Raw genomic sequence first — 57,671 nt, forward strand, 5'->3', positions numbered from 1 at the left:
CAGAATTTTATTTTGAATTGTGTTAGGAATGAGGGAATAAGGAATGTTGGAACAAGTAATTTTTTATACGATTTTGGCGACGTTTTTAATGTGAGAATATTTTTTATTACCAGACATTCAAATTCAAGTGAAAAAATACCCTACTTTAACTAACAAGGCATAATTGGAAAATATGTATTTACATTACTAATATCCTGTTGGTAAAATCAGTTAATGACATTCTAGTTCAAAAGGGGTATTGCAATGAAAAAATGGATATTTTGTGTTCCTTTATTTTTAATAACTTTTATCCTTGTTTTTATTTTTGAGACAGATACTTATGCTCATCCAGGGCGAACTGATTCTAGTGGTGGGCACACATGTAGAACAAATTGTGCCAGTTGGGGTCTTGAAACAGGAGAATACCATACCCATGGCGGTGCAAGTGAATCGAGTTCTAGTAATGATAGTTCTTCCGAAAGTTCTACTAGTTCGAATTCATCAGCAAGTTCCAATGATTCTTGGGATAAGGATTGCACGGATTTCTCCAGTTATGATGAGATAGTTGACTATTGGAACAGCAAGGGATATAGCAAGACGAATGACCCAGAGAAATTGGATGGCTGGGGAAATGCAGTGGACGACGGGATTCCCTGTGAGGAACCTAGTGGATACGATACCGCCAAGATTAACGGAAGTCCTGCTCAAATCGCAGAAAAGGCAGCAGTGCAGGACAAAACAAATGGTGAAAAGGCTGGATATACAGCTGGATTGGGTGCAGGTAAAAAGGGAGTAACTAGTGATTCAACTTCAAAAGGCTCTGCTGCTTACCAGGAGGGATACACAATTGGATATGATGAAGGATATCAAAATGGAAGCGAAGTGCTGGAAAAACAAAAAATAACTGCAAATAAAGAGGGGTACGCACTGGGAAAAAAACAAGATAAGTTAGTTGTGCCTCAGCAATACGCATCTATTAACTCCTTAAAGTCTTCATTCAATGAGGGTTTCAATAAGGCAATTGAAGAAAAGGATGAAGAGAAAAAGAAAGACTATATAGCTTTAGGAGTCAAAGATGGTAAAGCAGATATTATGAACGAGCCAAAGAGTGTAAAACCTATATTTATAGATGCATATAAACAAGGATATGACCAAGGACAAAGTGAACTTAAAAAGACATACGTTAAACAAGGACATGATGCAGCATTTAAGAACGTGAAATACAAAACGCCAAAATTGAATTCTCAAAAATACATTAATTGGTACAAGGAAGGATTCAAATCTAATAACAAAGTCAAAGCCATTCAAGATGCTGCTTACAACGCTGGATTAAACGGAGATGACTATATAGTAAAAGCTAAATACAAGCACGCCGAGCCTATTTATAAATATTACTTTGAACAAGGAGATCAGGAACGAAAAGAAAAAAATGCAGCTAGTTCAGGTGTCGTTGCCGCTGGGGTACTGGGTTGGGTAGGCAGAAGATTTTATGTAGCAAAGAAAATGCTGAAGTAAGGGGAGGTAGCGATGGGGATTTATCAAAAGATCTGCTATACGGTTGAGGATATATTCGTGAAAATTCTTTCAAGAAAACAAAACTCAGTTGAAGTTAAGCAAAAAGTCGTAGCGTATCGGAGTTCTAAAGAAGAATCGAAGTTACAGAAAAAGCACGAACAACAAGAAAGGAATAAGGAAAATCAACGAATTGCAGCAGAAAAACTGGAAAAAGAAAAGCAAGAAGTGTTGGCTATTCTTTCTGATGTGGTTGATGTTGATAAACTTAATTATACGAAATACGAGTTCCAGGAAGTAAAACGAAATAAACAATATTTTAAATCACTGATTGAAACTGTTTTTGAACCTGGTGAAAAAGGGTTAACGTTTATACAATGTGAGTTCGATAAAACTAAGAAGCAAGAAATAAAGGGTTATTTGATTGCAACCTCCAAAAAAGTGCTTTTCTTGGACTTGGGATTAAGAAATCTTCAAAAATTCAGATACCAGACAATACGGGACATTAATTGGTTTAAAGATGGCACTTTTGAAAAAGGGCTGTATATTCAATACGGAGTTAAGCGTTTAGAGTTCGATGAAATTTTTGACACAGAACAAATGAAAAGAGTAGGGAATGTAATAAAGCAAATAGCATATGAAAGAAGCGCATAAAGATTTAAGTGATATCAACATAAACATGCTGATTTTTTTATTAAATTGATTTATTAAACAATTATGTTGAAATTTCTTTTACCTCAAGATGTTATTCGTGATTTAAACGTGTTAATAAAAAAACCACAGACTCCGAAGAGTTTGTGGTTTATGCTTTTTAATCAGTTGTTATCTCTTGTATTCCTTCATTGATGTAAAAGAGTTTTTCTTCTATGCCTTGAAGGAAAATTCCCTCATCTAATTTTTTAATTTCCAAAAGATTTAACAAAAGCAACAAAAGCAACAGAATACCAAAGATATACTAAAAGTATGCACCTTTTTCATAGTTGGTTTTATCTCCTTTTTGATGAGATGAGATGCATTGATTAGAAGTATTATATATTGAAATTTCTTGATTATGTTTATTTTATCCTCTTTATCTTTTCATTTTTACAAGCAATTTTACTGTACTAAAATGAATGATTTTACAAACATTAATTTATATCTTTTTCACTCCCTTAATCGTTGAAAAGGGTATTCTATGTATTCGTTCGTCCAAATCAATCACTCGTAAATGTCCGTTCATTTGATCCACATAATGCACCAATCCTTCTACGGTTCTTAGCCGATTATTTTGGTATAGCGTAAAGGAAATCGGAAAAGTAAACTCCATTGAAGTGGCAATTAAATCATTCATTTCTTCCATGTATTGTTCATCCAACACGGGTTCGGGTTCATCGTAGTATTCCTCACCAAAATAATGCCGTAGCATTTTTATATGTTCAGGCAGCATCAGACTGGTCCATTTAATATTTCCTCTGTCTCGAATGGTCATCATAAATCACTCCTTATTTAGATTATAAACGAACGTATGTTCTTTATGAATGACTTTTTATTATAGAGTTGGTGATCCAAGATGGAATGAATTATTTTGTTTGACTCGTATCTTATTCATTTCCAAAAGTTTTTTAGAGGGGGCCATTAAGATCATTTTCCCTTGAAAATAACGCTTGAAATATTATCAACAATAATTGTTCCGTCATTTTCTTCTCTCTTTCTCATATTATGTGAGAAGGGGATTAAGGGGGGAACTATGTGAAAGTAGATGAACAAGAGGCTTTGAGTAGGGCGATTGATGAAATAACAGAAATCGCCAAGGGAGTAGGGCTGGATTTTTATCCGATGAGATACGAAATTTGTCCAAGTGAAATCATTTATACGTTTGGTGCTTATGGAATGCCAACGCGTTATTCCCATTGGAGCTTTGGAAAACAATTTCATAAGATGAAGTTACAATATGATTTTGGTTTGAGTAAAATTTATGAATTAGTTATTAACTCTAATCCTTGTTACGCCTTTTTATTAGACTCTAATTCGTTAATTCAAAATAAGTTAATTGTGGCTCATGTCTTGGCACATTGTGATTTCTTCAAAAATAATATTCGTTTTCAAAATACGAATCGAGATATGGTGGAAAGTATGGCTGCGACAGCAAATCGCATTCGCCAATATGAAATCCAATATGGAAAGAAAGAGGTTGAAACGTTTTTAGATGCGGTATTAGCGATCGAGGAGCATATTGATCCTGCTCTTCTCCGTCCTGCTTCCACCATCACATTTGAGGATGAAGAGGAAGAAGTAAAACATGTAGTTACCCCTTACGATGATTTATGGGGATTAGAGAAAACAGCAGGACCAAAACAAAACTCATCAGTAAGGAAGGACGGGAAATTTCCTCCACAGCCACAAAAGGACCTATTGTTATTTATTCAGCAATACAGTCATGAACTAGAAGACTGGCAGCGTGATATCTTGACCATGATGCGTGAGGAGATGCTTTATTTCTGGCCGCAACTTGAAACGAAAATTTTAAATGAAGGCTGGGCCAGCTACTGGCACCAACGAATTCTTCGCGAAATGGACTTAACATCGGGTGAATCAATTGAGTTTGCGAAGCTAAATGCTGGAGTTGTACAACCTTCACCCACAAGTATCAATCCGTATTACTTAGGTTTGAAAATGTTTGAAGACATCGAAGAACACTATAACAATCCAACAGAAGAAATGATAAGACAAGGCGTGAAGCCAGGATCAGGTCGTCAGCAGATATTCGAAGTGAGGGAAGTGGAATCCGATATTTCCTTTCTACGAAATTACTTAACAAAAGAACTGGTCACTAGGGAAGATATGTACTTATTTCAAAAACAAGGAAAAGACTATAAAATTGTTGATAAAGATTGGACCAAAGTACGCGATCAACTCGTGAATATGCGGGTCAATGGTGGATTTCCATACCTGACAGTCCAAGATGGAGATTACATGCGAAACGGTGAGTTGTATTTGAAGCATGAATATGAAGGTATTGAGTTGGATATGAAGTATTTGGAGAAGGTCCTTCCATATATTTATCAGCTTTGGGGCAGAGGGGTGTATTTGGAGACGCGGGTTGAGGAAAAAGCCGTTCGTTTCTCGTATGACGGAACTGGGATGCACCGTAAAAATCTATAATGAAAATTTGGAAGCTACAATAAAACCTTTAAAAGAGAATAAAGAGCAATGTGATTCGAATAGAATTACATTGCTTTTTACTTTTTTATAGGACGAATTAAGAGAAAACATGTTTCGGTTTTTTTATGATTGCTTTGTTAAAGATTAATTTTGATTTTAAAAAGACCACCTAATATGTGGTCTTCTTTAGTGCTTCCTATGGAACTAAACCAGCTAATAGGATGTCACCCGTTGTTCATTAAGCCAAAAAGGCCACCAAATGGCAGCCCCTGATCTTACTAACGCACATTTAGTTAAAGAAGAAAAAGTTGCCTTTAATTGCTGCTCTAAAGTCTTATTGAGACAAATGTTTGTAATCTAATATTTCTATCTTAAAACCATGATTACATTTCAGTTGTTTAAGCTTTTCACTGTCACAGGATGGAGATATTCTTAATTTAACTTGGTCGTCTACATAATCCAATGGTTCATTACGTTCGGAAGAGACTTGAATTTGTATATCGACATTGTAAGAATGATTTTCATTGTAACTTATGTCAACAATTCTTTGCCATTGCCAACTCAAATTACGTCCATACTCTTTTTCAATTTTCTTATCTAGAGTTGGAAACACAATATCTCCAAAAATATCCTCTGTTGTTCCATACCATCCTTCCACTTTTGAAACCGATTCTGCTTTAACTGCTTGTATAGGAGTAAAGGCGAATAAAAAAAATCCTAATAAGATTAAATATCGCTTAGCCATCAAGGTTCACCTCATATTTCTGTTTACTCCTTATTCTTTAGCTAAACTCAATAGTTATGCCTTAGTAAATAACCTGCCCCGTTAGCCATCCATGAAGCGCAAAAATCAGCGCTTCACCACAGAGAATGAAAATTGGCCTCTATGTCGATAATGTTTTAATGGCTGGCGAAGAAGGTCGTTGAACTATGGTGCCTTTGAGCCCATCCGTTAGTCTGACTCTGACGACCACGGTGTACCACCGACTGTCGCGCCCTTTATGGGTAGCACACATGGGAGATTAATCTTTTTTTGGTCGTCGCGCTAGCCTCTATTTAATTTGCTATAATTGGAGGTTTTTGTTTAACAATTTACCAAACTCAATCAGATCATTCATAAAGCTCAGCCTTTTTTTAAAAGCGTTTTTACTGGGTCTATTTTTTTTCTAGGTTTTTTGCTTTTTTAATTTTCATGGGAGTTCATCAAGAAAATCAACAATATTCTTTAACAGAGCCATTTTGAAAAAAATCAGGGGTGAAAAAAACGAAGTGGGCGAAAGCCTTGACCTAGCTGAACCTTCAGCCTAAACTTGAGCTAAGAGACAGGCTTAATTCAGTCAAATTCAATTTAAGCTCAATTTAGCCTCATTCTTAGCTCAAATTAAGCTTAAAAAAAAGGGGGGGTCCATGAAATACATTCAGGACGTGGTACGGGAGCTGTGGCTCAGCACACATGTTTTACACGGGTGGGAGAAGAACGGCTAGGGAACGACCCTGTCATTAAAGATCCAAAAAAGAACCATTCACGACTATATGACCACCATCAAATGGAACGGATTCAGTTTCTGCATGCTTTTTTGGAAGAACAGAAGAAAAAAGGAATCAAACGGACCGATCGAGAAGAGGTCTAGAAGTTGTTGTTTGAAGAGTTTGGCGGGGAAGTCATCGAAATCGAGAAAAACGAGATCGAAATGACGACGGTTCTTCCTAATTCCATGGAATCACTCATGGAATTGGTTGCGAATCAAAACAAAAAGCTCGCAGCGTTGGAGGAAATCATTCGCAAGCAGGTCAGCAAGGAGCTACCTGATTACACCGAACAAATCCAGGAAGTGAAAAATGAGCTTAAATTAAGCCAGGCACGCGAAGAGAAAAAGGATCAGGTGATCCAGGATATGAATGAAAAACTCGACAGAGCCGTGAATTTCATCCTGGAGATGGAAGAATCAGAGAAAAAGAAACAAGTGGCAGCTGCTGCTGAAGACGAACCGAAAAAAAGTCTTTGGAAACGATTATTTGGCTGATAGGGGTGAGAACATGTCAGAAGAACCAACATCGAACGAACTGAAAACCCTGATGCAAACAATCTTTGATGAGATGAGCGAACAGTTTAAGGAAATGGGTAAAGAGTTCACGAAGATGCACGTCCGATTCGACCATATCGACAAGCAACTGGAACAGATACGGGAAGGGCAAAAATACTGATTCTTGCATCTCTTACGAAAAGAGATGCATTTTTTTGCTGACAAAAAAGGATTCTTCATTTATAACCGTAATAAGAAGAACAGACGCATCAAAAAAGGAGGGAAACAGGATGGAATTTGTGGATCGATTTATGATAAAAACGATCTTCCGAGAATGCGGAAGGCGATTAAGCGACAGGTGAATGGCGACAGGAACCTGCTGCTCTTTCGAGCTCGGGTTGGCGACGGCCCTACGGCCTGGTGATTTGATCGATTTGCGGGTGAAGGACGTAAAAACAGGGATCGTTCGAGGACATTCCAATAAGAAGAACAAAGCGTTCGAGATTCGATTGAATGACCGTGTGATGAACATGGTGAAGGTGTATGTGGAAACGATGGAAGACGAGGAGCTGCTGTTTCCATTGCATCGGACCACGGTGTATCGGTTTTTGAAAAAGGCGCACCAGTTAGTTCTTTAAACTATTTCATTGATCTTGCAACTTCCAACATTTTATTCCTTGATACCCGTGAACTCTCCATTTCTACATAAGTTCCTTCTTGTATCCAACGAAGTAAACCACCAGTAACAATTTCACCCTCTTTATCTAACTCACCACTATTACCCCATTCTACAAAAAAGCCCTTATGACCGTTTATATCTACCTGCTCTGCATTTATGTGCATTTCTTTTTTAGGAGAAGATCCCTTACTTTGCTCAATACCAATTAGCAAATATTTATCGTCGCTATCCATATAGTGCAATCTAAAATTAGTTATTTTGTCTTTCTCATCCCAGGGGTATGTTTTTATTTCTAACGTCCAATCATTAGGAATATTTTGAGGAACAACTACATTAAAATCAACTTTCCTCTTGATTTCAGAAAGAGTTATACTTTCGTGATTATATTTGATTTCTTTAGCTTGAACTATTAGTGGAATGTTTTGAATTAGAATAAGTACAACTAATAAACGTATAAAAAGTAATTTCAATTTACTACCTCTTCCTGTTTCGTTTTTACATAGGTAGTTTTACCAATTTGATATTTCTTATTAAACTAACCTACCCCTTTAGTTCCGTAAAAAAGAAGGTTGCCGCAGCAACCTTCCTTATTGAAATAAAGCATTGATTTTACGCCTATAATTCCCCTTAGAGCTATATCACTGAATCAAGATATTTCCTACATATTGGGCAGTGCCTCTTGAACTTGTGAATACAACTTCTAAAACATAACTCCCTTTGTTATTGGGGATTTGAAATTCCCTATTTTCATGCAATCCGAGTTCAATTCGTTGTTCATCTTTCAGTAGGGCAACTGTTATTTTTGGGTCTGTCCAAATATCTCCACCATTTCTTGCGTTCTCTTGAAAATCTAAGGAAACTTTTTCGTTAGCGGTAACCTTCATTTTTTCTTGTGATAATCCGAATTCTTGAATATCATCTATTTTTTGATTTACATCTCCACTTGATGAACTCCAACTGATATTTCCTTCTGTTAATTGCAAAGTTATAGCAAGGTCTTCTGAATATAAATGAGCAGTTGGAACACCAACATCATAATCTTCTCCTATGCATCCTGTTAATATAAATATTAAGAACATTCCTATAAATAATCTAAAAAAGCTTTTCATTTCATACCCCCCGTATTTTTTTGCTATACACATCTTAGTTAACAATCCTGAACCGTTTAGTTGTAGTAGAACTCCTCATAATTTCATATTTATTTTAACGTAAATTACCATTAAGACTTATGCATTTTTTAAACCTAAAAAAAAGCAATTGCTCCCATACATCTAAGAAGCTTGTATTCAGACAAACTTTAAAATGTGGTGAAATGAACGGAATTCAAAACAAACAACTATCCTTAGTATCGGAAGTAAGAACAGGCCTGAAGGTGAAAAGCTACGGCCGTGGTATTAGCTGCTGTTAATGTAAAGAAAAGGGGGGGAGATGTTCACTTTGATGCTTTCTTGTCATTGATTTTAAAATAAACAGTTGGTACCATTTTTGTTTCATTCAAAATAGGAAAGTCATAAAATATACTTGCAACTTGCAAATATTAGTGTTATAAATTGGATATAGAATATTTGTAATGAATAATTTGCTTTTACAAGTGAAAGGAGAAGGGGAAAGGTATGATCATTCGTGAAGCGATGGAAACGGACATAGAATCCATCAAAGAAATTTACAATCAAGGGATTGAGGATCGAATTGCCACGTTAGAAACGGAACTGAAGAATCAATACTACATGGAGGAGTGGTTCGTCAAACACATCGGACGCTTTAAGGCAATTGTCGCTGACCAAGAAGGGGAAATCGTTGGATGGGCTTCCTTGAATCCATATAACAGCCGCGATGCTTATAAAGGGGTTGCCGATTTATCCGTTTATATCTCAAGAGATCATCGAGGAAAAGGGATTGGCGGTTTATTGCTGCAATCAATAGAAAAGCTTGCAAAAGAAAATGACTTCAATAAAATTGTGTTATTTACTTTTCCCTTTAACCAGATGGGTCAAGGATTGTACAAAAAACGGGGGTATCGCGAAGTGGGAGTGTTTAAGAGCCAAGGAATTTTAGACGGGGAATTTGTCGATGTGATGGCTATGGAGAAATTACTGTAAACAATTAGGGGGTAGGGTGATTATGACAGTGAACCATTCAAGCGTATTGTCTGTCAGTTATTTTGATGCCTATTTCAAGCTGGTTTTAGCTTCTCGTGAACCTGTGATGGAAAAGGCAAAAGAATTCATTGAAACCAACTTTTTTAAAGGCGAAGCGTGTTATTATGGCGAGCAAACTCACCGAAATTTCATGGCAGCTTTTAATAAGCTAAAAGGATAAATAAAAAAATAGTTGAATCAAATAGTTGCAAAATGCAAATAATTAGCGTATAAATAAAGTGAGGTGAAAGTAATGGAAAATGAAAACCTTAGAGGTCTCTTCCAACTCTTAACTAGACGTTTTGGATTATTGAATAAAAATTGTTGCAGCGCTGATGGAATTGAGATATCCCTCGTTCAAAGCCATATCCTGTATGAAATAAATCGACAAAAAAAGGCTTCCATCCAGCAAATTGCAGAAACATTGGGAACGGATATTACGACGTTCAGTCGACAAATCCAATCCCTAATAAAATTGAATTTAGTCACAAAAACCCCTGATGCGGAAGATCGGAGAATTTCTATCCTTTCTCTGACCGATGAAGGCGTGAAAATCAATCAAACCATCGATCAACAAATGAATGATTACTTGAATGAGATCTTCAAGACGATGAATGAGTTTGAAAAGGAATCAGTCGTGCGTTCTCTGACATTGCTTAATGATCGAATGTTGAAGTCTTCCGTATGTTGTACTACTCCTTGGGGGTAGTATAATTTTTCAACAATACTTGCAAATTACAAATTTTTTTAAATGAAAATATAGGAGGGAATAAGGATGGTTAAATTTGATAAAAGTGCTTTACCCGTAGCAATTATAGGTGGGGGTCCTGTGGGGCTGGCCGCTGCCGCTCATTTACTAAAAAAAGGGGAGAAGTTTATCGTATTGGAAGCAGGCGACTCCGTTGGTTCGAGTATGTTGGAGTGGGGACACGTTAGAATGTTTTCTCCGTGGCAATATAACATCGATAAAGCAGCAAAGGAACTGCTAGAGAACGCTGGTTGGATGTCACCAAACGAAAATGCTTTGCCAACAGGTCGCGAACTGGTAGAAGAGTACCTTCTTCCGCTAAGTAACCTTCCAGAAATAAAAGAACAGATTATGTTACAGGCAAAAGTAGTCGGTGTTGCCAAAAAGGCTCACGATAAATTAAAAACAGGAAAACGAGACACGGTTCCCTTTCAACTCTATGTAGAAGTAAATGGTGACACAACAGTCATTGAAGCGAAAGCTGTCATTGATTCATCAGGTACTTGGACCAATCCAAACCCGATCCTTTCCAATGGAATTTGGACGAATGCGGAGAGACAATTACACAATCAAATCCACTATGGCATTCCTAACGTCGAACAATTAGAAAACAGATATCAAAATAAAACCACCGTGGTGATCGGAAGCGGTCATTCTGCCATAAATGCTCTATTGGATCTGGCTACCTTGCAGCAGAAATTTGCGGATACAAAGATCTACTGGGTTCTTCGTAAAAAACAGATCCATGAAGTGTACGGCGGGCAAGAAAACGATGGCTTGGCAGCTCGTGGAGAATTGGGCACTAGAATTCAGCAATTAGTGGAGTCTGGACAAATCAACATTTTTACTCCCTTTCATATTAACGGAGTGTATCCAACAAACGGTCAAATCACTGTGATGGGAGAACTAAACGGAGAAGAATTCACACTCGATGATATCGATGAAATCGTTGTGAGTACGGGTTTCAGACCCGATACGACCTTTTTAAATGAAATAAGGATAAACCTTGATTCAGCTGTGGAAAGCATAGACACGCTTGCTCCGCTAATTGATCCCAATATTCATAGTTGTGGAACCGTGCGGCCGCATGGTGAACAAGAATTACGGCACCCAGAAAAGAACTTCTACATTGTTGGCATGAAGAGTTATGGAAGAGCGCCTACATTCTTACTGGCGACAGGCTACGAACAAGTCCGTTCAGTGGTGGCTTATCTCACAGGGGATGTAGAGGGGGCAAAAGAAGTACACTTGGAACTGCCTGAAACAGGAGTTTGCAGTACGAATATTGCTTCAAGTTGCTGCGACTCTGATACTCCAGTAATTAAAACAAAGGATAGTTCTTGCTGTGGGAGTCCTGTTTTAGCGAGATTAGAGATCAAAAATAATTCTTGTTGCGAATAAACCAAAAGACCAGTCTGAAATTAGGCTGGTCTTTTTATTTATATGATACTTTTTATTTCGGAATGCAATATTAAATTATTTTTGGATAGTAGGATCACTTATTGTGTCTTCTTTGGCCCTATGGAGCTAACGCACCCGTTAGTTCTATAAGGAATAGCAGTTTAATGGTATTGAAACCAAACAAACCATCCTTTTCCCTTACTTTTAGCTAAAAATATTTGACCTTGGCCTAAGTTAGCTCCAGGTGCTTTGAGGAAATCTAAACGTACAAGCCACGATTTTTCAGCAATTTCTTTACCACAAAAGGTCTTTGCCATTCCAAAATAGTCTTCTTCATCTTTATTGCCAACTGTTTCGGGAAAAGGTTTGGCTGTTACTACATTCCACTTAGTATATATGTCAGGAAAATCATCTATTCCAGTTCCATAAGTTTTTGGTATTAAAGTATTTAACGCTTTTATTACCTTTTTTTTATCCTTAATCGATGTTTTCTCTAATTCACTTAACACAGGACATTCTTTAGGTTGTGCGTATCCTTGAATTGAACAAAAAAACAACATCGGAATGGTAATAATCAATATATATAGCCTTTTCATAAAACTCACCTCAAAATTTATCTTTCCTAATTTTAAGAAAAATAGTCCAGTTTTTGAGAGGTATAATAGCTCAATTGTTATTCAACTAATCTGCCCCTTAGTAACTAAACTGTAAACGGATTGTTACGCAAATAGCATTGTTGGAGGAGACTTCAATATATATAATTAAGACTCGTTAAGGAGTGATGAAAGATGATAAGCGTTACAGTAGATAAGTTAAAATTCAAGAAACAATTATCGGGAAATGAACAAATCACACTGAAAGATTTTCTGTATACCTGGGTAGGTAGCTCAAGCAAGGGATTTGATGATTTTTTTCACCTTGAGTACACAGTAGATGTATTTGCCAAAATGGAAAAAACGACGAATGACACCGATTTGTTGATTTCTGATGATGATTATTTCAGATACATAACATTGACGGAAGATAATCAAATTGTAATAGGTGTTTTAGATATGAATTCAGAATTAAAACATAGAATAATTTCACTAGATAAGATGAAATAATTCTGCGTTTTCTTTAACCCATACAAAAAGAGGCAGCGTGGTACACTGTCTTTTTTTATTTGTTCACAATCGTCTCCATGTCATACCAACGCCCACAGTACACACACATTTTTCTTTCATTCATCCTATTTCTCCATTCGATTTAATCCCTGCTTACACTCATTCTACTAAAAAATCAAAAAATGAGGTGGATCGAGAATAGGTTGTATAGTGTTACCCGTGTTTTTGTAAATCGGTTGTAAAGTCTTGGGCGTACTTTTGTACCCTAAAAATATACAATCCTCCGTATCATGAATTCATGATACGGAGGACATAATAAAAGAGCGACGATGGTAGCACATCTTCGCCCGCGTAACCCGTAATGAATCAGGTAACCCATCCGTAGCCGACTAACGAACAGGATGGGTTATTTTTTTGTGCTCCCTTGTTTTCCCCTAAAAATATCTATCGAGGCCAAAAATCCCCTGATACCCCTGGTTAACTTCACCCAATCAATCTATTTACTCGGATCCACAACAGCCATCCACTCATCCTCCAAAACCTAGTTATTCTGATAATACTGATGAACCTGTGGCTCCCCCCATACTGCTCCTTGCTGAACCATTAAGGATTTTATGGTACGGGTCCTTCCCAATTCATCTTTTTCAACCCATTTATAATGTTTAACTCTTCTTTCCTCTGTCAAAGAGTCATAATGGTGTTCTTTGTTTATTTCAGTGGGCTTCCCCCAAGAAGAAAATTCAATATTTTTTTCAAACATTCCTTCATAAGGAACTGTCACACTCAATTTAGCTCGTTCTTCAACTAAATTTTCAGCTTCAGCAAGCTCAGCAGCTTCATTCATTTCTTGGGCTTGTTGTTCATACTTAGGTACATCCGATAAGATGGATAGATACTTATATAAATAAGTTCCGCCGTAAAACATTTCTTTTTCAATCATTTCTGGAACAAGTTTAGATATTTCAAGATAAATCGCATCCATCTTTTTTCTAGAATCCTTATAATCAGCAACCTTTTCAAAATAACGCAAGGCTACCACATAGTCAGGTTCCTCTAGTGCCAAAAGAGCCTTGTTATATACCTTCCGTTCTTCTAATTTAGCTGTAATGATTGGATGAATAATAAGGGGAGAAACAATCAATAAACTCAATGAAACAATCATAACAATCTGTTTAAATTTCTCAGATTTAGTCCCCATATAAGCTCCTCATTTCTTAAATTCATTGTATTGAGTAAATTTTACCAGCGCCTAGAGAAAAAGTAATTAACTCTTTTAGGTAGACTAAAATCAAAAATGATTTTGTTGAATATTTAATACTTGATTAAATAAGAATATACTTATACAATGATGTTAAATAACCACATAAGCATATGATTATTTATTCGATTAGGCTAGGAGGGGTAACATGCAAACGAATGAAGCGTTGGATATAGAAGCTACGGCAAATGTTCTTAAACTTTTAGGGGATAAAACACGTTTGACGATGGTGAAAATTATGTCTGAACATGAATGTTGTGTCTGTGAATTTGTAGACCTGTTTGATATGAGCCAACCTGCTATTAGCCAACATTTACGAAAGTTGAAAGATAGCGGAATTGTGAATGAAGCGAGAAGGGGACAATGGATATTTTACTCGTTAAATCAAACATCCTCGTATTACTCATTTATTCAAACGGTCATCAAGGATTTGCCAAGTCAAAACTTTAAATTAGAAGAATTAACTGCACAAGGAAAACGAATTTGTTGTGACTAACGAGGAGGAGAACATCAGTGGGTACAGTTATATTAGCGAGTATCATCTTTTTGCTGACGTTGACATTCGTCATCTGGCAACCCAAGGGATTGTCAATCGGCTGGTCAGCATGCGGGGGTGCGGTACTTGCCTTACTCGTTGGGGTTGTTGACTTCAACGATGTAATTACCGTTACGGGTATTGTATGGAACGCGACGTTGGCGTTCATTGCTATTATCATTATTTCTTTGATTTTAGATGAAATTGGTTTCTTTGAATGGGCAGCTCTACATATGGCGAGAGCGGCCAAGGGAAATGGAGTAAGGATGTTTGTGTATGTGAGCATTCTCGGTGCTCTAGTCGCTGCGTTCTTTGCAAATGACGGAGCCGCGCTCATCTTAACTCCGATTGTATTGGCGATGGTTCGAAACTTGAAGTTGGAAGAGAAAATGATCTTCCCATTTATCATCGCGAGTGGGTTTATTGCGGACACTACATCCTTACCGCTTGTGGTAAGTAATCTGGTCAACATTGTTTCTGCGGACTTTTTTGATATCGGGTTTATTGAGTTCGCCTCTAGAATGATTGTTCCCAACCTGTTTTCATTAGCAGCTAGCATCCTGGTATTATATTTGTACTTCAGAAAGAGCATTCCGAAGAATTATGATATGGCTCAATTGAAGAAGCCAGTCGATGCCATTCGGGATGTGAAAATGTTTCGACTGTCTGGGATTGTTTTAGGCGTTCTGCTGGTTGGCTATTTTATCAGTGAATTTTTCCGCATTCCTGTATCCATCATTGCAGGTGTTATCGCCATTTTCTTCTTGTTTATGGCAAGACGGAGTCCAGCTGTTAATACCAAAACTGTTGTAAAAGGCGCACCATGGGCGATTGTGTTCTTCTCCATTGGAATGTATGTCGTGGTGTATGGATTGAGAAACGTTGGATTGACGAACATTTTAGCCGACCTTATACAAGTAACGGCTGATCAAGGATTATTCGCTGCTACTGTCGGGATGGGATTCATCGCCGCTATTCTTTCATCGCTTATGAATAACATGCCGACGGTCATGATTGACGCTCTTGCCATTTCCGACACGAATACAACAGGTGCCATAAGAGAAGCCTTGATTTATGCCAATGTCATCGGTTCGGACTTGGGACCAAAAATTACACCGATAGGTTCTTTGGCTACCTTATTGTGGCTGCATGTCCTTTCATTAAAAGGCGTGAAAATCTCATGGGGAACCTACTTTAAAACGGGTATCATCTTAACCATCCCAACATTGTTCATCACATTAGTTGGCTTGTATATATGGTTGAACATTATTCACTAAACACATCATTTACTCATAAAGGAGAGAAATAACATGTCTAAAAAAACACTTTACTTCTTATGTACAGGTAACTCGTGCAGAAGCCAAATGGCTGAAGCATGGGGTAAGAAATATCTAGGGGACGAATGGCAAGTGCTAAGTGCAGGAATTGAAGCACATGGTTTGAATCCAAATGCTGTTAAAGCGATGAACGAGGTTGGTATGGATATTACCAATCAAACTTCCGATATCATTGACCCAGACATTTTAAATAATGCCGATTTTGTGGTCACGTTATGTGGCGATGCGGCAGATAAATGTCCAATGACGCCACCGCATGTGAGACGTGAACATTGGGGCTTTGATGACCCAGCAAAAGCGGAAGGAACTGATGAAGAAAAATGGGCGACCTTCCAACGTGTTCGTGATGAAATCGGAGAAAGAATTGAACGTTTCTCTAAAACGGGCGTATAAATAAAACTGAAAAGCCGAGTAATCACTCGGCTTTCGTTTTATCCATAGCATAAGTAAATGATTATATATTAAAAGGAGATGAGCAAGTGATGAAAGTTGAAATCTTTGATCCTGCCATGTGTTGTTCAACGGGGGTATGTGGACCGAGTGTTGATCCTGAATTAACAAGGGTGGCATCTGCTGTTTATTCTTTAGAAAAGAAAGGGTTCGATATCAAACGTTATCAATTAACCAATGATCCTGCTAAGTTCGCAGACAACCCTGAGATTAATAAAGCTTTACATGAAAAAGGACCTGACGTCTTGCCAATTATTTTAGTCAATAATCAGATTGTAAAAGAGGGAAGTTATCCAACGAACGAAGAGTTTGGAGAATGGTTTGAAGTAAAACCTGAAGAGTTAAATGAAAAGCCAAAAGCTCGTCTTTCCATTGATTTAAATCAACTGAAATAAGAAAGAAAGAAAGAAAGAAGGGGAAAAAGCATGTTTCAATCTTTCAATCCGAAGAATGTCATTCAAACACCCTTTTTATTTTTAACGGGAAAAGGTGGGGTAGGAAAAACATCGACAGCCAGTGCCACCGCCGTTGCATTAGCCGATAGTGGGAAAAAGGTGTTGCTCATCAGCACAGACCCAGCTTCCAACTTACAAGATGTATTTGGAATCAGTCTAACCAATACACCCATAGCCGTACCAGGTGTTGATAATTTATTTGCCAGTAATTTAGATCCAGAAGCTTCAGCGAGAGCGTATCGTGACAAAGTGGTTGGTCCATATAAAGGAAAGCTACCTGATTCTGTCGTTGCTACCATGGAAGAACAATTATCAGGAGCATGTACGGTTGAGATTGCTGCATTTGATGAATTTTCCAATTTGCTGACTAATGTTGACATAGTCAATCAGTATGACCATATTATCTTTGACACCGCTCCAACTGGGCATACGTTAAGGCTTTTACAGCTTCCGACGGCATGGAGTGGATTCCTGGAAGAAAGCACACACGGTGCGTCATGCCTAGGTCCTTTATCAGGGTTGGCGGACAAAAAAGACCTTTATTCTAAAACTGTGGAGGTCCTTTCCAATCCAAGTAAAACCACATTAATCCTAGTAACAAGACCTGATGCTTCATCCTTATTTGAAGCAGACCGTGCATCCAATGAACTCAAAGAAATTGGCGTGAAAAACCAAATACTTATCGTGAATGGGCTTCTTCAGACACACCTTGAAGAAGATGAAGTGTCATCCGCCTTTTATCACCGACAACGAAACGCATTGCAGCACATACCAGAACATTTAAAACAGATCGCTGTTTATTCGTTACCGTTTGTTTCTTTTTCCTTAACAGGGATAGACAATTTACGATATTTATTTAAACAATATACGATCCCATCAAAGATGGTGACATATGAAGATGAAACAGCGAAGCTTCCAAGATTGAATGAAATGATCACTGATTTCTCATCAAATAATACAAAGCTTATTTTCACAATGGGCAAAGGTGGAGTGGGGAAAACAACGGTGGCTTCCGCGATTGCCGTTGGTTTAGTTGAGAAGGGGCACCGTGTGCACTTAACGACAACAGATCCCGCGGGGCACTTGAATTACCAATTCGAAAATGATCAATTCAATCAAAACTTAACGATTAGCAGCATTAATCCAAAAGAAGAAGTCGAAAAATACAAAGCAGATGTCTTAAAGAACGCAGGCCAAGATTTAGATGCAGAAGGACTCGCTTATTTAGAGGAAGATCTTAATTCACCTTGTACGGAGGAAATAGCCGTATTCCGAGCCTTTGCTGAAGTGGTCGCTAAATCAGAAGATGAAATGGTCGTTATTGACACGGCACCAACGGGTCACACGCTTTTATTATTGGATGCTGCACAGTCTTATAGTAAAGAGATTGCCAAGTCAACGGGTGAAGTCCCTGAGAGTGTAACAAAATTACTTCCTCAAATTAGGAATGCAGAAGAAACTGCCGTCGTGATCGTCACACTTGCCGAAGCCACACCCGTGTTAGAAGCATCCCGATTACAAGATGATTTAAGAAGGGCGAAAATCGATCCACAGTGGTGGGTGATTAATCAGAGTCTATATGCTACAAATACGGTTGACCCTGTATTAAGCGGGAAAGCAATGTCAGAAAAGGAATGGATTCATGAAGTTAAAGAAAAGTCATCTGAGAAATGTGTAAACATCCCTTGGATGCATGAGGAAAAGATTGGGTATGAAAAGCTGAAAGATTACATTAACTGATTGATAAGTCGTACATGACTGGAGTAAGTCACTTTAATTGGAGGATGGATATAATGACAACAAAGACTTATCATGAATTAATTAAAGATCGCATTTACATCGGTGGCGCAGATGATGTGAAAGACATGATGGAAAATGAGAAAGCCGATATTATTTTCGACTTGCGTGCAGAAGCGCCTGAAGATACGGAGTATAACCGCATGCATAGTCCCATTGTCGATGATGCTGAACACCAAGATGAATCCATTAAAAAGTCGATCGCTCATGTCGTAAAAGCATATAATGAAGGAAAGAAAGTGTATTTTCATTGTGCTGGAGGAAGCAATCGTACGGGAACTGTTGCCGTTGGAACCTTGTTGACTTTGGGTAAGGCAAAGTCCATCGAAGAAGCAGAGGAAATGGCTAAGTCCGCACGTCCTAAAATTAAGATGAAACCAGAAATGAAGGATGCATTAAAAAGAATATTTCCTAATGCATAAAAGAAAAGGGGAGGAATTAATATGAAGATAACAGATGGAGCTAAGGGATTACTAGAAAATTTTTTAAATGAAAAAGGTGCAGATGGGATTCGTCTTACTTCTGTTGCTGGTTGTTGTGGACCACAATTTACTATATCTTTAGATGACCCGCAGGAATCTGATACTATTGAAACTATTAACGGAATCAAAGTCGCTATGGATTCACAAATTACTGGAACTGATGAATTAACATTGGACAAAGAAGAAAATCAAGAAGGTGCTGGGTTAGTATTATTAGGCGGTAGTAGTTGTTGTTAGAAATTAATGTGTGACTGCTAAAAGAGGATAATTAGTCCGAAATTCGGATTATTATCCTCTTTTTGATTACTATCTACTGCACTTTAAATATTGAGTTTTCAACATTATCGTAACAGCCAAAGAAAAAAGCCCACCATCACTTGCGGGCTTTAAAGTTGCTTTCTATTTTCATAATCCTTTGTTCCAGACGGTCAATCTCTTTAGGTAAGGTCGCTAAAAGGTGATAATATAGTTCGGCATTCCAAGGGATAGCAGGATAAATGGTACTCATTGAATCAATGCCATTATCTTTAAGCATTGCATATCGCTGACGGGTCTCGATTAACGAGTTTGTTAAATTATTTAAAAGAGTTGCCATTATTATTCCCCCAATTAAATAACTGTCTAACTAACCAATTCTATACCCTCTTTCTTTATATACAAAACATTTTTAAGGTAAAAAAAATTATTCAACTAATGGGTGCGTTAGCTGAAGATCGGAACTGTCTTTAAGGCAGCTTTTTCTTATGGAACTACCATGAAAATAAGTTTCTTTAAAAAAGAAAAATGACAATACTTAAGAAGACCGTGCTCAATCGTTTTAAAAAAAGAGGAGAGCGTTAATTAATTAGTCAATGGATTAGGGTTGAATGGATTAAGGTCAGTATCAGTATTGACACTACCTAACCATTTTCATTCTTTGCGATTCATGGATGGCTAACGGTGCAGGTTAGTTTACTAAGGCATAACTATTGAGTTTAGCTAAAGAATAAGGAGTAAACAGAAATATGAGGTAAACCTTGATGGCTCATAATCCAATGGTTATTACGTTCGGAAGAGACTTGAATAAAATATTAATCTAAAAAAAGCCCGAATTTGGACTTTCTAATGTTAATACCATTCTCCTTTTGCGATTAAAAATACTTTACCCCCTACAAGGATTTGAATGGAATTTTGGGGCTTTTCAGCTTGTATATTTAAAATAGATGGTCTTCCCATTTGGAATCCTTGTTCAACTCTGTACACTATATTTTTACTTTCAAAAAAGTTATGTGCGATAAGGTATCCAGCAAGATTTCCGTTTGCACTTCCAGTCGCAGGATCTTCAGGGAATCCTGTGTCATCTAAAAATACTCTTACATTTAAATCATTTTCTTTTAGTTTGGTTTCAGGAGTAAAGACAAGAATATTTGCTTTTATAACGTTATCAATGAAATTTTGATAATTATTATGATTGATCTTGCAACGATTTACAGCATCCAATGAACAAAGAGGAACAATTACTGCTGGTAATCCAGTTGATACAATTTGAATTGGAAAACGGGAATCAATATCTTCATTTGGTATCTGTAATATTTCGGTGAAAATATCTTGATCAGGAATAATCGTTCCTAATTCGGGTGGGTTTTGCTTCATTATTAATTGTTCACCTTCAATATTTACAGGTATTTGTCCTACTTTAAGGTTTAAAGTTATTTGTTTACTTTCATTGTTTTCTAAAACTTTCTGAATGATAAATGCTGTTCCTAATGTTGGATGACCAGCAAAAGGAACCTCAACATCAGGAGTAAATATTCGAACATCGTATCCTCCGTTGTCTTGTTTGCCAGATAAAATAAATGTTGTTTCATTAAAGTTTATCTCTCTTGCAATCTTTTGCATTTCTTCAGTAGATATTGTTCTCGAGGGAATAAGTACAGCTAATTGGTTACCTTGATATTTTTCTTCTGCGAATACATCAACAATATAAAAATCCATAAATATTACAACTCCTAATTTTAAATTTTAGAATATTATATCATTTCTTATTCAACTAACGGGTGCGTTAAATCCATATGATGCACTAAAGAAGACCACTTATTAGGTGGTCTCTTTTATTTGTTCAAAAATCAACGTTAATCTTTAACAAAGCTAAACATTTTAAAAAAACTGTGTTCTACAATTACTGATAATCATGAACCGATTTCCTTTAGGAGTTAAGCAAATCTGGTCGAGAGCTAAGCGCTCCAGCAAGTTTGGAAGAAGCAAGTGAAGGAACAAGTGTTAAAATTTCTTCTATGTTCATTTTTTTATGCTTTTTCTCTTTTGGATGAACTATATATGCTGTATCTTTATACAACACGGGACCTAAGTAGAAATGGTCAGGACTTTCGCAAGTATCAATAACAGCATTAATCTTGCCAAAAATACTCAAGAAAAGTCTTAACTTACCTTTGTGTCTGTATACGGCAAATATATGTTCATTTTCAATACCTAATGTTTGGATTAGTACCTCTATCTCCATTCCTTCATTAGGGGTAGTATAAACGGTATTTCCTTGTTGAATATATGAAGGTAAAGTATCCTTCGTAACATCGAAGGGGTAAAGTTTTGATTGTAAATTAACTATTGCATCTTTACCATTTGGGTCCCATAAGTAATTTCGTAATAAATTTGCTGTTGTCGAGTTAGTAAAGTTAGGAATAAAGAAACAAGCTAATCCAAGTATTATTTTTACCTGTTCTCGTCGAATTACTGGTACATCAATTTTTTTGGATATTCCGACCTTTCCGACTTGTTCTGAGATTGGTGTCGGTAATTCATCAGGAGCGATAAAATTCATACCTTGTTTAATTGCTTTTTTTTCGACATCTTTTAAAATATTGGTCACATATCTTGGGTCTACCTTTAACGTTATTTTATCGTTTTCCCAATTAATATCTGGTTTAGCTATTGGAACTATGCCTTCCTCGCAAACAAGGAGCTGAATTTTTTCTCCGTCTTCCTTCGTTGTTTCAATTCGTTCAGTGTGTTTTCTACCTCTTTTATCTGGTAAACCAAGAAATGCTCTTTCCCAACTTACAAACCATTCATTTTTAAATTTTTCGTCTATTTCCTTGTTAGCACGGTTATTGCACGTTTTACAAACTTTCCATGTAGTTATGTTTCCTCCACATGATTCAGGAATAATATGTTCTTCACTTCTTTGGCTATCTTCAAGAGAATCCCCACAATAAAAACAGATAAACAATTAAATCGCCTCCCTCGCACAGTGTTTGACCTTTTTTGACTAATGTGATTTTAAATGATTCTGTTCCTAATTGTCAAATGATTACTTTTTATTAAAATTACTCCTGTAAAGAAAAAAAGGATTACGGTCACTCAAGCTCGGTCATTAATTATGAAAATGATTCATATCTATCTGTAACATGAATAAAAGGTGGAGAAAACGAAGATGAGAATTTACAATGTTCATCAAGCTATAAAAATTCTTCAAGAGTATTACATTACCGATTCGATTCAAATGGTTACACGTTGGATTCGTGATGGGAAAATTAGAGCGGAGCGATCTGATAACCGTAAAGAAGGGTGGAAGATTCACCATGTTGATTTATTTGATTTTATAGATGAGCAGCGGCCAGGTTTACCTGAAGTTATGGCTGTCCATGAATGGTATGTTGAAAATGCTTTTAGGCTGGATGATCAAAAATCGGAAGAGGAGGAGAAACCTGAATTTAATTTACCAGTTGACGAAATAATCCAAGCACCATCAATCGAACATGAGGGAGAAATACAGCAGTTGGAAGAAAAAATAGATGGTTTGACGAATCAATTACATCTTGCAAACCAAAAAAAATATGAGTTAACAAAAGAAATTGATAAGCTCAAAGAGGAATACAACTTTCTTGAGGAATTGTATGAACAGGTTGAAGAAACCTGTAAAGAAACGGCAATAGAATTAGTAAAGGTCAAGAGTGAGATAACACATTCAAAAAAAGAACAAGCCCCATCAACAATTGATGGAAGCTTGATCAAGACAGTTTCTTTTCAAGATTTTAAATCAATATATAATGAGATAAGTAAGGAATGTAGCAACGACGTCATCGAATTTATAAGAAAAAGTGAGGACATTCCAAAAAGTATTTACTCTGCATTTTTTAATAAAGAAGAAAAACTTGAAGAAAATATAATTGAGGGGATACAATATCGCTGTCCGTTAACAGACAAAAAATATAAAAATTTTAAACCGATGCTTAAAAATGCAATTAGAGAAAAACTTAGAATTATCCAGGTTGAAGTGAAAGTGAAAAAGGAGACTGGTGAATCAAATGTCTAGTCATTTTACTTTTGTAAATTTATAAGGGTAAAGTGATATAAATAAACTTTTAATTTAATCTCAAAATACAAGCTATATTGCTATAAACCCAAGCTGGAAACGAAAAATAATTTTGTTATTGTGCAGTGTGTAGCAAGTTCTATAAACACTAATGAATTTTTTAGCTTGCGGAATAAAGCTTGTACGACTTTTGGTAAATGCATGGGGTATAGGGATGCTTGCCAAGGAAAAATTGAAGATAAGTTAAGATATTGATTTCCTCGGCGCATTTAGAAGGCTACATTATTGAACGGAGTATCACTAAAGAACATTTAGTTCGATTTCCAGTTCTTCTTCGTTAAATAAAATGACTTTTTCTACAAGTGTGCTTATTAGTGATTTTGCTTCTGGGACAGGCAATACATCGATAGCATCAATTATGTTTTTCATTTTTTTCATAATTAACTGTTGTAGGTGATTTATGTCAATCTGTGTAGTTTGGTCCTGGTCATTTTCTTCCTCAATGAGTTGTTCCAACCGCCTTTTTTCTTCAGCTAAATCCTCTATTTCAATCAATCCTGCTGTGTATGCTTCTACTTTTCTTTTGTATCGATTTTTAGCGGACCGTATTTTTTGGTCCTTTGTGTTTGTATTTTCTGCAATGCTTTTTTGAATGAGATGAGGAATCATCGTTGTTTGGATGGTATTAGAAAGTTGAAGAAGACCTTTTTTGAACCATGTTTCTACATCTTCGGCTTTGTATTGTTTACTTGTACAAGTTCCTTTATTTTTATTCGCCGAACAGCGATAAACACGGTATCGTTTTTTTGCTGAACCAGACCAACCAATACTCATTCCTGAACCACATTTTCCGCATTTTAGTAGGCCACCAAGAAGATGGGGGCTTGTTTGAGCTCTTGGTGCCATCTGCTTTTTATTCGCTTTATTTTGAACTTTGTCCCATGCTTCTTTCTCTATGATAAATGGAAGTGCATCATCGAGAACAATCCAATCTTTTTCATCTTTTTCAGATCGTTTTTTCTTACTGGAATCTAAACGGTTCCAAACAAGAGTGCCTTTATAAACGGGGTTGGTGAGCATTAACTTTATGGAACGAATGGACCATTCCTTTTTTTGTCTAGAAGGAATGTTTTCATCGTTCAATTTTTTAGCAATTGTGTAATAGCCATTTCCTTCTTCTAGATACCAATCATATACTTGCTGAACAATTTTTGCTTCAGGTTCATAAATGACTAGTTCTTTATCTTTTAGGCGATAACCATAGGGGCTTTGTGTAAGCCATTTTCCATGACTAGCAGCGTGATACATGTTTTCAAAAACGCGTTCTCGTATCCGTTCGCGTTCAAATTCCGCAACAGCCCCTAATACTTGAAGGGTAAGACGACCCGCAGGAGTATTGGTATCGAATGCCTCACTAATAGAAATAAAAGAAACATTTACATGATGAAATGACTCAATTAGTTCCAAAAGATGAAGCAGTCTTCTGCTAAGGCGATCAAGTTTTGTTACTAAAATTTTTGAGATTTCTCCATTTTTCATGGCTTCTAATAAACGCTTAAGTTGTGGCCGATCCAAATCCTTTGCTGAATAACCATCATCTATAAAAAGAAGCGGAGCCTCGCTCCAGCCCATTGCTCGACAGTATGCGGTCAACCGTTCTTGTTGTTCATCCAGGGAAACACCTTCACGAGCTTGTTCATCAGTTGAAACGCGGCAGTACAGGGCAATAGATCTTTCTTTGAGTTCATTACTTTCGTGTTTCAAACAAATATCCCCCTACCTCTTTTTGTCTCAATATATGGTTAGATAAATTAAATAATGAGAGAAGAATTATTAATAATGAATAGGGTTGTCCTATTGATTTTCTTGCATAGATATAAAAGCAAGGGGGAGTGCAAATGGGGGAACTCCAAATTCGTTTTTCTGTTCATATCGAGTCTGAAAAAATATTGTTTAAGCATATAAACGATCTTGGCAACCATGATGTTAGACAACTAATTAGACAAAAAATAACCGATTGTGACTTGAAAATGAAAGAGGCGGCAATTCTCCATCTGTTAAATGAAAAAATAGGGATACCTCAAACCAACAATCTTCAAGTTGCATTTACTGAAACGAAAAGGGAGCCACCATTATAATGGTTAAGCTCTCCATTTTTTTAGGTTATTATTCACTAATGTAAACAACTATTCATATTAGTGAATACTATTGCCAATAAATGTTTATAATAAATCCTATTCAGACATAGGGCCTTCTATAAAAAGCTGTCCTACTTCAGGTTGTTTTGCGCAAAAACATTTCAGCTTGAAATACTTTTTAATACCATAAATAAAAATAAAAACCATAAACATATTAAGGAGCAAATAAAATGGGACGTAAAATGCCAAAGTGTAAAGTAGTATCAGTTCAATATGTAAATTCACCTGAAGCAGCAAGCAAATGGTTTGAGTTATATGCGAATCTTATTTTGAAAGAAGTGGAGAGCAAAAATAAGTGTGAAAAGGAGGTTACCGATTAGTGAATACAGTTGCTTATTATCGAAATTCCATCAGCGCAGATAAGCAAAAGTTATCCATTGATATGCAAATGCATCATGTACGGGAAGCCGCATTAAATAATCACTTATTAATAGAGAATGAATTTATCGATCGAGCAACTTCTGCAAGAAAGACACAAATTGAAGAGAGAAGCGGAATGAAACTTTTATTGGAAGCGATTAAAAAGGGGAGAGTAAAAAATTTAATTGTATATAGCCGTTGCAGGTTAGCAAGAAATGTTCAGCAGTATATGAGCTTATTTGAATTATTGAAACAGTACGATGTGAATGTGATTTTTGCTGCAAGTTTTGAAGTACCTATGACATATACGATGGAATCTGAACTAATTGAGCGAATTCTCGCTGCCATGAATCAGGAGGATGCTGATAAATTAGTTCAAAAATTACAGGATTCTAAAATAACAGTAGCTAAGGATGGCAAACATGCTGGTGGTGCTATTCCGTTTGGATTCAAGAAATCTCTGGAGGAGGTAGAAAAAGGAATAAAGAAATCGGAATGGAAAAAGGTAGACCAAGAGATCAAGGATATTGAAGAAATATATCAGTTATTCTTAGATGAGGATTTTACCTCTTTACAAATGTTTGTTGATTTAACAAATGAAAAGGGAAAACGGTTTAGAAATGATAAGGAATGGACTTATGCGGGGATGAAAAAAGTGCTTACTAATCCTATTTATAATGGACAAAGAATATATAGGACAACAGAAGGGGAAATCAAAAGAAAAGTTTCATATCTTCAAATAATAGATGATGAAATTTGGCAACAGGTTCAAATAAAAATGAATGATTTAATAACAAAAAGAGAAAGACCGAAAGATGTGTATGAAACATATCTCCTGAAAAATCTGGTTTATTGTAGTGAATGCAATCAAATGATGTCTGGAAGGTCTCATCAGTTGAAGGGTGTTTCATTTTTTGTGTACAAGTGTCAAAGGCACTCAAAAGTCCGTGCACCAAAGGAGTGGCTGGAAATGGAAGTATTAAAAAAGGCAAATGAGTTTTTTAAAAACATGCTCGAAAGTAATTTTTCTAAAATTATTGAAAAAATATACAATGGAGAAATTGCTGCATACTCAGAAGCGGTAAAAGACATTGAACAGGATCTTAAACGATTGGAAGATTTAATGGTGGAAAGGACAGAACAAGCACTTGAAAGAGGAGAGGCACTCCATCTTGATGATGCAATTAAAAATGAATTAAAACAATTCGAACAAAACCAATTTATTATTTCTGAATTAACTTCAAAAATTCTTGAAATAAAAGAAAAATTCAAAACAATAGACGACTGGAAACTGGGTTCCCTAATGAACATAATTGCAGATGATTTAAATGATGAAGAAAAGCAGGAATTACTCGAAGATATCGTTTATCAAATTGAAATAAGCCAGGAGCGGGTTCTTATAATATTTCATCATCCATTATTTACAGGTATAACAGGGAGGGAAGAATTTGGACTTATCTAAAATACTAACACCTGGACTGAAAGGAGTATTTTACGGACGGCATTCTACTCATAAGCAAGTAATGGATACACAATTACGAAGTGCATACGAACTGGTTGAAAAATATGACTGTACAATTATTGAAAAAATTTTAGATAAAGGTGTTTCATCTCGAAAAAAGAATCGAGAAGGATTTAAAAGTTTAATATCAGCAGCATATTCAAAAGAATTTGACTTTGTCATCATCTACTCTCACTCTCGTATAGCCCGTATCCCAGAAGAACATGATACGTTTCGAGCAACAATGCACATCTTAGACATTCCCATTATTGAAAGTGAAACCGAAAGTCTCTATGATTTCGGAGATACGATTTTCAGAGCCATTAAAGATGGGGTGGCGAAATATGAGTTAGATAAAATAAGAGTAAATACTAAGAATGCGATACAAACATTGGCAGAAAAAGGACGATGGACGGGAGGAAGGGCTCCGTTTGGTTATAAGTATACTCCCAAAAAAATGAGCGGAACAGAAAAGGTTGAAATCATTGACCTAGAAATTGAACTGGTAAAAAAGGTATTTGATTTATACAAAAATAATAATGGGTTTACATCCATCGCTAATCAGATGCCTCCAAATAGTCACCGTGGGAAAGCGTGGAACAAAGATCGTGTGAAAAACATCATTACAAACCCTTTTTATGCTGGGTATATTTCAATCAGAAGAAAATACGAAAATAAACATAATGCCATAAAAGATAGACGTGAATGGGTAATGGAAAAAAGTTCACTTATCCCCGCTATTTTATCGATTGAGGAATGGGAATATTGCTGGAGTATGTATATCAACAAGAAAGACCGAAAAGTCCCTCCGAAGCATTTTAAAACTGCCTTTTTATTAACCAGTTTATTAAAATGTCAAAACTGTGATAATTTATTGACGGGAAAAGATCAACGGACCACGAGTAACCAGGGGAAAATTTATGGGAAAAGGTTGTATTTATGCAAAAAGTGCAATTATAAAATTGATGCAGATGATGCCCATGATACGACCTTGAAAGTATTCAAAAGTTATCAGGGTGTCGAAACAGTAAAAGTTATAACGGCTGTTCAGGAAAATGTGGAAGGTGAAATAAATAACATTAGAGGAAATATAGAAGTTTTAGAGGCATCATGGAAAAGAGAAAAAGAAAAACTCCAATTATGTATTATTGAAATTGAAAAGTGCTTTAAGGAAAAAGACCAAAAGGAGGCACATATCAAAATTTTGGGTATCACAAAAGAACGGTTGTTAGATAAAGTTCATCAATTTGAAAGGATCATTGAAGAAAAACGAACAAGGATTAAATTTTTAGTGGAAGTTCAAAAAAATCAAAGTTTAATTGAAGAACAGCTAAGGAACTTCCAGACTGCATCATTGAGTCAGTCTCAAGAATTGCGTGCCTTGTTTTTATATGTATTTGAGGAAATTATAGTGAATGATGCTGGACATCTGCATTGTAAGTTTCGTTTTAACTTAGATGAGGCCAAGTGAAAATCTCCAGAAAAAGGAGGTTTTTATTTTGTGCATTTTCTCGGTAATTAGGTGCTTATAATATAAAAATTGATTTTTTTCTCGGTAATTAGGGGTAAACCTCGATCGGGTCTTACCCCTAATTACCGACATTGGTATGACTGAATTACATGAAAAACTAATGATTTAAAGGGAAAAGGAGAAGTTGTCCTTTTTCCTGGAATGAATACCATTATCGGAAATATTAGCTCTCGGTTTTTTGGTCAATAAAAAATTATAATCTCGGTGATTAGGAATCAATAAAGAGAAATTCATCAGGAATGGAAATATCTTCATTTTGAATATTCGAAAATCTTTCGAGGCTACGTTTAGACAATAAGTTAATTGCCTGATAAAATATTACTATATTATCCAAAAATTTGAATAAATCAAACAATCTTTTGAACTATATAGTAATTCAAAAATGGGGGCCTGAAATTGTCAAATAATAAAATTTATACAAGTAATGAAAATGTAAACGATGCCTATTGGAGAGAATTAAAAATTAGGATAGATGCATTTAATGATTATTCTGATGAGATGAAGAAACGCCTTTTTGATTTAACTATTGAAAAATGCTCCCTAGAAGAACTGAAAGAAATTTTAACATTTTTTGATAGGGGGATTGTAACGAAAGAGAAAGCAGAATTAATTAAACAAGGTAAATTGATTCCTAGAGATGAACAACTACTTTTTTTAAAGATAAAGGAGTTCCTACATCGTAAGAAGGGATCAATGAAATCTTATTATAAATCAGTTAATAACCGTTTTGAAGTTACTTTTTCAACACCTTTAGTTCAACTTCTTCAGTTATTTAAAGATTCTCCAGCTCATCTTTTTTCCTTTTATACTTATCATTTGTGGACTATTAGAGGATCGGGCAATCTTTTTTCGCTTAATAAAAAGGTTCCGATAGAAAAAACCAAGGATTTAGCCAGAAATGGTGAGTTTGAAAAAGAATTAGAGAATCGTTTGTTTAAAGCGTCTGGTGAAAAACATAATTACCGAATTTTTTCGTATTGTATTATAAACAATCAGAGAGTAATAATTCTTTGGTATAAACAGTTAAACGATATCACCCGACCTGATTTCAAGGGAGCTATTAGAAATCAGGAAGTCGAAGAAATGATGTACGAAGTTAATATTGAAAATCAAATTATGGAAATGAAAATTAAGACTGAAACTGAAAAAAGAATTATTAAGAACTATCTGGAAGACACATATGAAGGTGAATTCACCTTACTAAAGTCAGATGTGTTTAACCAATATAATAAACAAAAAGTATTAGATAGTGTTCTATTAGGTAAACCAGTTAATGGGAAAAATATTGCTGATTTTCAAGTTGAAAGTATTCATTTTAGAGAAAGTTTGTTGAAAAATTCTCCAGAAATAACGATAAAGGCTAACAATATTGATGTATGGTCATCAATCAAAGATGCTCATGAAAAAAACTGTATCCACATGACAAATATAAAGGATATAGCAGGAATGGCAGTTATAGCTGAAGGAACTAGACGGAACATTCGCTCCTCGGTTTTAGACAACGGACACATTTTGTTAACTATGGATGATAGTCGCTTAGAAAAAGACAAGAAGCAATCCTTTATGGATAAATTTTTTGAACGTTTTGGGATTCCGCTGTTTCAAGAAATCTCAAATGAACATTTCACTGAGGGTCGATCGGATTTAGTTGATTATACATTATCCCAAGTAAGCCCAGAAAATGTACAGAATAATGAGCAGTACGCGAAATTAGTTGAGAGAAAGGTTTTGCAAATAAAACAAGAAGAAACTGTTTATTGTCATGAAAAAGACTGTACCTACGAGGAAAGAATTTTAGTTGACCAAACCGTACCATCGGAGTGTCCAGTTTGTGAAGGGGAAGTAAGGGCAAAATCGAACGTAATTTTAAAGACGGAAATAAAACAAGTGAATCTTTATGTTCAGTCTCATATAAGGGTTTTGGAGAAGAACGGTGGATGGAAAAAACTGAATAACTCAGTTATGACTTTTGGAAAAAGAAAATATGACTTTATTAACTTAGAACGATTAGAAGACAGGAAAGTATTTCAATTTTTGATTACTGAGGATACTATTCCTAATCCGTTATTAAACAGACTAATAAAACAAATGACACCAATAGTAATTATTTTTGTCGGTCAACATGATCTTTATGTTGAAAAGTTTACAAGAGACTCGATACAAACAATCACCTTTGGTAAATTATTTGTATTGGATGAGGAAGTAGACATTTTAAATTTATATATACCACTTATGAATAATTTAGCTTTAAGATCTAAAGCTTATATTGCATCTGCTGCAAGTAAAGCATATGAATCACTTTGTCAGCTTCCAAAAATGGGAAAAGAAGAGGCTCAACATTATGATGAAGATACACTGGAAGATGATGTGTTTGCAATTTTAAAGGATATTTTTACGAATGCAACAAAATGGGGAAATAATAAAAAAGGGCAGGCTGTACCAGAAGGGGTTTTTACCATTTCGTGCAGGAATAGAAAATACAATAAAGTATTGAATGATGCATATACATTTGACTGCAAGTATACGGAAAAAGACCATTATGATTTAGACAGAAGTGAAAAACGAAAAGCTGTGGAATATGTGAAAAGTTTGAGTGGGAATGAATATATACAGCAGTTCAGTAATGTATCGGAAATTAGTGCACATTTTTTCATTTCTAATAAAGAATTTATGCCGTTACAAGTTAAATCCATGGTTAAGTTTTTTGAAGATAGTTTATCAGATGATGACGAAAGAGATGAAGAAATTTCGACCATTCCTGTTTTTATTACAACCGAAGTTCTTACTTATCTACATGAGTTATACAGGGGGCATATAGAGGAAATTCAACTCGCGCCTAATCTTTTCCTCAGGGAACTACGGAAAGCGCTCTTGCCAAAGGATTATTTAGTAACAAGAAATCACATTGACCAAGTATTTGAAAAATCTTTAGACGAAGACCTAAGGGAAGTAGACAGATTAAATATGATAAAATTAAATAAAGAAGTCTCTGTTTCCTAAAAAAAGTAAATTCGTTAATATTCTTCAACGATTTTTAAGCACCTTAGGGGAACGAAGGCTGGGCATCCTACTGGCATCAACGCATAATCCGTGAATTGGATTTATCCTCAGGGGAAGCCATTGAGTTCGCAAAACTGAACGCAGGTGTCGTTCAGCCGTCAAAGACCAGCATAAATCCTTATTATCTCGGATTGAAAGTGCTTGAAGATATTGAAGAACGCTATGATAATCCAACCGAAGAAATGATCAAGCTGGGTGTCAAGCCTGGATCTGGCCGGGAAAAGATGTTCGAAGTCAGGGAAATCGAATCGGATATTTCCTTTCTCCGCAATTATTTGACCAAAGACCTGGTCATGCGGGAGGATATGTATTTATTCCAAAAGCAGGGCAAGGATTACAAAATCGTCGATAAGGCATGGGAACAGGTTCGAGATCAACTCGTCAGTATGAGGGTTAACGGCGGATTCCCCTATATCACAGTAAATGATGGAGACTACATGCGTAATGGGGAACTTTATCTAAAACATTGGTATGAAGATATTGAACTGGATCTGAAATATCTCGAAAAAGTCATGCCATATATCCATCAGCTTTGGGGCCGCTCCGTGCATATGGAATCAGTCATGGAAGGAAAAGAAGTCATGTTTTCCTATGATGGAAAAAGTATTCATAGGAAATATTTGTAAACAAAAAAACTGCCGGTCACTCGGCGGTTTTTTTTGTTTCGTATGATTCCTTCACGAATTGTCATACCCTCCAACTTCTCCTTTCGCTCTCCATAAACGATACTTTCTTAACAAAAATTCTATATTTGATTAACTGCTATTCGCTGAGCAAGAAGGGGACGTTTTTGGGTAGTCAAACCAGAGTAAAGTTATATTAAATAAGATGTATAGTTTTTACTTGAGTATATAAGAATATGCTTATATAATGATGCAAGAATTAATTTCATATAAGCATATACTTATTTAACTATTGAATAAGGAGGGGCAGTATGCAAATGAATGAAGCTTTGGATTTGGAAACCACCGCAAACATACTTAAATTACTAGGTGATAAAACCCGTTTGACCATGGTTAAGATCATGTCTGAACATGAATGCTGTGTCTGTGAATTTGTGGACCTGTTCGAAATGAGCCAGCCAGCTATCAGCCAACATTTACGAAAGTTGAAAGATAGTGGAATCGTGAATGAAGAGAGAAGGGGACAATGGATTTTTTACTCGTTAAACAAAACATCCTCATATTATTCATTTATTCTAACGGTCATCGGGGATTTGCCAAGTCAAAACTTAAAATTAGAAGAATTAACAGCACAAGGAAAACGGATTTGTTGTGACTAACTAGGAGGTACAACTTAAGTGGGATCAGTTATTTTGGCAGTTATCATCTTTTTATTAACACTCATTCTCGTCATCTGGCAGCCAAAGGGACTGTCGATCGGATGGTCAGCTTGTGGCGGTGCGGTTTTGGCTTTACTTGTGGGAGTGGTGGATTTTGCGGATGTCATTGATGTGACATCGATTGTCTGGAACGCGACACTCGCCTTCATTGCCATCATCATCATCTCGCTCATTTTGGATGAGATAGGATTTTTTGAATGGGCAGCACTAAATATGGCTAGGGCAGCCAAGGGAAACGGAGTGAGGATGTTTGTTTATGTAAGTATTCTGGGTGCGCTTGTTGCTGCATTTTTTGCAAACGACGGAGCGGCCCTTATCCTTACACCAATTGTATTAGCGATGGTTCGTGCCTTGAAGTTTAGTGATAAAATGATTTTTCCATTTATCATCGCCAGTGGTTTTATTGCCGATACAACTTCATTACCTTTAGTGGTAAGCAATCTTGTAAACATAGTATCCGCAGACTTTTTCAGTATCAGTTTTGCCGGGTTTGCATCGAGAATGATTGTACCGGACATCTTTGCATTGGTAGCTAGCATCTTGGTTTTATATTTGTTTTTCCGTAAAAGCATTCCCAAGAATTATGATGTATCACAACTTAAGAAGCCAGTGGAAGCCATTCGGGATCAAAGAATGTTTCGATTGTCCTGGATTGTTCTGGGAATTTTGCTTATTGGTTATTTTTCAAGTGAATTCATTGGGATACCTGTATCCATCATTGCAGGCATCGTCGCCATTTTCTTCCTGATCATGGCTAGTAGGAGCCCGGCAGTCAACACGAAAACGGTTATTAAAGGCGCACCATGGGCAATCGTGTTTTTCTCGATTGGCATGTATGTTGTGGTTTACAGCCTGCGGAATGTTGGATTGACGAATGTATTAACGGATTTAATCCAAGTTACCGCCGATCAAGGATTATTTGCAGCAACGATTGGAATGGGCTTCATTGCCGCCATTCTCTCTTCGCTTATGAATAACATGCCAACCGTGATGATCGATGCACTTGCCATTTCCGATACCAATACTACCGGCGTTATCAAGGAAGCCCTTATATATGCAAATGTCATCGGTTCGGACTTGGGCCCGAAAATCACTCCAATCGGTTCTTTAGCTACATTGCTGTGGCTGCATGTACTATCGTTAAAAGGCGTGAAAATTTCATGGGGAACCTACTTTAAAACTGGAATCATCCTAACCATCCCAACATTGTTCATCACATTAGTTGGTTTATATATTTGGTTGCTCGTCATACACTAAAGATTTACTCTACTCATGAAGGAGAGAAACAGCATGGCTAAAAAAACACTATACTTCTTATGTACTGGTAACTCTTGCAGAAGCCAAATGGCAGAGGCCTGGGGGAAGAAATATTTAGGTGAAGAATGGCAAGTGCTTAGTGCAGGGCTCGAAGCACACGGGTTAAATCCAAAGGCCGTAAAAGCAATGCATGAAGCGGGATTGGACATCACCAATCAAACATCAGATACCATCGACACTGACATATTAAATAATGCGGATTTTGTGGTTACTTTATGCGGCGATGCGGCAGACAAATGTCCAATGACGCCACCGCATGTTAAACGGGAACACTGGGGCTTTGATGATCCGGCAAAAGCGGAAGGAACTGATGAAGAAAAATGGGCTACCTTCCAACGTGTCCGTGATGAAATCGGAGAAAGAATCGAACGGTTCTCTAAAACGGGCGTATAAAAAATGAAAGGCCGTGAGTGATGATTGTCGATAAAAAAGTATAAATTGCTTGATTCATTTCATTTCATCAGCACTTTTCTTCAAAAGGATTTGAGTCAATTTACCAGAATAGGGGACTTTGTTGCAGTTTTGTTAGTAGGATGTCCATTAATCAAAAAAACTGCACCTCCAATTGTTAATGCTGTCTAACAATTGGGGTGCAGTTTAATTTGGCAGCTCTTTTAGTCATTAAATCTTAATATCGACCTTAGCATTTTTCTTAAGTTCTTCCACACGTTTCACAAGCATTTCTTGTTTCTTTTGCTGCTTTAGCTGTTCCTTGATTTGCGGCTTCATTTCTTCAAGTTTCTGTACCTTCTGCCCGCTTGCCTTAGCTTGCTTCGCATACTGGTCGTAGGACTTTTCAATTTCTTCGTCAGTTGGTTCATCCACTTTAATCTCTTTTTCAACATACTTCGTATATGGAATATTCTCTGCGATCTGAGCATTCAACATTTTTGAATTCAGGCCTGCCTTTTTCATCGCTTCCTTGAATTTCTCTTCATTTCCATATTGGTCTTTGATTTGGGCAAGTTGCTTTTCGATTTCAGCCTTGGAAGCTGTATAGCCCTTTTTATCAGCAGCCTGAAGAAGCAATGTTTGCCCTACTAAAGAGTCGAGCGTTTGCTTTTTAATTTGTTTGGCTCCCTCTTTTGATGTTGGGTCTTGTCCGAATTGCTGCATCTGCATTTGTGTCGTGGACAAAACGGTATTATATTCCGCACCTGAAATTTTTTCGTCATTGACGATGGCCACGGTTTTCTTTTCATCGACCTTTTGCTTGTCTAGTTCCTTCTGCATTTCTTCCATCTTTTTTTGCTGTTCCTCAGTTGCTTTAGCCGTTTCTTTCTCATTCTTGTTTTGCTGTTCCTCAGTTGTTTTAGTCTCTTTCCCGCCACTTTTTTTATCAGCTTCATCGTTCGAACCACAAGCTGTTAGAACAACTGCCAATAATCCAATAACGATTGGGTACAATAGTTTCTTCATATTCAGTCTCCTCTCGTATTCAGTGCTAAAAAAATCATCTAATGCGCATTATAAAGGAATTCCCCATTAAAACACAATATATTCATTCTTTTTTCCAGAAAACAGGAAGATAGTATAGGCATTTTCTCATTATATTCGGTATAAGATTCAAGGAAATGAACCAATTTACCCTGCATCGATTCAATAGCTGAAAAGAGATAGTCAGACTGGCATACACGACAAAAGGGAAAGCACTTCGATCCATCCATAGCGGAGACAACCCTCTATTACCATATATCCCCGATGAATCAGTAAGGATTTTTTGATATCTTACACATTCCTTCCTCTATTGTTTTTTTACTTATCTTTCATATAACATTAATACCTCACTAATAATTTCATCTTATTATGAAGTAAGAACTGACCTTTATAGGGTGATTTTTGAAAAAATGTAAGTTTGAAATCATATATATACAAATCCAATTTTTTGTTTACCATAATGGTTTTTTGAATTGGAACTACATAGTTAATTTGCTCACCATCGTATCGATAGCTTGATCCCTATAAAACAGTTACTAGAAGAGAATGGGAGTTTTACTAATGAATAATCAAGAACCGCATGAAGGGTTGGATAGACGGAATTTTATCAAGATAGGAGGAATGAGTACACTTGCCTTAACACTTGGATTCTCTGGACTTTCAGATGATTTATTTAGCACTGTAGCACTGGCAGAAGAAAAAGATGGCATGGCTCTTCAATTTAATCGTAATGGAAAATTAAAAATCGTTCAATTTAATGATACACAAGATGATGAACGTATTGATCGTAGAACATTACAGCTTATGGAGAAAGTGCTTGATACAGAAAAACCTGATTTTGTTGTGATTAATGGAGACATTATTACGGGTGGATGCGACACATCTATGGAGATGAAGCAAGCCATTAACAATGTCGCACACCCTATGGAACAAAGAGGAATCAAGTGGGCCATTACCTTTGGAAATCATGATGAAGATTCTACCCCGAAGGGCGGTCTTAATGAGGAAGACATGCTTAAAATCTATCTTTCTTATAAATGCAATATGAACAAGCCTGCCGTCGAAGGTATTACTGGGACAGGTAACATGAATTTACTTATAAAGGATTCAAAAGGAAAAAAGGCAGCTTTCAACCTCTGGCTTCTTGACAGTGGAAGATATGCGCCAAAAACCATTGCAGGTCAAGATTTCCAAGGATATCCGACTTGGGACTGGCTTCGTTTTAATCAGGTGAACTGGTATTATGAGACGTCAAAAAAATTAGAGGGAAAATGGAAGAGAAAAATTCCTTCACTCGCTTTCATCCATATTCCTCTGTGGGAACACAGATTTATGTGGTATGCGAGCGTAGATCAAAGAGCTGACTCCAATCATGAGGTAGCCGTTAAAAAGCATAATATAGTAGGAGAAAGAAATGAAGAAGAGTGTATGGGACCAATTAACGGGGGACTGTTTTCAGCGATGCTGGAGAGAGGCGATGTCAAGGGCGTTTTTTGCGGTCATGATCATATAAACACTTATGTAGGTAATTATTACGGAATCCTGCTTGGTTATGCGGGCAGTACCGGGTTCGGCGCTTATGGTCTGCCGGGAGCTGAAAGGAACAGACTGCGCGGCGCCAGAGTATTTAATTTAGATGAAAATACAGCTGAGGTTCTAGTAGAAACGCACATGGTATTCGCAAAGGACTACGGGATCGATTTGACAGCTAATGATCAGAGTATTGATCCTGTGCCTCTAGAAAACAATAAGAAAGTAAAAATGTAAAGCGGTAAAGAGGTTTTAAGAACATTGATTGCATTTCCTAGATTTTGTACAGAATTGTATATAAGGTAAATTTTACCGATTGGTTGATCGTTAAATAAAGTAGCAATTCTTTAATTTATATTTATAAGCTGAAAATCGGGCGCATTTCTTGAATAACGAAATTATTGATTTATCCGTGTCAAATCATAATGTTGTAATACTACAAATAAGGATAGATAAAGCTGATTAGGTTCAATTTTTTTCTATCCTTATATAATGTTTAACATTATTTATTTTAATGAAAATATCAAATAGTCTTCTTTTTACATGGTCTCCTACTATTTCATTACATTTCTTTTTTCTTACCTCTTTTAAAGTAATACAAGAGTGCGATGATCAAAATCAATAATACTAGAACAATCTTTACATCGTTTGAAGCCTTCATTGCTTGTGTCACCGAGTACGCCTCGACAAGGAGGGCAGGCAGTTTTCCGATGGATGTGGCGAGGAAGAAAATCATCACGCCCGTCTCGCTTAATGCTGCTGTAAGGTTGATCACGCCGGATGGTATAAAAGGTAGGATTCTAAGCATCAGAATCATCCAAAATGCATGGTAGCCTTGTGACTTTTGCAGCTGCATGACCCACCGGTTCTTCATGAATTTGGGTTTGAAAGTTTGAAAGCCCTTTCGATATAACCAAAAGCTGACTACTGCTCCGGAAATTTCTCCCATGTAAGAAAGGATCAATCCCTTTTCAAATCCAAATGCGGTGATATTGGCAGCCGTGATGAATACGCTGGAAATAAAACCAAGAACGCTAATCAATATGTTCAATACTAAACTTACAGCAATGAAAAAGGGTCCGCTGGTTGCTAATGCATCAGAAATGAAATCCATATCAATCCACAGAACTCCATTTATATCCGATGCCCCAGACCGTTTTCAAATGTTGGTCTACTGGAAAACCTGCATGGCGCAATTTCTCTCTAATATTGCGAATATGGGAATCGATTGTCCGATCTTCCGTATCCGTTTTAAATCCCCATATGGTCGAAAGCAGGTGATCCCTGGAATACACTTGGTCAGGGGATTTTAAAAACAAGCACAACATGGAAAACTCTTTTGGCGTTAATGGGATGGTCTTGGAATCATAATGCGCTTCATAAGCGGATTCATTTAAATGTATCCCCTTAAAGAACACACCTTGGTGATTATGTACTCTTCGTGTAACAGCTTCAATTCTGGCAAGTAAAACATCTTCATTAAAGGGTTTCGTTACATAATCGTCCGCACCCTTTTTCAACCCTTTCACCATTTCTTCTGCAGCATCCCGGGCGGTGAGCATGATTATGGGAATATTGGAAAACCCCCGGATCCCTTCACATGTTTCCCATCCATCCATCTCAGGCATCATTACATCAAGAATGACAATGTCAGCATGTTCATGCTCTAAGAACAGTAAGGCTTCATGTCCAGATTTCATCTTAATGCAAGTATATCCGTGAGGTATAAGGTATAGCTCTATAAGATCAAGCATTCTCTGTTCATCATCGACCAGAACCACTGTCTTCATATTTTATCTCCTTAAATGTGATAATGAAGCACGTTCCTTGCTCCAAATTGCTTGTAACTGAAATGGTTCCACCTTGAACTTCCACTAATTGCTTGACGATGGAGAGCCCCAATCCGAATCCACCGGTATCTCTAGCGCGTGATTTCTCGACACGATATAATCGGTCAAAGATATGGGGTATATCTTCACTTGGAATGCCAACCCCTTGATCGATTATAGAGATGGAAATACTGCTAAGCGATTCAGTGGCTTTGATGGTAGTGACTGTATATTCGTTCGAGTACTTCAGTGCATTATCCAGCAGGTTAAGAATGACTTGCTCAAACCTTGAGGGATCAATATCTAAAAATAAATGATCCTTGCATACCAGGTGCAATTGAATTTTTTTATTTGTAAAAGCTGGTAACACTTTTTCATGAATGGTTTGCAGGAATGTAGAGAGCTGTACGGTTTCTTTTGAAATCGTAAATGTATTTACATCCATTCTAGCCATATTGAATAATTCGTCCAATAATCTGTTTAATCGTTGGGATTCATCATGGATGATCTCTAAGTATCGTGATCTTTCGGATGCATCCAATTCTTTTCGGCGGGCAATATCAGCGTAGCCCTTTATATAAGTTAGCGGCGTTCGCAGTTCATGAGAGATACTTGCCAAAAATTCATTGCGTTCCTTCTTTAAATAGTTCAATTCATTAGCCAAGCTTTGAATGGATTGGGCAAGTTCCCCAAGTTCATCATGAGATCGTACTGGTACAGCCACTGAAAAATTCCCTTTACTGAGTTTGGTGGTCGATTCTTTCATCGCAATAAGCGGTCTAGTCAAAGCTTTTGAAAGAAAATAAATGGTGATAATCATGAAGAAAAGGAGCAAAACAATTGCAAAGAGGAAATGTCTATTCAATTGAGCGATTAAATCTTCAACATCCCTCGTATCTTTGAACATATAGATATAGCCTTCATTTTTTTTATCACTGATAAATGGCGTAACGGTGGCTATATACCTTTCATCCTTCCAACTTGATTGGATGATGAGACCCTTTCGTGGTACTTGGGGGAGGTTTTTTTCTAAGATTTTTTTCATTCCCCTATTTACCTTTTCGGAAGATATCAGAATATCTCCTCTTGTATTCATTATCACGACATCTGTATCTGTATGTGATTCCATCAGGGCGATATGCTGAAGGGTTGAGTTTGAATAAGTGATTTCCAACACATCACGATGACTATTGCCACGGGCCTTCAGTGATTCCAATTCTTGATTGATACGGGAATGGATCACTTTATTATGTAAGTAAATCATGGAAACGGTTTCCATCAAAAAAATGCAAACAAAAATACATAGTCCCAACTTAAAGGAGATTTTCAAAATATTCACCTTCTTATTTGATGGAGTAAGTTTAGCAAAAAAGTATGAAGAAAGTATGCAGTTTTTTTCAATTTCTTCGCATCCTCTTAAACAACGATAATCCGAATGATGACAGGTTGCAAGAAGGACTTTAATGGACCCGAACCGCCATTTTTTTGTTTTGATATATGGACATGGGAATCAGTTTGTATTTTGGCACTTCCTACAAATAACAGACTATGAATTTTTTTGTGCAAAATCTACTGGGGAATATATAACACTTTGGATAGTGACGGACCATTATCTTCCATGCTATCATTCATTATTTTTGGAATCGGTGAGAAACCTTCTACAGCAAGGGGAATTCGAGAGCCGAATTTTAGAAGAAGTTTCACAGCTTTTTCAGGTTCAAGGTTACCACGGAACAGGTTTGAATCAAATTTAAAAGAACGCGGCGAACCTTATTTTAATCACGTATTACTGGCGATAAAAATCGGCAGTTTTTTTATTTTAGTCTACACAAAATGTTTTGCGTGTAGGAAACATTTTGTTGCGATTGAATACTATGTAAAAAAAGGAGCTGATTCATATGAGTTGTACAAACCGTACACAAAAAAAAATAATGGCTTATTCCGCAATATTCAAAAAAATGGGCATTCTCAATGATGAGGAATACAAAAATATCACGAAGACCTTTCAAACAAAGGATTGATGATGGGTACATTGATATTCATAAACTTCTATCTCGCATTAAACGGGCTGTAAAACCCCCGCCTTAAATTGATGAGGAGGGGGATTGCAGTCATACTTTATCGCCCTTCGGTTACAAAAAAAGGGATATATGGTATAGTTAGGGGTTCGTATAAAGGAAGTCGATTAAAAGGAGAGTATTAGATAGAATGAATGGAATATTTGACGCAGAAAAATATATGCATGCACCCTCTTTAATCCTTATTGCAATCAGTTGCATGCTGATTGGTATAGCATTTGCCATTATTTATAAAAAACAAGAAAGTCCTCCTAAAGCATGGAAGGCTCTCGTTGTGTTTGTACTAGGAATGATCACTTTTAGTTTTACTTTTAATCTATCAGATGAGGTGGTTAGTGTACCCATTATCCCTATAGGAGTTGCTCTCTTATCATGGTTATTGAGAAGGAAAGGAAATGAAGGGCGGTGGCAGAGATTCCGTCGATTTGCCTGGCTCGGATTCATATGGAATTTCATCTTTTTGGGTGCTTCACTTTTAGCCATACCGCTGGATGAAATGATGTATCCTAAGGCTGACATATCTACATATATGATGGACATTAAAAGGGCTTCGCTGATGGCGACGCATCCGAACTCCAAAGAAGTCACTTTGAATAAAGAAGAGCTGGAAAGACAAATGAACAAGATGAAACAAAAAAAGATCGAGAGTGAATCTTGGTATTACGGAATCAATGAAGATAGCGGGTACAAAGAAATGTTCCCGTATATTTTGACAGGTACCGTTCCTAAAAAAGGAAGAGGTCTTGAAACACTCATTTTCATTGAAGAAGATGGAAAGGGTCTACTGATTACACCTAATAAAGGGCATCAGGTTTACTACAGGCTAGAGGAATCCATTTTGACTGGAGGTGCGTTAGAAGGATGACTAAAAAAACAAAAATGATTGTTTTCATTACAGCTGTTATATCGATTGGAGGTATCCTTTTATTTGTTCGATTTCCAAAAGAGCCGGAACCCTTCATATCGGACAGACAAGTCATCGAACGAATAAACTCAAACTTCTCTGAGGCTCAGCCTAGGGTCATACAAGATCAAATATTTTTGGATAATACACATGTGTTTGTCCCCTTTATTAACGTAGATAATGGGTATGGGATGAGCTTTTGGGTCTGGAAGGGCAATAAATGGAGAGTGGCTTCTGTGGAAAATAGCGGTCAGCCACAGGTTTGGAATGGAGAAGAAAAATCTTTGATCATGTGGAATATGGATCCGAAAGATGACATTTCCGAAATCAGGGTTTTTATGAAAAAAGATAGAGGTTTTATGGTATCGGATGGCATAGCTACCTATCAACCTGGAATAGAAATGATGCACAGCATTGCGCTTAATGAAAAAACGTACGGAGTCGGGAGGTATCCTGACAATTGGAGGGAGCTTATGGATCAGTATGTAAAACTTCAGGTAGAAGATCGGCAGAGTGACTTTCCTGAATTTAACAACCTGATACAATTGGCTATAAATTTTTATGATAAGGATGGGAATGAGACATTTCCTGAGCACTCCTTTAACGGAAATGGCTATATGACAGGAGATAACTTTGTGGATGTTCCTTTCCTTGTTCAAGCGGATGAGTTGGAGGGAGACTATTGAAAAGGGGCTGCCAAAATTAGCTTGCCATTACACGTATCAGTTTTTATATATTTGGCTATTGATCATTCATAAAATCCGCCGTTTTTATAATGAAGCTAAATTTTGAAAGTAAAAAGGAAGTTTGTTGTGACCCGCTAGTATTCTCTGCGATAATGGAATAAAGAAATCGAAAAGGAGCTACGTAGGATGGCAGAGGACTTTAAGATTCCCAGCTTGAAAGTTGATGAGATCGATAAGAAAATCATATCGGTTTTACATGAAGATGCGCGAATTTCGTATACCGACTTAGCGAAGAAAGTGGAGCTCTCCAGGGTTGCGGTTCAGATGAGAATCAATCATCTTGTTGAAAACGGTGTGATTGAGAGGTTCACTGCGGTCATAAATCCAGCTAAGGTCGGCATCCATGTTTCGGCATTCTTTAACGTTGAGGTTGAACCTAAATATCTGGAATCAGTCGCACAGCAATTAGAAAGTGAACCGGCTGTAACGAGTTTATATCATATGACCGGTCCGAGTAAACTCCATATGCACGGAATCTTTACTGATAACCAGGAGATGGAACGTTTTCTCAATCAGAAGCTGTATGCGGTCGTCGGTGTTGTCAGCGTTGATTGCCAAATTCTCATTAAACGTTATAAAAGCCGGATGGGCATGAAGCTTTAAATGAAAAAATCCCCCTATATAGGTGGATTTTTTATTATTATGTGAGCGGGATGATAAAGCCGCCGTACGCAAAGGCAAGTATGATTACGAAGGCGGGGTGGATCTTGAATTTACCTAGGGCCAAAAAGGCCAATCCAGCGATGACGATTGAATGGATGTAGCCGATGGAACCTACGGCATGCTCGGCCATATTCCAGGTGAGCAATAACATCATGATCGCGATCACGGGCTGTACAAGCAGGGACATGCCTTTTACGATAGGCGATTGCTTGTATTTTCGCAGGATTTTTAATAAATATATCAAAGCCACGGCTGAAGGGATGATCGTGCCTGCCAATGCGACTAGAAATCCTGGCCAGCCATATACATCATATCCGACATATGCGGCTATTTTCGTGGCGATCGGTCCTGGGAGTGAATTTCCTAACGCAAGCATTTGTGAGAACTCGGCATTATCAAGCCAGCCATAACGGGTGACGATTTGATCATACATAAGCGGAATCGAGGCTGGACCTCCGCCATAACCAAGAATATTGGCAATGAAAAACGCTAGAAAAACAGCAACTCCTATTGGGATAATAAGACCCATTAAGCGGATTCCTCCTTCCTATTAACCTTTTAATTTTTCAATCTTTCCTTTAATTTAAAATGGAACGCCCCATATAAAAGGAAAATCATAATGACGATACCCGGATGCAGGGAAATGACCTGCAGAAGCAAAAAGGAAATCGCAAAAAAGGTGATTCCGAGCATCTTTCCTAACCCTTTGACCGCCTTTTCGCCAAACTCATAAGCCATTTGACCAAGCATGACAGCAACAACCGGCATTACAGCAGCGATCATATTACTGATCATTGCCGAATTACTTAAAACATTAATGAATGCAATCAAGAAAACCATCGCAATGCATGAAGGTAAAACGTGAGCGGCCACGCTGACGATGGCTCCAGGCCAGCCTTTTAATTTATAACCAAGATATGCTGCCATCTTAGTGGCAATCGGTCCTGGGAGTGTATTGGCAATCGCCAAAGTGTCCCCGAATTCATCATCGTCGAGCCAGTGATAACGGGAAACTGCTTCGTGGCGGATGAGCGGGATGACAGACGGCCCGCCGCCGAAACCTAATATCCCCGTTCTCATCATCCCAATCGTCAATTCCGTATATGGATTTTTCAAAACGATTCCTCCATGTTTTAAAATTTAGGGTTTATTTCCAGGATTATGAATTAATGATAACAAAAGTGCTTTCGAAATGTATAAAAAATTTTAATAATAATTACGTAACGAACGAAATAACTATCTTTTTTTAATAAAATAGGTTGATGAATTTAAAAAAACGCACTTTTTGTCTTGGAAACTAAAATTTGAATTACGTAATAAAAAGAAACAAGATATAATACAATTGTCATAAATTTTCCAAAATATAAAATAAATAAAAAGAGTAAATGCATGACCCAATCGATAATAGGGACGAAAAGAAAGGTGGAAAGCCCTCTTGCATCGATAGCAGGAATTAAAATTCTTTAAAAAGGGGGGACTTATAATGCGGCAGTGGCAGCGAGTGTATGTTTGGATGTAGTTTATCCGCATATGACTGGGCTTGGTGGAGATACTTTCTGGCTTATATATGAAAAGAAGGACGGAAAAACTCGTACTAATAATGGAAGCGGATCAATCTTGGAGCATATAGAGGAGAAAAGAAGATCCCTTTTCGCGGGGTAAGAAGCGCACTTACAGTTCCTGGGATGGTAGACGGTTGCGGTGAGATATTGAAAGAATGTGGAACACTTATGCTAGCTGAAGTTCTAGAGCCGGCGATCCAGTATGCTGAAGATGGTTTTCCGATTAAGAAAAATCAAGTAATGTGTACCGAAAGAAATTGGGATTGGCTTTCGAAGGCACCGACGTTAAAGAAGGGAGTCTATAAAATATAAAAGAAACAACGGTTGTTTTTAAATGACTACCGTTGTTTTATTTTCGTGAAAATAAAAGAGTGCTTAAGGCAATAAGTAAAATCAAGCCCCCTAGAGCTGCAGGGATCATTCCGAAACTGCCGCATAAATAAATAAAGGTAAATACGGGAAACACCAAAACCAAAAACACTTTAAAAACATACGTATTTTTTGTCATAAAATACCTCCCTCTATAGAATATCACAATAATAGGGGAATATAAGCCAATTAGCAATATCCTAAACTTTTACAAGCAGTATGGACTTACCCCCTTCAAGTAGATAGCTTAAAAAAAGACTAGGCTACCCTCATTATTAAATAATTTAGGACAACCTGAATCTTGAATTCTTTGAATAAGTTTGAAATTTATCCCCTTTTTTAGCCATAATTAAAATCCCCTCCAAGTAAAGTGTAACATCCATGTTTTTTCATGGACTTTTTACACTGTCTACTTTAAGGGGATAATATCAATAGGCAGCCTTTTTAAGTGACTGCTCTATAGGGGACATTTTAATATATAACACCAATCAACTATTTAATGATGTTATTCTTCCCGAATGACTAATAACACACCAATAAAAATTAATATTGTACCTATCCAAAAAGACAAGCCGATTTGTTCACCTAGTATTAACCAACCTAAAAAAGTTCCCACTATAGGTTGTAAAAAGAAAAATAATCCACCACTTGATGCGGTAAGCATTTGCAGTCCGCGATTCCACAGTAAAAAGGCACATGCTGTGGAAATAACGCCCAAGTATAAAAGGCCGCCCCATATGGATGGATGCATGATTGCTTGAAAATCAAGCTCATCTAATCGACTAATCGTAATAGGTATTAAAAAGACAATTGCCACAAGCACAGCATATGTCGTTATAACGATTTGTGAATATTGCCCAGGTACACGTTTAATTAGAACAGACATGAGTGCCCAGGTTAATGCAGCAAAAAGCAGTAATACGCCCCCAAGCTGGTGAGATGAGCCGATATGGGCATTTCCGACAATGATACCGACACCGATCGTCGCTAAAATAACAGAAATTGATTTTTTAAAAGTAATCTTTTCTTTTAAAACGATACGTGCAAATATCACCATAAATGCAGGTGTTGTTGAAGTAATGATGGCTCCCATTTGTGCAGTAGATAGTAGCGTACCGACTTCCTGGGTTACGATAGATATTGTGTTTCCAACAAGTCCTATAATGAAAACCAAAAGCCAGTCTCGTTTTTCAATCCGCCAAGATTGTTTTGTTATGAAACCAATAGTTAGCAATGCTAAAATCGCAATTAAATATCGTAATAATACTAATTCAAGTGGTGGAACAACGTCTACCACAACTTTTACCACAACATACATCCCGCCCCAAATGCTAGCAGCGAGTGATAAATATAAAGAACCTAATATAGTGTTTTTCATTTTGTACCCTCCGTTTTAACTGAATATTCCCAGTCCTTAACGGAGATGCAATTTTCTACCGTTAAGGAAGAATAACTGCAGGTACATCATTTTCGAATAGCGGTGACCACAACATCGGCTTTCAGCTCTCTTTCAAAAATATTTACATTCAATGATTTTAGTTAATTATAAAGCTATTCCGAGCTGTTACTGATCATTGGATTCAATAATCAGTAAGTTATATTAAATATACAAGATTTTAGTGATTTATAAAACAACAAATAATAGTTTTAGACACAGCGTACCATAAAAAAAACAACTCCCTTGAAAATCTTCCATTAAAAAACTACTTTACACATTGAACCCATTTTTTTCGGCATGATTGCAAAAGAGGGACCTCCCGGTTGACGTGGATGTAGAAACCCCACCAGTGGTTAATAGGAAAAGGTAGGGTTTTGTCAGGTGTTTTAAGCTTAAGTATACTGTCTTGATTGACGAATAATCTTTTCTTTTATTTTAATGTAAGATTGAAAAATGGATTATAGTTGGAATGAAAAGAAGGATTTATAGGGAAGGGAAACAAATGGTACAGTTGATGTTAGTCAAATTGTCGGCAGCGGTAATGATGAAGTAATAAAGCTGGAAAGAAAAAACGTGGATTAGGATTAAAAGGCTCCCTTAAAGAGTTTAATCCTAATCCACCATTAAGTTGAATTTTTTAGTGCATGACCTTTCCAGCATCACAATCGGTTATATTTTCGTTCGATTTTCCTGAACTCATCTGATAGTTCAAATAAGGTGTGTAATACTGCTGTTTGAATATATAGATTCATATAATTATCATTGCTCTTCTTTTGAAAAGATAAATCATGTTTTTCATTAATTTTCCGAGTTATACATTCATTAATTTCGCTCCACATTTCTTTTGTTCCTTCTTTAATTTTAGTCTCCATAATCTCCCACTCCTTTTTTATTAGTTTATCCAATCTATTACATTCTTATACTTATTTTTTTGCCAAGCTGGTAACTTTTTTATCTTAAAATTAATATCTACTGTTCAAGTTATGATTCATTGCGTTGAAAAGGAGAGAGAAGCGACTATAGGGTTAGTCCACAATTAGTTTTTTGTAGAAATTAATAACCAAGATTTGCTTAAAGCATTTGAAGATCTGGACAATGCAGGGAAATTGACCTTAAGATACGATTTAGGGTTATGGGCTGATGAAACCAAAGGGACAGAGCAGATTGGGAGATTTAAAGAAGCGCGTGACAAATATCAAGGAGAGTTGTACAAAATAGATACAATTAAAATATTTTCTGACGGCGTTGGTGACAATCAACTGGTTTGGGATCAAGAGATTTTAGAGGAGACCGTGGCTGCTTTAGATAAAGAGGGTTTCCGCGTCTATATCCATGCGATTGGCAATCAGGGTTTTTACCCCAGTGGTAATTCTTTGGACGCTTTTGAATATGCAGCTAAAGTAAATGGAAAAAGAGATTCCCGACATGTGATTACCCATCTCGACTAGGTTCGGGAAGATGATGTTTCCCGGTTTAAGGACTTAGGGGTAATACCTGTTCCTCAGCCCGCCTGGTTTGGTAATGATTGGTATGATGATGTGAGAGTTGAAGAGTTGAAGAATCTTAATCGGATGAATAGCTATTTTGAAGCCGGAATACCAGTTGCTTCATCAAGTGATTTTCCTTCCACCAGTGAATTTCTAAGTGACTTCCGGCCTTTTACAGGAATAGAGGTAGGGGTAACAAGATTGGATCGGGACAAAACCGATCAAACCGATCTAAAGAAAGTATTATGGCCTAAGGAAAAAGCATCTCTCGAGGAGATGATTACTAGCTATACAATCAACGGGGCTAATGTGATTTTCGCAGAGGATGAAAGAGGCTCTATTGTAGTGGGCAAAAAAGCGGACTTGATTGTTTTGGATAAAAATCTCTTCGAGATTCCAGAAACGGAAATTAATGAAACGAAGATCTTGTTGAATTTGTTCGAGGGGAAGGAAGTATTCCGTGATCCCACGTTTATAAATGCATCCTATATAAAGACACTTGTTGAGCAATTCGAAGAAGATGGGGAAATTGTCAACCATGGTGTTGCCCGTTCACTACAGGCACATTTGGATACAGTGGTCCGTTTTGAAAAACTGGAAGCAGCCAAAAGGATTGTCAAGCACCTTCAAAGGTTTAACAAGTTACTTGACAAGCATAAAAAAGATGGGTTGATATCCGAAGATGCGTATAACACCCTTAAAACTTGTACTGTTTCTTTAATTAAGAAGTGGCAAAAAGATTGCAATAAAGACTTGAGTTACCAAGTTGATGTCGAATAATGTAGTTTCAAGGGGAGGGATGTTGTTTGATTCGGGGTCTCTTTCTCATAAATAAATAAGTTTTGAGGGTTTTTCTCTATATGAGAGAATTCGGGAAATTAAAATCTAATAATTCGAATCGTCCTTCTTAGGGCTATATATCAATGGGAAAATGTCACAATAAGCATTAATACCATCTTAAACAATCGCGAGATTTGCGTGTCATACCAGATACAATTTATCGATGACGCCATTACAGCACGTAGCTTATTTCGAACCTTATTCGTATCAACCAGAATACACGGTGAGACATCTTCATAGCTAACGACTATTTATGCAATCTTAAATAATTGGTGCAATATTGCATAAAACTATTAATCTATTAAATAATCTGTATATTGTGATTATTTCGAATTTATCGGTAATTAAATCGTTAAATAATCAATCTCCGCTTGGTACGGTATTTGCATATAAGTTAATTAATCACGAATAAGGGTGGAGTGATACATGGAGAATGCAAAATTAAGACGTTCGTTAACAGTGTTTCCTTTAGTGCTATTTGGATTGGCTTATATGGCACCTACAACAGTGTTTTCTACTTATGGGGTTGTTGCGGAAATAACGAAAGGGATGGTGCCTGCTGCTTATATCATAGCTTTAGTTGGTATGTTATTTACAGCCTATAGTTATGGTCAAATGGTTAAGGCCTACCCTGTTGCCGGTTCTGCATATACATTCACTCAAAAGGCTTTTAATCCTCACCTTGGATTCCTAGTGGGCTGGGTTATCCTATTGGACTATTTATTTTTGCCAATGATCAATGGATTACTGATCGCCATTTACTTAAACGCATATTTTCCATCCGTTCCTTTTTCCGTCTGGTTAATTGGCTTTGTAATTTTAATCACCACTGTAAATATAATTGGAGTGAAAATAGCAACAAAAATAAACCTTTTACTAGTTGCCTGTCAATTCTTAATAATAGTTATATTTACATTCCTGTCAATTAAAGGGTTACTTAACGGAATGGGTTCAGGAACATTATTCATGAGTTCTCCATTTGTGAATGGAGATATACCACTATCTTTAGTATTAGCGGGATCTTCCATTTTATGTTTATCCTTTTTAGGATTTGATGCTGTTACTACATTTTCAGAGGAAACCATTAATCCTAAAAAAGTAATACCAAAGGCTATTTTCCTCGTCGCATTAATAGGGGGAGGTCTGTTTGTCACCATCTCATACATCAGTTACCTTGTTTACCCAAATTTCCAAGCCTTTAAAGATGCAGATTCCGCCTCCTTGGAAATTGCTATGTACATCGGGGGTAATTTATTTCAATCTATTTTTCTAGCAGGTTATATTACCGGGGGGCTGGCGTCTGGTTTATCAGCTCATGCAAGTGTTTCGCGACTTTTGTATGCGATGGGGAGAGATGGAGTTCTTCCAAAGAGAATTTTCGGTCATATTCATCCAAAATTTCAAACTCCAACACACAACATCATCTTAGTGGGCATTTTTGCTTTATCTGCGTTATTTATTGATTTAGTGACAGCATCATCCTTTATTAACTTTGGAGCGCTCGTGGCATTTACGTTTGTTAATCTTTCGGTTATTTCCCATTATTTTATTAAAGAAAAACAGCGAAACGGAATTAACACACTAAAGTACCTAATATTGCCGCTGATTGGTACTGGTTTCACAATTTGGTTATGGACAAGTCTTGATTCAAAGGCACTTTTACTCGGACTAGGATGGTTTGGAATTGGTTTCATCATGCTCCTTTCTAATACGAAAATGTTTAGTAAACGGCCACCAGAGCTTTCTTTTGATAGTGCGATTGAAAAAGAAATTCAAGCATAAAAGCTATATTCATTGAGGAGGATAAAAATGGTAAAGGCAGACATCATTCTTTCTGGTCAACATGTTTTCACTGGGTTACAAGATGAGCCAATAAAAGCAGCTATCGCTATTAAAGATAATAAAATTATTAAAATCGGTTCTAAAGAAGATATAATGTCATTCCTTGGAAATCAAACAAAAGTGTATGACATGGATGACGGACTAATTATTCCGGGATTTCATGATTTTCATATGCACATTATGATGGGAAGCATTTTACAGAAGGACAGTGCCAAATTATTTGATGCAGTTTCAGAAGAAGATGCAGCCAAAATAGTAGGTGAATTTGCAGAAACGAGACCAAATGATGAGTGGATATTTGGTGTCGGTTGGGATCATACCAATTGGAAGAACAAAGTGCTGCCACATAGAACAACACTAGATAAATATATTAGTGATCGCCCTGTTTTATTATTCAATGCAGAAGTGCATTACGCATGGATCAATAGTAAAGCAATGGAAATGATTCAATTAACGAGGGATACCCCAGATCCAGAATATGGAGAAATTGGAAAAGATGAAAATGGGGAACTGACAGGCCTTCTATTTGAACAGGCAATTGGGTATGCATCAGAACATGCCTACAAATTACCGAAAGATAAACGTGTAAAACTATTCCAAGGTTTTCTTAATGAAACAAAAAGATTGGGAATTACGTCCGTTAATGATTTATACGGAGCTAAAATTGCGCCAAATCCATTAGACGATCTTGAAATTTTTAAGGAATTTGAGAGAGAAGGGTTACTTACAACCAGAATTCACTTTTCGCCGGAGTTAAAAATGGATTTAGCTGTCGCAAAGGAATTACAAAAAAATTATCAGTCAGACAAGCTCACCTTTTCTGGATTAAAACAATTTATAGATGGTGTTGTGACAAGTCATACTGCTTTTTTATTGGATCATTACAAAGACCGTCCAGATACAAAAGGCGGAACAACTTATCCAGCTGAAACAATTAAACAATTAGTAAAAAAGGCAGATAAGGAAAATTTTCAAATTCGTTTCTATGCAATTGGTAACGGTGCAGTCCGCCTAGCATTGGATGCATTTGAAGAAGCGAGAAACGTAAATGGAGAAAGAGACGCTAGACATGTCATTGAACATGTGGAGGTATTGCATCCGGATGATGTTCATCGCTTTAAGGAATTGGATGTAATCGCTTCCTTTCAACCTAAACACATTGAATTAATGGAAAGTGAGGCATATACAGCCAGGATCAGTGAAAAACAACAACCTCTCTATTATCCTATCAAAACACTAGTGGATACTGGTGCTAAAATTGCCTTTGGTACAGATTTTCCTGTAGTGCCCCTAAATCCTATGATGGGTATTTATCAGGCAATCACCAGAAAAGATTTAATCGGGAAGGCGTGGCAAGAGTCGGAAGGAATAACATTAGCTCAAGCGTTAAAATATTACACGGCTACACCGGCATTCGGGTCTTTCAGAGATAAAGAATTAGGCACTTTGGAAGCAGGGAAGATAGCGGATATCGCAGTATTAAATAAAAATTTATTTAGCATATCAACAGAGGAAATTCTTGAAACAGAAGTGAAGGTGACGATCATGGATGGAAAGGTCGTATATGAAAACCAGGTCGTCCAAAAGGTATAAGATAAAAAATATTAAAAGGAGGTAGTGAGAAAATGTCAAAAGTAAAAGTTGGCCTTATTCAAATTCATTGCGGAGAATTCATTGAGCAAAATATTCAAAAAACGATAGAGAAAATAAAAGAAACAGTAAATGAAGGTGCACAAATCGTTTGCCTACAGGAATTATTTTCTTCGCAATATTTTCCGCAAACGGTCAGTGTGAAAAATTATAATTTAGCTGAAGATGTAGATAGCGGTACATTAGCCGAAATGGGTGAATTAGCAAAGGAATTAGCAATTGTCTTGATTGTCCCTTTTTACGAAAGAGCAGGTGCCGGTATTTATTTTAATAGTGCAGCTGTATTTGATGCTGATGGAGAATGTTTAGGAATTACAAGAAAAAATCATATTCCGGATGGTCCCCAGTATCATGAAAAATATTATTTCGTTCCAGGCAATACAGGGTATCCTGTCTATGAAACCGCTTTTGGAAAAATAGGAGTCGGGATTTGCTGGGACGAGTGGTTTCCAGAAGTTGCCCGAATTTTGAGCTTACAAGGTGCAGAAATATTATTCTATCCTTCCGCTATTGGTTCAGAGCCAGATCATCCCGAGATATCAACAAGATCATCCTGGGAAAAGGCAATTTCCGCTCATGGCATTTCTAATGGTGTATTTGTTGCTGCGACAAATCGAGTGGGCCAGGAAAAGGATATGAATTTTTACGGCGGTTCATTCATTAGCGATACATTCGGGAATATTTTAGCTTCACTTGATGAGGAAGAAGGAATTATTGTGCAAGAAATTGATTTAAAAGAAATAGAAGAGACTAGAAAAATTCTGCAATTCTTTAGAGACCGTCGTGTCGATACATACGGCCCTATATTACAAAAAGAAATACTGCCGACCCCATCCCCTTCAAAAAAGGGAACAAGCAAAGCACTGTTTAGTTAATCATCAAAAACGGCAGGTATGATTACCTGCTCAGACTGTAGACAAAACTTGATAATGATTGAGTTTGCCGAATTTGTTATTTTACACTCCGGGCACTCGCTTACCGCGGTCCCCAAGGCGTCCTTTGCCCCTGTGGGTTCTCCCTTGGACGCGCTAATTTTTAGGTGGAGTTATTAGTGGTACAACTGAAAACACAGGTGTACCTGGTGTGCTTGCAGCAGTTACAAAACCGAATGCATTGTTTAGATAATCTATAGTTCAAAAGAAAAAAAACAATTTTCCTTTATGGAGAGTTGGTTTTTTACGCTGTTCAAATGGCCGTTAATGTAACAGCATTCTATTTCTTGCTTTAAAGAAATAACGTGTGAATTAGCTTTTGATCGGGGCTGTCGCTAAGGCGGCTTTTCCTTTATAGGACGGTTAGCGAAGAACAATATGGGAAATACTAAAAGAATGAAAATCTTACCGAATTTTCAGAAAAATACATTGACGGGAAATTACGGTTGTTATATATTATTAATAAGTTAAATTTATTGTTATATAACAGAAGGGGGAGTCAAGATGATGAATATTCAGGATAAAGCCTATGAAAGTTATTTAAAGATTTGTGAAAGGTATGAAATCGAGTCGATAAATTTCGACCACTTCATCAAAAACTTAACTAAAGATCAGTTGGATGAATACAGTAAATTAGCCGTTTAAATGAAAGGACGTGATTGCACAAGATGGACCTCCCGGTTGATGTAGATGTAGAAGCCAGTTAGAAACCCCACCAGTTGCTATGGGAACAGGTGGGGTTTCGTCATGTGTTTTAAGAGGTTATTTTTAATTACTCTACTTCATTAAGTAGAGGGGGGGGGAAATCAAAATTGATTTTAGTTGGAATGATAAAGAGGTATTTATTCGGAAAGCAAGGAAAAAATGGAACAGTTATAAAGTTGGGTAAATTGTTGGTATCGGAAATGATCATATTACATAGTAAGGTTAAGAGATGGAAAGCAAACGTGGATTAGGAAAGATAGGATTATACTTTGGTATTAATGGGTTCCCTAAGGGGAGTTTTTTATCCTAATCCACAATAATGGTTAAATTTGTAACAGGCCTTTCCGATAAATATTACAATTCGGTATTTTTCCTTTCAATTTTCCTGAACTCTTCTGAAAGTCCAAATAAGGTATCCAATACGGCTGTTTATAAGTCCTATTAATCCGCGCCGCGCTATTCCTTAATAGAATCATCACTCATTTCAACTTTGTCCCCAAAATTCGGGTGCTTCCTGATTAACATTAACTTTTCTTCCTTTGATGAATTGCTTACAATGTCCACCATGCATCGATGCAGGTTGATTATTGGTGAAAAGGGCCTATTGGCAGCCGATTTTTCTGCAATCCAAGGTGAATGTTCAAAAGTATCACCAAGGAACTTCGTGAACTCCTTTTCGCTTAGTGCATTTAGTGACTAAGGGTAATCATCTTCCAGGATCCTTTTATCTACTTTTTGCCATTTGTATCGGCACCAGGATGGCATCAACATACATGGTAAGAACATGCTGAAAACCCAAGAAGGCCTTGGACTTATTAATTCTTTCATTCATAAAAAAACTCCTTTCCTAACTTGTTGTCGTATTATATCGCGCCGTTTTGTTCTGATTAATATTATCAAAATTAAAAATAAGAGAATTGTAATTAGTTAGATTATACAATTTTTGGCCGTTGATATAGACAACTTGCATAAAGTGAAAGGAGGTGAGACTGATGTTTTTATAGATTGAGTAAGGATTTAATGCGAAGGGCAAGTCGTATCTGGAGTGTGGTCTCTGAATCTTTTAAGCTCTTGCCGAGTAGCTCTTCACATTTCTCGAGTCTGTAAACAACGGTGTTCCGGTGAACGAATAATCTTTTAGCAGTTTCGGATATTTGGCAATGCGTTTCGAGATAGACGGATAATGTCTCTAATAAGGATTGCTCCTCCTCGGTGAAAATTTTTGAAAATCCCTGTAGTGCAAAAAGATAAAAGTTCTTTAAGTCTTCTTCGGGGATGATTCTCAATAATTCCATAATATCCTTCGTCTGGAAAGCTTGGATATATTCTGTCCTTTTCGAACGACCTCCTTCCAGAAGGGAGTCGTTCGCTTCTTTGTAAGAGTTTTTTGTTTGTAAAAAACTTGGGCTCATAAGGCTCACTCCGAAAGAAATCGTGCAGTCGAACTGGCTGGATATTATCTTCTGCAATGATTTAAGCGAGATTTCGACAGTTTGGAGAACATCGGCAAAGACTCCACTCACTTCGTATAAAAGAATGCATTTCTTACCTTTTGTAAAGAGATGGATGGGATTAGGTGATATGCGAAGCTCATCTTCTAAAAACTCGTATATCGAATCAGCCCTACGTTGCAGCTGTGTGTAACTTTTGGCCAATTCGGATTCATCGATTTTTCCGACTGCACATATATAGGCTTGTTCATTATTTAAGGAAAACTCTTTTGCCCGGTTTATGATTTCCTCTTGTGAGGAGAAACTGCCATCCAGAAAATGAAGGAAGAAATCATTTCGGGTATTTCGATCATGCTGTTTAAGGGCATGCTCTTTCATCAAGGCAAAAGAAATGACATTAGTTGCCTGCTCTATCGTCAGTGTTATGAGGTTATCACTAGTCTTGATTTCTCCTGATATCGTCAAATAGCCGATTTTTTCTTCATACATATAGATGGGGAATATTGTATAGGTTCGTTTATTGGATAGAGATGAAAAGGAAATGAATGAAGTTTTGGTTTTATGAAATCGGAATCCTTCATCACTCATTTTTTTGATTATTGGAATAATTCCGGATGTTGAAATTGGATGGAATATCGGATTAAGATACTGGTCAATTAATATGATGGGGTATCCAATCATATCCGATAAATGATCAAGGAGCTTTTGTATTCCTTTCCCCCGCATGATTAAGTTTGTGAATTGCTTATGTGTTTCCATTGCAAATGTCAATTCCGCTGCCCGTTGATCCAAAATCCCCCGTAATGTATGGTTGATAATTTCCCCAAGTGACATTTCTGCCGGGAGATCAATGATTGGAAGGGATAATTCATTGGCAAGAACCAGCACGTCCTCAGGAATTTCTTTTAGAAATCTACTTGTCTTTATCCCGAGGGCTGCGCAACCCTGGTTTGCCATCGCTTCGACGAGTGATGACAAAAGGTGTGGGTTATCCTTTACGTGATAAGCCGTGGTCACAAGGAATTCATTTGGTTTTAAAAAGTTGATGATATCTGGAGCATCCATCATGTTGACTGTCTGGACTTTGCGTTCGTTCCCTGTTTCTCCGGCAATTATATTCATACCGGTTAAAGCGGGCATTGTTAAAAGATCTGTTACCTTCATCTGAAACACCTCATTTGGGGAAAATAAATTATTGAGTGTGATTTTATAAATACAGCTGTATATGAATCCAATGAATTGAATCGGGTTTTACATGTCCTGTATATCTTGAATCATTACGATTACACACATGCTTTGCGGATTTTAATTATCATATCATACAAATCCTTTGGCATATCTTACGAACTTCATTGTTTGGTTTATTGTTAGGTTGTATAAAAATAGGTTTTTGTGTAAAGTTTTATAAAAATTAACGTGAGAATAAGGGCGGCGATAAAATGAGTGAAAGCACAGTTGCTTCAAGTAAGAAAAAAAGAGTAACGCCGTTTTCGAAAGAATGCAGATTCGGCTATGATTAATGGGATGTATTATCGCAATATTGGTTTC

Annotated in this window: 60 protein-coding genes and 3 pseudogenes; 42 read left to right on the forward strand and 21 right to left on the reverse strand. The window is 36.8% G+C overall.

What is annotated here, in order from left to right; translation table 11 throughout:
- Nucleotides 1–243: 243 nt before the first annotated feature.
- Both N9I19_RS05030 and N9I19_RS05035 read left to right on the forward strand, forming a co-directional pair.
- A complete protein-coding gene (locus tag N9I19_RS05030) occupies nucleotides 244–1,494 on the forward strand; it encodes a YHYH domain-containing protein (RefSeq protein WP_317777156.1) in 1,251 nt (416 codons plus the stop codon).
- A gap of 12 nt (nucleotides 1,495–1,506) precedes the next feature.
- Nucleotides 1,507–2,145: a PH domain-containing protein gene (locus tag N9I19_RS05035; RefSeq protein ID WP_317777157.1), complete on the forward strand. Its 639-nt coding sequence runs from the start codon at nucleotides 1,507–1,509 to the stop codon at nucleotides 2,143–2,145.
- 478 nt (nucleotides 2,146–2,623) lie between these two features.
- Here N9I19_RS05035 and N9I19_RS05040 read toward each other — a convergent pair whose 3' ends face one another.
- A complete protein-coding gene (locus N9I19_RS05040) occupies nucleotides 2,624–2,962 on the reverse strand; it encodes a YolD-like family protein (RefSeq protein ID WP_317777158.1) in 339 nt (112 codons plus the stop codon).
- Nucleotides 2,963–3,219: 257 nt separating this feature from the next.
- Between N9I19_RS05040 and N9I19_RS05045 the strand changes: the two genes are divergently transcribed.
- Nucleotides 3,220–4,632: a SpoVR family protein gene (locus N9I19_RS05045; protein WP_317777159.1), complete on the forward strand. Its 1,413-nt coding sequence runs from the start codon at nucleotides 3,220–3,222 to the stop codon at nucleotides 4,630–4,632.
- Between the two features lie 334 nt (nucleotides 4,633–4,966).
- Here N9I19_RS05045 and N9I19_RS05050 read toward each other — a convergent pair whose 3' ends face one another.
- Nucleotides 4,967–5,377, reverse strand: a complete 411-nt coding sequence (locus N9I19_RS05050) for a DUF3888 domain-containing protein (RefSeq protein ID WP_317777160.1) — start codon at nucleotides 5,375–5,377, stop codon at nucleotides 4,967–4,969.
- A gap of 694 nt (nucleotides 5,378–6,071) precedes the next feature.
- On the opposite strand from N9I19_RS05050, the gene N9I19_RS05055 reads away from it, so the two are divergent.
- From N9I19_RS05055 to N9I19_RS05070, 4 genes are all read left to right on the forward strand, one after another.
- Nucleotides 6,072–6,263 carry a hypothetical protein gene (locus tag N9I19_RS05055; RefSeq protein ID WP_134783043.1) on the forward strand — a complete coding sequence of 64 codons (192 nt, stop codon included), beginning with the start codon at nucleotides 6,072–6,074 and terminating at the stop codon, nucleotides 6,261–6,263.
- A 3-nt stretch (nucleotides 6,264–6,266) separates the two neighbouring features.
- Nucleotides 6,267–6,656: a hypothetical protein gene (locus N9I19_RS05060; RefSeq protein WP_134783042.1), complete on the forward strand. Its 390-nt coding sequence runs from the start codon at nucleotides 6,267–6,269 to the stop codon at nucleotides 6,654–6,656.
- A 13-nt stretch (nucleotides 6,657–6,669) separates the two neighbouring features.
- On the forward strand, nucleotides 6,670–6,837 hold the full coding sequence (locus tag N9I19_RS05065) for a hemagglutinin (RefSeq protein ID WP_162604455.1): 168 nt from the start codon (nucleotides 6,670–6,672) through the stop codon (nucleotides 6,835–6,837).
- 181 nt (nucleotides 6,838–7,018) lie between these two features.
- A complete protein-coding gene (locus tag N9I19_RS05070) occupies nucleotides 7,019–7,294 on the forward strand; it encodes a tyrosine-type recombinase/integrase (protein WP_134783041.1) in 276 nt (91 codons plus the stop codon).
- Nucleotide 7,295: 1 nt separating this feature from the next.
- On the opposite strand, the gene N9I19_RS05075 is transcribed toward N9I19_RS05070, so the two are convergent.
- Nucleotides 7,296–7,805: a DUF4367 domain-containing protein gene (locus N9I19_RS05075; RefSeq protein WP_225989104.1), complete on the reverse strand. Its 510-nt coding sequence runs from the start codon at nucleotides 7,803–7,805 to the stop codon at nucleotides 7,296–7,298.
- Nucleotides 7,806–7,973: 168 nt separating this feature from the next.
- Complete coding sequence (locus N9I19_RS05080; RefSeq protein ID WP_317777161.1) at nucleotides 7,974–8,444, reverse strand: hypothetical protein; 471 nt, start codon at nucleotides 8,442–8,444, stop codon at nucleotides 7,974–7,976.
- A 504-nt stretch (nucleotides 8,445–8,948) separates the two neighbouring features.
- On the opposite strand from N9I19_RS05080, the gene N9I19_RS05085 reads away from it, so the two are divergent.
- From N9I19_RS05085 to N9I19_RS05100, 4 genes are all read left to right on the forward strand, one after another.
- On the forward strand, nucleotides 8,949–9,434 hold the full coding sequence (locus N9I19_RS05085) for an arsinothricin resistance N-acetyltransferase ArsN1 family A (protein WP_134783039.1): 486 nt from the start codon (nucleotides 8,949–8,951) through the stop codon (nucleotides 9,432–9,434).
- A gap of 22 nt (nucleotides 9,435–9,456) precedes the next feature.
- Nucleotides 9,457–9,654 (forward strand): hypothetical protein, encoded by a 198-nt coding sequence (locus N9I19_RS05090; RefSeq protein ID WP_134783038.1) that lies wholly within the window; start codon nucleotides 9,457–9,459, stop codon nucleotides 9,652–9,654.
- Nucleotides 9,655–9,726: 72 nt separating this feature from the next.
- Nucleotides 9,727–10,182 carry a MarR family winged helix-turn-helix transcriptional regulator gene (locus N9I19_RS05095; RefSeq protein ID WP_134783037.1) on the forward strand — a complete coding sequence of 152 codons (456 nt, stop codon included), beginning with the start codon at nucleotides 9,727–9,729 and terminating at the stop codon, nucleotides 10,180–10,182.
- Nucleotides 10,183–10,248: 66 nt separating this feature from the next.
- Nucleotides 10,249–11,622: an FAD-dependent oxidoreductase gene (locus N9I19_RS05100; RefSeq protein WP_134783036.1), complete on the forward strand. Its 1,374-nt coding sequence runs from the start codon at nucleotides 10,249–10,251 to the stop codon at nucleotides 11,620–11,622.
- Between the two features lie 161 nt (nucleotides 11,623–11,783).
- Here the strand turns inward: N9I19_RS05100 and N9I19_RS05105 are convergent, their stop codons facing one another.
- Complete coding sequence (locus tag N9I19_RS05105) at nucleotides 11,784–12,218, reverse strand: hypothetical protein (RefSeq protein ID WP_317777162.1); 435 nt, start codon at nucleotides 12,216–12,218, stop codon at nucleotides 11,784–11,786.
- Between the two features lie 192 nt (nucleotides 12,219–12,410).
- Between N9I19_RS05105 and N9I19_RS05110 the strand changes: the two genes are divergently transcribed.
- Nucleotides 12,411–12,725 carry a hypothetical protein gene (locus tag N9I19_RS05110; protein ID WP_134783035.1) on the forward strand — a complete coding sequence of 105 codons (315 nt, stop codon included), beginning with the start codon at nucleotides 12,411–12,413 and terminating at the stop codon, nucleotides 12,723–12,725.
- Nucleotides 12,726–13,266: 541 nt separating this feature from the next.
- On the opposite strand, the gene N9I19_RS05115 is transcribed toward N9I19_RS05110, so the two are convergent.
- Complete coding sequence (locus N9I19_RS05115; RefSeq protein ID WP_317777163.1) at nucleotides 13,267–13,923, reverse strand: hypothetical protein; 657 nt, start codon at nucleotides 13,921–13,923, stop codon at nucleotides 13,267–13,269.
- Between the two features lie 208 nt (nucleotides 13,924–14,131).
- Between N9I19_RS05115 and N9I19_RS05120 the strand changes: the two genes are divergently transcribed.
- The 7 genes from N9I19_RS05120 (at nucleotide 14,132) to N9I19_RS05150 (ending at nucleotide 19,276) form a co-directional block, all read left to right on the forward strand.
- Nucleotides 14,132–14,479: an ArsR/SmtB family transcription factor gene (locus N9I19_RS05120; protein ID WP_134783033.1), complete on the forward strand. Its 348-nt coding sequence runs from the start codon at nucleotides 14,132–14,134 to the stop codon at nucleotides 14,477–14,479.
- A gap of 17 nt (nucleotides 14,480–14,496) precedes the next feature.
- Complete coding sequence (locus N9I19_RS05125) at nucleotides 14,497–15,795, forward strand: arsenic transporter (protein WP_317777164.1); 1,299 nt, start codon at nucleotides 14,497–14,499, stop codon at nucleotides 15,793–15,795.
- Nucleotides 15,796–15,828: 33 nt separating this feature from the next.
- A complete protein-coding gene (gene arsC, locus N9I19_RS05130) occupies nucleotides 15,829–16,248 on the forward strand; it encodes an arsenate reductase (thioredoxin) (RefSeq protein ID WP_134783031.1) in 420 nt (139 codons plus the stop codon).
- An 86-nt stretch (nucleotides 16,249–16,334) separates the two neighbouring features.
- Nucleotides 16,335–16,700, forward strand: a complete 366-nt coding sequence (gene arsD, locus N9I19_RS05135) for an arsenite efflux transporter metallochaperone ArsD (RefSeq protein ID WP_134783030.1) — start codon at nucleotides 16,335–16,337, stop codon at nucleotides 16,698–16,700.
- Between the two features lie 30 nt (nucleotides 16,701–16,730).
- The gene (gene arsA, locus N9I19_RS05140; protein WP_134783029.1) at nucleotides 16,731–18,500 is read left to right on the forward strand and encodes an arsenical pump-driving ATPase; all 1,770 of its coding nucleotides are present in this window, start codon (nucleotides 16,731–16,733) and stop codon (nucleotides 18,498–18,500) included.
- 53 nt (nucleotides 18,501–18,553) lie between these two features.
- Nucleotides 18,554–18,979 carry a protein-tyrosine phosphatase family protein gene (locus tag N9I19_RS05145; RefSeq protein WP_317777165.1) on the forward strand — a complete coding sequence of 142 codons (426 nt, stop codon included), beginning with the start codon at nucleotides 18,554–18,556 and terminating at the stop codon, nucleotides 18,977–18,979.
- Nucleotides 18,980–19,000: 21 nt separating this feature from the next.
- The gene (locus tag N9I19_RS05150; RefSeq protein WP_134783027.1) at nucleotides 19,001–19,276 is read left to right on the forward strand and encodes an adhesin; all 276 of its coding nucleotides are present in this window, start codon (nucleotides 19,001–19,003) and stop codon (nucleotides 19,274–19,276) included.
- A gap of 136 nt (nucleotides 19,277–19,412) precedes the next feature.
- On the opposite strand, the gene N9I19_RS05155 is transcribed toward N9I19_RS05150, so the two are convergent.
- From N9I19_RS05155 to N9I19_RS05165, 3 genes are all read right to left on the reverse strand, one after another.
- A complete protein-coding gene (locus N9I19_RS05155; protein WP_134783026.1) occupies nucleotides 19,413–19,634 on the reverse strand; it encodes a hypothetical protein in 222 nt (73 codons plus the stop codon).
- A 512-nt stretch (nucleotides 19,635–20,146) separates the two neighbouring features.
- Nucleotides 20,147–21,013 (reverse strand): PhzF family phenazine biosynthesis protein, encoded by an 867-nt coding sequence (locus N9I19_RS05160; RefSeq protein ID WP_317777166.1) that lies wholly within the window; start codon nucleotides 21,011–21,013, stop codon nucleotides 20,147–20,149.
- Between the two features lie 211 nt (nucleotides 21,014–21,224).
- Nucleotides 21,225–22,265, reverse strand: coding sequence for an HNH endonuclease (locus N9I19_RS05165; RefSeq protein WP_134783024.1), 1,041 nt, complete (start codon nucleotides 22,263–22,265; stop codon nucleotides 21,225–21,227).
- A 204-nt stretch (nucleotides 22,266–22,469) separates the two neighbouring features.
- Between N9I19_RS05165 and N9I19_RS05170 the strand changes: the two genes are divergently transcribed.
- Entirely contained in the window at nucleotides 22,470–23,351 is an 882-nt protein-coding gene (locus tag N9I19_RS05170; protein ID WP_134783023.1) for a DNA-binding protein, read from the forward strand.
- A 300-nt stretch (nucleotides 23,352–23,651) separates the two neighbouring features.
- Here the strand turns inward: N9I19_RS05170 and N9I19_RS05175 are convergent, their stop codons facing one another.
- Nucleotides 23,652–25,115, reverse strand: coding sequence for a recombinase family protein (locus tag N9I19_RS05175; protein WP_134783022.1), 1,464 nt, complete (start codon nucleotides 25,113–25,115; stop codon nucleotides 23,652–23,654).
- Nucleotides 25,116–25,249: 134 nt separating this feature from the next.
- Between N9I19_RS05175 and N9I19_RS05180 the strand changes: the two genes are divergently transcribed.
- The 9 genes and pseudogenes from N9I19_RS05180 to arsC (N9I19_RS05220) all read left to right on the forward strand — a co-directional run bounded on the left by N9I19_RS05180 (nucleotide 25,250) and on the right by arsC (N9I19_RS05220) (nucleotide 35,053).
- A complete protein-coding gene (locus N9I19_RS05180) occupies nucleotides 25,250–25,489 on the forward strand; it encodes a hypothetical protein (protein WP_134783021.1) in 240 nt (79 codons plus the stop codon).
- A gap of 230 nt (nucleotides 25,490–25,719) precedes the next feature.
- Entirely contained in the window at nucleotides 25,720–25,869 is a 150-nt protein-coding gene (locus N9I19_RS05185; RefSeq protein WP_192824954.1) for a hypothetical protein, read from the forward strand.
- On the forward strand, nucleotides 25,869–27,371 hold the full coding sequence (locus N9I19_RS05190) for a recombinase family protein (RefSeq protein WP_317777167.1): 1,503 nt from the start codon (nucleotides 25,869–25,871) through the stop codon (nucleotides 27,369–27,371). Before N9I19_RS05185 ends, N9I19_RS05190 begins: the two co-directional genes overlap by 1 nt.
- Nucleotides 27,358–28,881, forward strand: a complete 1,524-nt coding sequence (locus N9I19_RS05195) for a recombinase family protein (protein ID WP_317777168.1) — start codon at nucleotides 27,358–27,360, stop codon at nucleotides 28,879–28,881. Before N9I19_RS05190 ends, N9I19_RS05195 begins: the two co-directional genes overlap by 14 nt.
- A 456-nt stretch (nucleotides 28,882–29,337) precedes the next feature.
- Entirely contained in the window at nucleotides 29,338–31,941 is a 2,604-nt protein-coding gene (locus tag N9I19_RS05200; RefSeq protein WP_317777169.1) for a hypothetical protein, read from the forward strand.
- Nucleotides 31,942–31,991: 50 nt separating this feature from the next.
- Nucleotides 31,992–32,627 (forward strand): annotated as a pseudogene (locus N9I19_RS05205) (SpoVR family protein); the annotation flags it as partial.
- A gap of 308 nt (nucleotides 32,628–32,935) precedes the next feature.
- Nucleotides 32,936–33,283 (forward strand): ArsR/SmtB family transcription factor, encoded by a 348-nt coding sequence (locus tag N9I19_RS05210; RefSeq protein ID WP_289320913.1) that lies wholly within the window; start codon nucleotides 32,936–32,938, stop codon nucleotides 33,281–33,283.
- A gap of 18 nt (nucleotides 33,284–33,301) precedes the next feature.
- Nucleotides 33,302–34,600, forward strand: a complete 1,299-nt coding sequence (locus N9I19_RS05215; protein ID WP_317777170.1) for an arsenic transporter — start codon at nucleotides 33,302–33,304, stop codon at nucleotides 34,598–34,600.
- A 33-nt stretch (nucleotides 34,601–34,633) separates the two neighbouring features.
- Nucleotides 34,634–35,053 carry an arsenate reductase (thioredoxin) gene (arsC, locus tag N9I19_RS05220; protein ID WP_317777171.1) on the forward strand — a complete coding sequence of 140 codons (420 nt, stop codon included), beginning with the start codon at nucleotides 34,634–34,636 and terminating at the stop codon, nucleotides 35,051–35,053.
- 228 nt (nucleotides 35,054–35,281) lie between these two features.
- Here the strand turns inward: arsC (N9I19_RS05220) and N9I19_RS05225 are convergent, their stop codons facing one another.
- Nucleotides 35,282–36,079 (reverse strand): SurA N-terminal domain-containing protein, encoded by a 798-nt coding sequence (locus N9I19_RS05225; RefSeq protein ID WP_089364474.1) that lies wholly within the window; start codon nucleotides 36,077–36,079, stop codon nucleotides 35,282–35,284.
- A gap of 579 nt (nucleotides 36,080–36,658) precedes the next feature.
- Here N9I19_RS05225 and N9I19_RS05230 point away from each other — a divergent pair.
- Complete coding sequence (locus N9I19_RS05230; protein ID WP_317777172.1) at nucleotides 36,659–37,864, forward strand: metallophosphoesterase family protein; 1,206 nt, start codon at nucleotides 36,659–36,661, stop codon at nucleotides 37,862–37,864.
- A gap of 325 nt (nucleotides 37,865–38,189) precedes the next feature.
- On the opposite strand, the gene N9I19_RS05235 is transcribed toward N9I19_RS05230, so the two are convergent.
- The 3 genes from N9I19_RS05235 to N9I19_RS05245 are packed head-to-tail and all read right to left on the reverse strand — an operon-like array spanning nucleotide 38,190 to nucleotide 40,720.
- On the reverse strand, nucleotides 38,190–38,741 hold the full coding sequence (locus N9I19_RS05235) for a TVP38/TMEM64 family protein (RefSeq protein WP_317777173.1): 552 nt from the start codon (nucleotides 38,739–38,741) through the stop codon (nucleotides 38,190–38,192).
- 1 nt (nucleotide 38,742) lies between these two features.
- Nucleotides 38,743–39,417 (reverse strand): response regulator transcription factor, encoded by a 675-nt coding sequence (locus N9I19_RS05240; RefSeq protein WP_317777174.1) that lies wholly within the window; start codon nucleotides 39,415–39,417, stop codon nucleotides 38,743–38,745.
- A complete protein-coding gene (locus N9I19_RS05245; RefSeq protein ID WP_317777175.1) occupies nucleotides 39,392–40,720 on the reverse strand; it encodes a sensor histidine kinase in 1,329 nt (442 codons plus the stop codon). Before N9I19_RS05245 ends, N9I19_RS05240 begins: the two co-directional genes overlap by 26 nt.
- A 327-nt stretch (nucleotides 40,721–41,047) precedes the next feature.
- Here N9I19_RS05245 and N9I19_RS05250 point away from each other — a divergent pair, with 327 nt between their 5' ends.
- The 4 genes from N9I19_RS05250 to chrS all read left to right on the forward strand — a co-directional run bounded on the left by N9I19_RS05250 (nucleotide 41,048) and on the right by chrS (nucleotide 43,787).
- Nucleotides 41,048–41,431 carry a hypothetical protein gene (locus tag N9I19_RS05250; protein WP_317777176.1) on the forward strand — a complete coding sequence of 128 codons (384 nt, stop codon included), beginning with the start codon at nucleotides 41,048–41,050 and terminating at the stop codon, nucleotides 41,429–41,431.
- A gap of 233 nt (nucleotides 41,432–41,664) precedes the next feature.
- Nucleotides 41,665–42,399 carry a DMT family transporter gene (locus N9I19_RS05255; RefSeq protein WP_317777177.1) on the forward strand — a complete coding sequence of 245 codons (735 nt, stop codon included), beginning with the start codon at nucleotides 41,665–41,667 and terminating at the stop codon, nucleotides 42,397–42,399.
- Nucleotides 42,396–43,124: a hypothetical protein gene (locus N9I19_RS05260; protein WP_317777178.1), complete on the forward strand. Its 729-nt coding sequence runs from the start codon at nucleotides 42,396–42,398 to the stop codon at nucleotides 43,122–43,124. The genes N9I19_RS05255 and N9I19_RS05260 overlap by 4 nt, the downstream gene beginning before the upstream one ends.
- A 186-nt stretch (nucleotides 43,125–43,310) precedes the next feature.
- Nucleotides 43,311–43,787: a chromate efflux transcriptional regulator ChrS gene (chrS, locus tag N9I19_RS05265; RefSeq protein ID WP_317777179.1), complete on the forward strand. Its 477-nt coding sequence runs from the start codon at nucleotides 43,311–43,313 to the stop codon at nucleotides 43,785–43,787.
- A gap of 37 nt (nucleotides 43,788–43,824) precedes the next feature.
- Here the strand turns inward: chrS and chrA are convergent, their stop codons facing one another.
- Together chrA and chrB are read right to left on the reverse strand one after the other, a co-directional pair.
- Nucleotides 43,825–44,376: a chromate efflux transporter ChrA gene (gene chrA / locus N9I19_RS05270; protein ID WP_061461889.1), complete on the reverse strand. Its 552-nt coding sequence runs from the start codon at nucleotides 44,374–44,376 to the stop codon at nucleotides 43,825–43,827.
- Nucleotides 44,377–44,405: 29 nt separating this feature from the next.
- The gene (gene chrB / locus N9I19_RS05275) at nucleotides 44,406–44,963 is read right to left on the reverse strand and encodes a chromate efflux transporter ChrB (RefSeq protein ID WP_089364465.1); all 558 of its coding nucleotides are present in this window, start codon (nucleotides 44,961–44,963) and stop codon (nucleotides 44,406–44,408) included.
- Between the two features lie 414 nt (nucleotides 44,964–45,377).
- Here chrB and N9I19_RS05280 point away from each other — a divergent pair, with 414 nt between their 5' ends.
- Nucleotides 45,378–45,509, forward strand: a complete 132-nt coding sequence (locus N9I19_RS05280; protein WP_317777227.1) for a hypothetical protein — start codon at nucleotides 45,378–45,380, stop codon at nucleotides 45,507–45,509.
- A 23-nt stretch (nucleotides 45,510–45,532) separates the two neighbouring features.
- A complete protein-coding gene (locus N9I19_RS05285; RefSeq protein ID WP_317777180.1) occupies nucleotides 45,533–45,721 on the forward strand; it encodes a gamma-glutamyltransferase in 189 nt (62 codons plus the stop codon).
- 37 nt (nucleotides 45,722–45,758) lie between these two features.
- Here the strand turns inward: N9I19_RS05285 and N9I19_RS05290 are convergent, their stop codons facing one another.
- The 3 genes from N9I19_RS05290 to N9I19_RS05300 form a co-directional block, all read right to left on the reverse strand.
- The gene (locus tag N9I19_RS05290) at nucleotides 45,759–45,917 is read right to left on the reverse strand and encodes a hypothetical protein (RefSeq protein WP_155727230.1); all 159 of its coding nucleotides are present in this window, start codon (nucleotides 45,915–45,917) and stop codon (nucleotides 45,759–45,761) included.
- Nucleotides 45,918–46,283: 366 nt separating this feature from the next.
- A complete protein-coding gene (locus tag N9I19_RS05295) occupies nucleotides 46,284–47,156 on the reverse strand; it encodes a DMT family transporter (RefSeq protein WP_317777181.1) in 873 nt (290 codons plus the stop codon).
- A 719-nt stretch (nucleotides 47,157–47,875) separates the two neighbouring features.
- Complete coding sequence (locus N9I19_RS05300; RefSeq protein ID WP_061461893.1) at nucleotides 47,876–48,088, reverse strand: hypothetical protein; 213 nt, start codon at nucleotides 48,086–48,088, stop codon at nucleotides 47,876–47,878.
- Nucleotides 48,089–48,283: 195 nt separating this feature from the next.
- Here N9I19_RS05300 and N9I19_RS05305 point away from each other — a divergent pair.
- The 6 genes and pseudogenes from N9I19_RS05305 to N9I19_RS05325 all read left to right on the forward strand — a co-directional run.
- Nucleotides 48,284–49,150 (forward strand): annotated as a pseudogene (locus N9I19_RS05305) (amidohydrolase); the annotation flags it as partial.
- A complete protein-coding gene (locus tag N9I19_RS25175; RefSeq protein WP_411730406.1) occupies nucleotides 49,139–49,483 on the forward strand; it encodes an FIMAH domain-containing protein in 345 nt (114 codons plus the stop codon). The pseudogene N9I19_RS05305 and the gene N9I19_RS25175, both read left to right, overlap by 12 nt.
- 486 nt (nucleotides 49,484–49,969) lie before the next feature.
- Nucleotides 49,970–51,325 carry an APC family permease gene (locus N9I19_RS05310; RefSeq protein WP_061461895.1) on the forward strand — a complete coding sequence of 452 codons (1,356 nt, stop codon included), beginning with the start codon at nucleotides 49,970–49,972 and terminating at the stop codon, nucleotides 51,323–51,325.
- Nucleotides 51,326–51,352: 27 nt separating this feature from the next.
- The gene (locus N9I19_RS05315; RefSeq protein WP_317777182.1) at nucleotides 51,353–52,978 is read left to right on the forward strand and encodes an amidohydrolase; all 1,626 of its coding nucleotides are present in this window, start codon (nucleotides 51,353–51,355) and stop codon (nucleotides 52,976–52,978) included.
- A gap of 32 nt (nucleotides 52,979–53,010) precedes the next feature.
- Entirely contained in the window at nucleotides 53,011–53,910 is a 900-nt protein-coding gene (locus N9I19_RS05320) for a carbon-nitrogen hydrolase (protein ID WP_317777183.1), read from the forward strand.
- A 561-nt stretch (nucleotides 53,911–54,471) separates the two neighbouring features.
- On the forward strand, nucleotides 54,472–54,612 hold the full coding sequence (locus N9I19_RS05325; RefSeq protein WP_155727232.1) for a hypothetical protein: 141 nt from the start codon (nucleotides 54,472–54,474) through the stop codon (nucleotides 54,610–54,612).
- A 516-nt stretch (nucleotides 54,613–55,128) separates the two neighbouring features.
- On the opposite strand, the pseudogene N9I19_RS25180 reads toward N9I19_RS05325, so the two are convergent.
- Together N9I19_RS25180 and N9I19_RS05330 are read right to left on the reverse strand one after the other, a co-directional pair.
- A pseudogene (locus tag N9I19_RS25180) lies at nucleotides 55,129–55,350 on the reverse strand (2-oxo-4-hydroxy-4-carboxy-5-ureidoimidazoline decarboxylase); the annotation flags it as partial.
- A 320-nt stretch (nucleotides 55,351–55,670) separates the two neighbouring features.
- Nucleotides 55,671–57,287, reverse strand: coding sequence for a PucR family transcriptional regulator (locus N9I19_RS05330; RefSeq protein WP_317777184.1), 1,617 nt, complete (start codon nucleotides 57,285–57,287; stop codon nucleotides 55,671–55,673).
- Nucleotides 57,288–57,671: the final 384 nt, after the last annotated feature.

The organism is Peribacillus sp. CSMR9 (assembly GCF_033141925.1).
Lineage (GTDB): Bacteria > Bacillota > Bacilli > Bacillales > DSM-1321 > Peribacillus > Peribacillus simplex_A.

Coding starts and splice junctions, on each gene's coding strand:
- N9I19_RS05030 (WP_317777156.1), top strand. CDS start 244: ATGAAAAAATGGATATTTTGTGTTCCTTTATTTTTAATAACTTTTATC.
- N9I19_RS05035 (WP_317777157.1), top strand. CDS start 1,507: ATGGGGATTTATCAAAAGATCTGCTATACGGTTGAGGATATATTCGTG.
- N9I19_RS05040 (WP_317777158.1), bottom strand. CDS start 2,962: ATGATGACCATTCGAGACAGAGGAAATATTAAATGGACCAGTCTGATG.
- N9I19_RS05050 (WP_317777160.1), bottom strand. CDS start 5,377: ATGGCTAAGCGATATTTAATCTTATTAGGATTTTTTTTATTCGCCTTT.
- N9I19_RS05065 (WP_162604455.1), top strand. CDS start 6,670: ATGTCAGAAGAACCAACATCGAACGAACTGAAAACCCTGATGCAAACA.
- N9I19_RS05070 (WP_134783041.1), top strand. CDS start 7,019: ATGGCGACAGGAACCTGCTGCTCTTTCGAGCTCGGGTTGGCGACGGCC.
- N9I19_RS05080 (WP_317777161.1), bottom strand. CDS start 8,444: ATGAAAAGCTTTTTTAGATTATTTATAGGAATGTTCTTAATATTTATA.
- N9I19_RS05085 (WP_134783039.1), top strand. CDS start 8,949: ATGATCATTCGTGAAGCGATGGAAACGGACATAGAATCCATCAAAGAA.
- N9I19_RS05090 (WP_134783038.1), top strand. CDS start 9,457: ATGACAGTGAACCATTCAAGCGTATTGTCTGTCAGTTATTTTGATGCC.
- N9I19_RS05095 (WP_134783037.1), top strand. CDS start 9,727: ATGGAAAATGAAAACCTTAGAGGTCTCTTCCAACTCTTAACTAGACGT.
- N9I19_RS05100 (WP_134783036.1), top strand. CDS start 10,249: ATGGTTAAATTTGATAAAAGTGCTTTACCCGTAGCAATTATAGGTGGG.
- N9I19_RS05105 (WP_317777162.1), bottom strand. CDS start 12,218: ATGAAAAGGCTATATATATTGATTATTACCATTCCGATGTTGTTTTTT.
- N9I19_RS05110 (WP_134783035.1), top strand. CDS start 12,411: ATGATAAGCGTTACAGTAGATAAGTTAAAATTCAAGAAACAATTATCG.
- N9I19_RS05115 (WP_317777163.1), bottom strand. CDS start 13,923: ATGGGGACTAAATCTGAGAAATTTAAACAGATTGTTATGATTGTTTCA.
- N9I19_RS05120 (WP_134783033.1), top strand. CDS start 14,132: ATGCAAACGAATGAAGCGTTGGATATAGAAGCTACGGCAAATGTTCTT.
- arsC (WP_134783031.1), top strand. CDS start 15,829: ATGTCTAAAAAAACACTTTACTTCTTATGTACAGGTAACTCGTGCAGA.
- arsA (WP_134783029.1), top strand. CDS start 16,731: ATGTTTCAATCTTTCAATCCGAAGAATGTCATTCAAACACCCTTTTTA.
- N9I19_RS05145 (WP_317777165.1), top strand. CDS start 18,554: ATGACAACAAAGACTTATCATGAATTAATTAAAGATCGCATTTACATC.
- N9I19_RS05150 (WP_134783027.1), top strand. CDS start 19,001: ATGAAGATAACAGATGGAGCTAAGGGATTACTAGAAAATTTTTTAAAT.
- N9I19_RS05155 (WP_134783026.1), bottom strand. CDS start 19,634: ATGGCAACTCTTTTAAATAATTTAACAAACTCGTTAATCGAGACCCGT.
- N9I19_RS05160 (WP_317777166.1), bottom strand. CDS start 21,013: ATGGATTTTTATATTGTTGATGTATTCGCAGAAGAAAAATATCAAGGT.
- N9I19_RS05170 (WP_134783023.1), top strand. CDS start 22,470: ATGAGAATTTACAATGTTCATCAAGCTATAAAAATTCTTCAAGAGTAT.
- N9I19_RS05180 (WP_134783021.1), top strand. CDS start 25,250: ATGGGGGAACTCCAAATTCGTTTTTCTGTTCATATCGAGTCTGAAAAA.
- N9I19_RS05185 (WP_192824954.1), top strand. CDS start 25,720: ATGGGACGTAAAATGCCAAAGTGTAAAGTAGTATCAGTTCAATATGTA.
- N9I19_RS05210 (WP_289320913.1), top strand. CDS start 32,936: ATGCAAATGAATGAAGCTTTGGATTTGGAAACCACCGCAAACATACTT.
- arsC (WP_317777171.1), top strand. CDS start 34,634: ATGGCTAAAAAAACACTATACTTCTTATGTACTGGTAACTCTTGCAGA.
- N9I19_RS05225 (WP_089364474.1), bottom strand. CDS start 36,079: ATGAAGAAACTATTGTACCCAATCGTTATTGGATTATTGGCAGTTGTT.
- N9I19_RS05230 (WP_317777172.1), top strand. CDS start 36,659: ATGAATAATCAAGAACCGCATGAAGGGTTGGATAGACGGAATTTTATC.
- N9I19_RS05235 (WP_317777173.1), bottom strand. CDS start 38,741: ATGGATTTCATTTCTGATGCATTAGCAACCAGCGGACCCTTTTTCATT.
- N9I19_RS05240 (WP_317777174.1), bottom strand. CDS start 39,417: ATGAAGACAGTGGTTCTGGTCGATGATGAACAGAGAATGCTTGATCTT.
- N9I19_RS05245 (WP_317777175.1), bottom strand. CDS start 40,720: ATGATTTACTTACATAATAAAGTGATCCATTCCCGTATCAATCAAGAA.
- N9I19_RS05255 (WP_317777177.1), top strand. CDS start 41,665: ATGAATGGAATATTTGACGCAGAAAAATATATGCATGCACCCTCTTTA.
- N9I19_RS05260 (WP_317777178.1), top strand. CDS start 42,396: ATGACTAAAAAAACAAAAATGATTGTTTTCATTACAGCTGTTATATCG.
- chrS (WP_317777179.1), top strand. CDS start 43,311: ATGGCAGAGGACTTTAAGATTCCCAGCTTGAAAGTTGATGAGATCGAT.
- chrA (WP_061461889.1), bottom strand. CDS start 44,376: ATGGGTCTTATTATCCCAATAGGAGTTGCTGTTTTTCTAGCGTTTTTC.
- N9I19_RS05280 (WP_317777227.1), top strand. CDS start 45,378: ATGACTGGGCTTGGTGGAGATACTTTCTGGCTTATATATGAAAAGAAG.
- N9I19_RS05285 (WP_317777180.1), top strand. CDS start 45,533: ATGGTAGACGGTTGCGGTGAGATATTGAAAGAATGTGGAACACTTATG.
- N9I19_RS05290 (WP_155727230.1), bottom strand. CDS start 45,917: ATGACAAAAAATACGTATGTTTTTAAAGTGTTTTTGGTTTTGGTGTTT.
- N9I19_RS05295 (WP_317777181.1), bottom strand. CDS start 47,156: ATGAAAAACACTATATTAGGTTCTTTATATTTATCACTCGCTGCTAGC.
- N9I19_RS05300 (WP_061461893.1), bottom strand. CDS start 48,088: ATGGAGACTAAAATTAAAGAAGGAACAAAAGAAATGTGGAGCGAAATT.
- N9I19_RS05310 (WP_061461895.1), top strand. CDS start 49,970: ATGGAGAATGCAAAATTAAGACGTTCGTTAACAGTGTTTCCTTTAGTG.
- N9I19_RS05315 (WP_317777182.1), top strand. CDS start 51,353: ATGGTAAAGGCAGACATCATTCTTTCTGGTCAACATGTTTTCACTGGG.
- N9I19_RS05320 (WP_317777183.1), top strand. CDS start 53,011: ATGTCAAAAGTAAAAGTTGGCCTTATTCAAATTCATTGCGGAGAATTC.
- N9I19_RS05325 (WP_155727232.1), top strand. CDS start 54,472: ATGATGAATATTCAGGATAAAGCCTATGAAAGTTATTTAAAGATTTGT.
- N9I19_RS05330 (WP_317777184.1), bottom strand. CDS start 57,287: ATGAAGGTAACAGATCTTTTAACAATGCCCGCTTTAACCGGTATGAAT.